Genomic DNA, 57,671 nt, shown 5'->3' with positions numbered 1-57,671 from the left:
GCCTGGAGCCACATGACCAGCGGCCACGGCACGCCGGAGGGGTGGGCGAGGGGCTGTTCGGACTCCGGAAGCGTGCCGGAGCGGATGACGGCCGCCGGCGTCTGGGCGGGGGTGGAGATCAGGTCGGCGTCGACGCGCAGCACCCCGCCGGGCATGAAGTGCGGGCCGGTGGCCGTGACGAGGACCAGGCGGCCCTTGCCGGAGGCCACGGCGGCGGGCGCCGGGTCGCCGGCCCGTCGTACGCCAAGAACCTGGTACTTCGCCTTGCCCTGGCCGGTGGTCACGGTGAACGTGTCGCCCGCGGCGAGCTGGTCGAGACGGCCGAAGGGACCTCCGTAGGCGGCCGCGCGGCCCATCAGCACGCTGGTGCCGGACTGTCCGGGCAGCGGGGTGTCCCGGCGGTGGCCGGGGCCGTCGGTGAGGACGGCGGAGTCGGTGCCCTCCAGGACGACCTGGTGGACGTCGACGGCGGGGATGTCGATGAGGGCGACCGGTGTGCCGGGCGCGAGCAGGCTGCCCTGCTGGTCGATCTGGGCCACCGGGGCGGTTCCGAGGGCGAGTTGGGTGCGCAGTGCGTCGTACGCGGCGTGCTGCGCGGCCCGTTCCTGGATGCCGCTGACGAGCAGCAGCTGGGCGGTGAGGCCGAGCAGCAGGGCGGCCAGGGTGAGCAGACCGCCCCGGGCGAGGTGCCGGACGGCGGTGACTCCGCGAACGCCCAGCCGCGGTACGGGCGTGGTGAGCGTGGTCTGTACGGCGACCGTCACGGCGACGCGTCTCCTTCCATGGCTTCACTGGTGGCTTGGCTGGTGGGGCTTGGCTGGTGGGGCTTGGCTGGTGGGGCCGTCGGGGAGACCGCCGTGGCGGTCTCCCCGACGGGTGGTGCGTCAGGTGGACTTGATGGTGAAGTTCACGCCGTTCTTCGAGTTCACCGTCGTGGAGCCCGTGTAGTACACGTGCATGGTGTGCTTGCCACGGCCCAGCTTGGGCAGGGTGATGGTGACCCTGCCGCCGCTCAGCGTGCCGGTGGCGATCACGCGGGAGCCCTCGTAGACGCGGACCGTGCCGGTCGGCGTGGTGCCGGTCGCGGCGACCCTCACGCCGACCTTGGCGCGGCCGGTGTGGCTGATCGAGGCGGGCGCGGTGCTGCCGACCGACGCGGTCGCCTTGGTGATCGTCAGCTTGGTGGCCGTCACGGACGAGTTGAGCTTGGTGCTGCCGCCGTAGATCACCGACAGGGTGTGCGTGGCGACCTTGAGGTGGTTGGACAGGCCGATGGTGACCTTGCCGGAGCTGTCCAGGGTGCCGGTGCCGAGCGTGGTGGCGCCGTCCTTGACGGTCACCTTGCCGCTCGGGACGACGCCGTGCGAACCGGTGACAGCGACGACGACCTTCGGGGTCTTGCCGTACGCGGTCGTGGCGGCGGTGGCCTTCACGGCGCTGGTGTACTTGACGGCGCCGGTCCAGGACGCGGCGGAGCCCGTGCCGTTGAGGTTGGCGGCGGAGACCGAGGCGGTGTAGGTGCCGAGGGCCAGGCCGGTGAAGCTGTACGACAGGGTGGTGGCCGGGACGTCCTTGACGGCCACGACGGCGCCGTCCGAACCGGTCAGCGTGACGCGGTAGTCGGTGACGGGCAGCGCGGGCGCGGGGGTGGGGGCGCCCCAGGTCAGCTTGAGGCTCGCGTCGCCGGGGGTGGCCCTCAGGACAGGCGCGTTGGGCGCCTTGATGTCGATGCCGGACTCCTCCAGGCCGCCGAGCTTGGCGTGCTTGGCGGGGTTGACCGAGCCGTTGTACGACTCGTTCAGGAAGCCGAAGTCGGCGATGACCTTCTCGGCGGTGTCGGTGGCGAGGGCCGCCTCGTGGGTGCCGCTGGTGACGAAGACGTCGTACAGCGCCTTGTCGAAGAAGACGCTGGTGGGGTCGATCGCGCGGCTCGGGACGACGTTGTAGACGTCGCGGCCGAAGGTGGCGTTCTCGAAGTAGCCGGCGACCGGGGTGAGCTTGCCGTTCACCGTGGTAACCGGGCTGGTGGCGCCGGTGTCGCCGGGCAGCTGGATGCTGGCCAGGTGAGCTCCGGCGGCGACGGCGGTCGTGCTGTAGTCGGGCGCGATGCCGTTGTTCTGGGCGATCCAGCTGCCCACGGAGAACGGCACCAGCGCGCCGTCCTGGGTGAGCGCGGCGTTCGCCTGGTTCTCCTGGACGGTCGGGATGTTCGAGGAGACCGTGAGCTCGTTGAGGCCGATCGCCGCGAGGAAGAACTTGCGGGTGCCGGAGTCGGCCTGCGGGATGACCGGGTGCACGACGTGGCCGTTCACCGTGGGCGACCCGCCGTTGGCGTAGATGTCGTGCAACTGGTCGACCGTCAGCGTGTCGAGACCCGAGCCTCGGACCGCGACGCCGACCGCGTCCCGGGCGAACGGGACGTAGGTGAGGGCGGTGCCGGAGACGCTCGGGCCGCCCGAGGAGCGGGCGAAGTCGACCTGGCCCTTGATGACGACGCCGTCGCTGCTGGGGAACTTGTCACCGGTCAGCGACTCGCTGAGGGCGAGCTTGCCCTTGCCGGAGCCGTTGGGGCGCAGGAAGGACGGGCCGCCCGAGCGGGTCTGGATGGTGGTGGTGGCGGAACCGGAGGGGATCGCGTCGTACGAAGCGATCCCCGCGTCGCCCGCCTTCACGGCGGTGTCGGCGTAGCTCTTGCCGTTGACGGTGTCTCCGGCCAGGGCGTTGAGGACGTCCTGGGTGGTGTCGGAACCCACGCCGACGAGCTGGCGGAAGGTCCCGGCGGGGGTGGGGTCGGCGGACGCCGGGCTCGCGAGAGCCAGCGTGCCGGACACCACGGTGGCGGCGACCATGGCCGCGGTGAGGCGCATTGTGCGCATCGAGGTTCTCCTGTGGTTGTGCGTCGGTTGTACGGCGGTTCTGCGTGGGTGGATCTGGCAGGGTGGGGGGTCAGGCCGTCCGCCCCGACTGCCTTTCGGGGCGGACGGCCGTCTGTGGGGAGCCCCGGCCCGGGTGGGCCTGGCTCCGTCGTCGTGCGGCACGGAGTCCGGCGGGCCGAACTCCGTTGTGGGTGCCTCGGTCCACAGGGACCTGGCGCCCTCACCCGGGAGCCTCAGCCCGACGGACCGGACTCCCCGGTCGAGAGCCCCGGCCCGGGTAGCCGGACTCCCTTGTCCGGGCAGCGGGTCAGTCCCGGCCGGGGGGCAGCAGCCTGCGCAGCCGCTCCGGGAGGGTGGGGGCAGGGATGGTCAGGACGCGGCCGCCCGGGAGCGGTACACGCAGCGGGAAGCGGAGCCGACTGCCGCCCGCGAAGGGCGCGCCCACGCCGGCCACGGCGCCGAGCGCCGCGCCGAGCGGGACGGCGTAGCGGAGCGCGTTCGCCGGGTCGGCCGGCGTGGTGCCCGCGGCCGTGGTCGCGACGGCCTTGCCGCCGTCGTAGGAGGGCGCGCCGCTGGGCGTGGGGCTCGCGCTCCCGCCGCCACCCGATGCCGTACCACCACCGTCCGTACCACCGCCGCCTGTACCGCCGCCGGAGACGCCCCCGTCCGACGTACCGCCGGAGCCGCCCTCCGTACCACCGGTGCCGCCGCTGGATCCGCCGGAGGAACCGCCGTGCGTGGCGGACGGCCCGGTGTAGTGGGCGAGGGTGGTGGCGGCGCTGGTGGTGATCGAGCGCAGCGCCTTCGGCAGCGGGGCGTAGCCGGCCGGGAGCCGGCCCGGGTCCGCGCCGGGGACCTGCCCGCTGCCGGCCGCGTACGTCAGCAGCGCCGCGTAGCCCTTGCGGGCGGCCGCGTCGAGCTTGGCGGGGCGTACCGCCGCGTACACCAGCTGCGCGAGCGGGTAGGCGCCCTTCGCGGTGGCCTTGGCCGGGCTGATCTCGGCGGCGTGGGCGCCCGACGCGCTCGCCGCGGCGGCGGTGAGGGACGCGGTGGTGGGCGCGACGAACTTACCCGCCGTGTTGCGCAGACGCGCGGTCTGCAGGCCGAACCGGGCGGCGGAGGCCGCGTCCGTGACCGTGATCACGAACCGGGAGCCCACCGTCTGCGGGCCGGGGTTCTTGTACGCGGGCGGGCTGGCCAGCGGGTCCCAGGTCGCCTTCCACAGGTTGTCGGCGCGCCGGGTGTGCAGGGCGCCGGCGTGCATGTCCGTCACGTACGGATGGAAGTCGATCATGCACTGCTTCTCGGTGGCGCCGCTGTTCGCCGGGATCGTGCACCAAGGATCGCTCTTGGGGTACGTGTCGGTGGCCGCCGGGTCGAAGGGGAAACCGGTCGGGTTCAGGTCCGCGTTGGTGCTGAAGTACGGATTGACGCGCATCCCCCAGTCGTCGGACACGCCCGCGAGGAAGCCGCGGGCCTCCTTGTCGGAGACGATCCACTGCCAGACCGCGCGAGCCGAGTCGCTGTGGCCGAGCGAGGTCAGCAGGTCGGTGTCGGTGGCCGGGGTCTCGGGGATCGACAGCTCCGCGAACTCCGGGTTGAGCGCGATGAACTCGGGGTCGGTCGCCAGGCCCGCCGGGTTGCTCTTCGCCCAGCCGTAGCCGCTCGCGACGGCGGAGCCGCGGACCGCTCCCCAGGGGGAGTTGCGGTAGGACTCGGTGAGCAGCTTGGCGACCAGCCGGGGCGTGAGGTCGATGGACTCGACCTTGGTACCGGCGAGGCGACGGGCCGCGTCGGAGGCTCCGGCCTTGGGTCTGCGTTCGATGGTGAAACCGATGACGGTGCCGGAAAGCGTGGTGGGCGCGTACACGGTGGTGTCCGTGGGTGCGGTCGTACCGGTGTCGGCGCCGAGAGCCCGGGTGGTGAAGGCGAGCCCGGAGGAGCCGTTCGCGGTGAGGCGGGCGCGGGTGTCGGGCTCGCCGAGCTCGGTGTAGCCGTACACCTTGCCGGTCGGGCACAGGGCCGCCTGCCAGCTGCTCATGGCGTCGGCGGCGAGTTCGCTGCCGGTGGTGGCACGCTCGTCGGAGCCGAGGGCGCAGTTGGCGCCGACCGAGTTGAAGCCGAGCTTGACGGCGATGCGGTTCTTCCAGTTGGTGGAGGAGACCGGGGAGCCGGCGTTGACCTGGCTGGTGTCGGCGTAGGGCTTGCCGTCGAGGTCGAGGTGGCCCTGCGGGACGATCACCAGCCAGCAGGAACGCGGTGTCGTACGGCCGTTCTCCGTCACCGGAACGCCGCAACCCAGGTGCGGGGCCTCGTTGGCGGTCTGTACCTCGAAGAACTCCTGGCCGGTGCCGTCGGCGCCGGTGCGGGCGAAGTCGACCTCGTTGGTGGTGTTGTGGTTGAACAGGGAGTTGTTCTGGGTGCCGCTCGTGATCACCGTGCCGTCGACGGACTTGAAGGGCACCTCGCCCTGTCCTGAGACGCCACCGGCGCCGTAGCGGTCGTCCTGGCCGTAGTTGCCGGGGTCGGCGCTGTAGAAGATCTTGCGGGAGTCGTCGTACTCGTTGCCCGGCCAGCTGCCCCGGTCGGTGGTCGGGGAGGCGCCGTACTGGCACTGGGTGCGCGAGGGGCCCGGGTTGGCCGGGACGGTGCCGTCGTCGTCGCCCCAGCACTGCATGATCTGCACGAAGTCGGTGTTGAACAGCGTGCCCGCGAAGGTGCTCGGGGTGCCGCCGGTCCAGGAGACGGTGATGGCCTGGCTGGTGAGGTGCGCGGTTTGGCTGACCTTGAACTTCATGTCCTTGAACTCGCCGCGGCCGGAGACGGTGACGGCGGAGTCGGTGCCGCTCGCGGCGGTGGCGGGCTGGGCGGTCTGGGCGACCGCGAGGCCGGCGAGGGCTCCGGCGGCGGCGCCGGCGACGAGGCGCACCAGCAGCTTGCGTACGCGCTTCATCGCGCACCCCCGTCCCTGATGTCCTTGGTGTCGCCCTTCGCGCCGCTCCCGGTGCGCGCGGCCATCGCCCGCGAGACGATGGACGGCAGGAGCAGCAGCCCGAGTACCAGGAACACGGCGAGCAGCATCAGCGTCTGGGTGCTGGTCCAGCCGCTGTGCCCGGCCACGGCGACCGGCTGGGCGAGGGCGATGGTGCCGTCCACGGCGCTACCGCCGGTGCCGGTACCCGATCCGCCGCCGGTGCCGGTGCCGGGCGCCAGGGTCTGCCCGGTGTCGGGGTCGACGACGGGCTGGGCGGTGCCGCCCGCCGTACCGCCCGAGCCGCCCGTGCCGCCGCCGCCCGAACTCCCGCCGTTCGTACTGCCGTTCGCGGTACCGCCCGAGGTGCCGCCGCCGCTCCTACCGCCCGTCGATCCCGAACCCCCGCTGCCGCCGCCCGACTTGGCGCCGCCGCTGCCGGTGTTGCAGGCCGCGGCGCCCTTCTTGTCGCAGGCCGCCGGGTAGGGGGCGGTCTCGGCGAGCTTGTTGTGCCCGTCGCTGGAGAAGGTCGGGTTGTTGCAGCCCTTGATGTTGATGTTCTTCGTCTGCACGCCCGGGATCCGGCGGATCTGGTCGAAGCCCGCCTGCACCAGGTTGATCGGCAGCGGCGAGTAGCCGAGCTGGGGCATCTGCTGCTGCCCCTGGCACATGAAGTAGTACGAGAAGGCGCCGAGCGTCTTGCCCTTGGCCTCGGTGAAGGTGCCCTGCGCCTTCAGGGGCAGGATCATGTACGAGTAGCTGGACAGCGGGTAGTTGCGCTGGTCGCTGTCGTTGTAGACGCCGTCGAGCTGCTGGGTGAGGTAGTCGGCGGAGCTCTTGTTGGTGTTGATCCTCGCCTTGAGCAGCGACACGGCGACGTTCTTCGGGGTCGGCTCGGTGTAGTAACCCGCGTGGTTGAGGATCTTGGCGACCGGATAGCCCTCGTTGATGGCGTACGAGTAGTTGACGTAGCCGATGGCGCCCTCGCCGTAGTTCTGGGCGACGTAGCCCGCCACGCCCGGGTCGCCGGACTGGGCGATCATGCCGGACACGGTGGGGTAGTACGAGGTCTGCCCGCAGGCCCCGGAGCGGCCGACCTTGCCGCAGTACGCCTGCCACAGCGACTTGTGCTGGTTGGCCATCCACATCGTGAACTGGGCGGTGGAGCCCGAACCGTCGGAGCGGACGACGGGGACGATGGGGCGGTGCGGCAGCTGGAGCCCCGGGTTGTCGGCCTTGATCACCGGGTCGTCCCAGGTCTTGACCACGCCGGTGAAGACCTTGGTGAGGACGTCTCCGGAGAGGCGGAGGTTGGTGACCCTCTTGCCGTTGACGGTCAGGTGGTACATGAAGGCGGTGCCGCCGGCCACGATCGGCATGTAGGCGTAGCTGCCGGCCGACGGACGTTCGGCGGCCGAGCCGTCGGTCGGATGGGTCTGGAACGGGATGTCCGAGACCGCGAAGTCGACCGTGCCGCTGAGGAATTGCCGGCGGCCGTCGGAGGAGCCGCCGCCGGCGTAGCTGATCCGCATGCCGTACTGGTTGACGGCCTTGCGCCACTGGTCGATGGCGTTCTCCGCCCACGTGGAGCCGGCGCCGGCGACCGGGGTGTAGCTCTCGGCCGCGGCGGGCGTGGCCGCGAGCCCGGCCAGCAGGCCGGCGATCACGCCGAACAGGGCGCCGAGGGTCGCAAGGGCGCGCAGGCGCCCGAGGACGGTATGGAGGTGGCTGCGCATCAGTCGTTCTCTCCGGGAGCGGTGGGGTCGGCTGTGGCGGACGCTTCGGTGCGGGGGGCGGCCTCGAACAGGGACAGGCCGGGGGCGTGCAGTTCGGCGAAGCGCGCCACGTCCTGCCGCGAGGCGCGGGCGGTGCGGCGGGCCTGACGCTTGGTCTGGTGGCCGGGGCCGCGGCCGCCGATCACGCGGGCGATCACGAACAGCACCAGGACCAGGGCCATGAGGACGGCCGCCGCGCCGAAGCCGCGAGCGATCATGGTCGGCTGGGGCGACTTGACGAAGTTGAAGACGGCCAGCGGCAGGGACACCATCGGCCCGCTGGTGGGGTCGGCGTTGAGCGCCGGGTTGAAACCGGCGGTGAGCAGGACGGGAGAGGTCTCGCCGATGCCGCGCGCGGTGCCGAGGATGACGGCCGTGGCGAGCCCGGAGCGGGCGGTGGGCAGGATGACGTGCAGGACGGTGCGCCAGCGGGGTGCGCCGAGCGCCTCGGCCGCTTCGGTCAGGGTCCCCGGCACCAGCCGCAGCACGACGTCCGACGCGCGGATCACGATCGGCAGCATCATCACGCTGATCGCGAAGCCGGCCGCGAGACCGGACTTCTGCATCCCGAGCCCGAGGATCCAGATGGCGAACACCATCAGGCCGGCCACGATCGAGGGCAGCGCGGTCATCGCCTCGACCATGGTCCGCACGAACCGTGAGAAGCGGCCCGGGACCTGGTTCAGGTACACGGCGCAGGCGAGACCCAGCGGCACCGTGATCGCGAGCGCGATGGTGGTCATGATGAGGGTGCCGAGCATCGCGTGGGCGATGCCGCCGTTGGTCAGCGGGTCGAGCGGGCCGGCGGCCTGCATGTCCTTGGTGAAGAAGTTGAGGTGCAGCAGCGCCTCCCGGCCGCGCCAGGCGGTGAAGCCGACGATGAGCACGAGCGCGGTGAGCAGCAGCGTGGCCGCCGTCCACAGCACGACCGTCATCACCCGGTCGCGTACGGCGTGGCCGTCTTCTTCGAATCCTGTCAACATCGCGTAGATCGCGAGGAACAGCAGGTAGGCGGTGACGGTGAAACCCAACGCGCCGGAGAACGGGGCGAGTTCGCCGTACAGCAGGATCGTGGCGCAGAGCCCGGAGGCGGCGGCGCCGGTGAGGGACAGCACGCCGGAGAGGCTGACGCCGCCGATACGGCGCGGCCGGTCGGGGGGCAGGGCGGGCTCCGCCGGGACGGGCCCGGCGGCCGGGACGGCCTTCTCCGCGAGGAGGTTCTCTTCTACGACGGTCATCTCATGCCTCGCTCTGTGCGCCGGACCGGGAGCGGGCCACGACCGAGGAGGCGGTGAAGTTGACCGCCAGGGTGAGCAGGAACAGCGCGAGGCCCGCCGCCATCAGCGCCGACATGCCGAAGGGGGAGGCGTCGCCGTAGTGCAGGGCGATCAGCGACGAGACCGAGTTCGCCCCGGTCTGCAGGATGTGCGGCTGGATGACGAACACCGGCGAGATGATCAGGTACACGGCGATGGTCTCGCCGAGCGCCCGGCCGAGGCCGAGCATCGTGCCGCCGATGATGCCGCCCTTGCCGTACGGCAGGACGACCGCGCGGATCATCCCCCAGCGGGTGGCGCCGAGCGCGTAGGCGCCCTCGCGTTCGCCGGCCGGGGCCTGGGCGAAGACCTCGCGCATCACCGAGCACTGGATCGGCGCGACCATCAGCGCGACGACGATCCCGGCGACGAAGGTGGAGGCGGTATAGACGCTGTCGGAAGCGAGCGGCTCGCCGGGCTGGGCTCCGTCCACGGTGAACAGCGGTATCCAGCCAAGCCAGGTGGACAGCCAGCGCGACAGTCCGATGACGTGCTGCTGGAGGAAGAACAGCCCCCACAGCCCGTACACGACCGACGGTACGGCCGCCATCAGGTCCACCATCGTCACCAGCGTGTAGCGCAGCCTGCGCGGTGCCACGTCGGTGATGAACAGCGCGGTCCCGATGGCCAGCGGCACCGAGATCGTCACCGCGACGACGGCGATCAGCAGGGTGCCGGTGAGCACGGCCGCGATGCCGAAGTTGTGGACGTCCGGCTGCCATGCGGTGGTGGTGAGGAAGGAGAAGCCGGTGGCCTTGAGGGCCTGACCGGCTCTCAGAAGCAGGAAGAGGCCAACTCCCGCCATGATGGCGAGGACAACGACACCGCTGGCTGTCAGTTGGTACCGGAAGATCCGGTCACCGGGTCCCCGAGCGGCGTACGGCCGCCGGGACGCGGGTCTGTCGGAGTCCGATCCGTCGGACTCCACATGTGCGGACGCCACGTGTGGTCCCCCCACTGCGTAAACGAAACAGGCGTGCGGCGACCGATTGGTGCCGTGCGGGGAGATTCAATGGCTGGATCGTGTCGGTCCCACGCGTGATCTGTGGACGAATGGCGAACACCATATGACTGTTCGGTGCGCCACCTGTGGAGGATGCGCGTAGACGTCACGGCACGCCCGGGCCGGGAACGCGGAAAGCCCGAGGGCCCGCCGGGCGGTGAACACCCGACGGGCCCCCGGGCCCGGAAAGTCCTGTATCTCCTGTATTTCTACCTCTGCCGCATCGCCTATATCGCCGCCACCGACGACAACCGGTGTACGTCCCGTGCCGTCCCCGTCACCCCGGACAGGAAGCCCTGGGCGCGCGGAGAGGCGTTCTCCGTCAGCCAGGCCGGGTCGATGTCGCAGACGGCGACGCGGACCTCGGTGCCGGCCAGCGCCAGCGGCAGCGTGTGGACGACCGTGGAGGGGAAGCTGAGGATCGTTCGGCCGATGGGGCCGCGGCGGGCGATCAGTTCCAGGGGGAGATCGGGGCGGACGATCTCCAGACCCGTCTCCGCGGCCAGCCGGTGGAGTTTTTCGGCGCTCTCGCGGCGGTGGGCGAAGTAGCGGGTGGCTCCGTGGGACTTGGCGAGGGTGCGGACCGCCTGGAGATAGCGCTCCCCGTCGACGACTCCCGTCTCGACGAGGGACGTGCCGACCAGGTCCGCGCCCTTGGTGATGCGGGGCGGCCCGAAGCGGGCCCGGGTCCAGGAGAAGTCGTTGGCGGTGACGCGCACACCGATCGGGGTCTCGTCGATCGGCATCGAGGAGAACACCTCGACCGTACGGCGTTCACTGGGCGTCAGCCGACGCCTGGCCGAAGAGGACACCGGGGCGAAGAGCAGGTCGCGCGGACCCGGGCGGCCGCCCTTGCGGTGCCAGCGGACCAGGCGTTCGCCACGGGCGAGCTGGGCGACGAACTCCATCGTCGCCGTGCCGTCGTCGACCACGACCAGGTCGGGGGCGCGGGTGATCGTCAGGAGGAGTTGCACATAGCGGGAGAACGGGTCTCCCATGACGATGCGGCGGGCCCTGCGCAGCAGCGGGGCGAGGCCGCCGATGGTGTGGAAGGGCGCCGTGGTGCCACCGCGCGCCTCCTCCCAGCGGACCGAGTGGCCCTCGTCGCGGGCCAGTTCGGCCATGCGGCGCAGTTGGCCACGGGTCATCGGGTCATTGGGGGACAGGACGACGAGGGTGAGCCCCGCGCCGGGCGCCGTGCCGTGATGGACAGAGGTGTGTGCCCATTCCAGCACGTTCAGGAGCTGTACCGGACTCTCGACGAAGGCGAGAGTGTGGGGGCCGGTGGATCCGGCGCGGGGGCTCATCGACGTACGACCGTCCTGTCGTAAGGAGTTGTCGTAGGGAGGTGGGAGGTAACGCGTGGGGGGTTCTGGAGGTCAGGACCTCAGACCGAGACCGGCTCGCCCGCGGCCGCGGCGATCTCGGCCTCGGCGACGACGCCCGTGACGCGGCGCAGCTTCTTCATGGGGCCGAGCTCGGACTCGTAGACCTTCTTGACGCCGTCGCCGAGGGAGGCCTCGATGGTGCGGATGTCGCGGACGAGGCGGGTGAGGCCCTGCGGCTCGACGGAGGCGGCCTGGTCGGAGCCCCACATCGCGCGGTCGAGGGTGATGTGACGCTCGACGAAGGTGGCGCCCAGGGCGACCGCGGCCAGCGTGGTCTGCAGGCCCGTCTCGTGGCCGGAGTAGCCGATCGGGACGTTCGGGTACTCGGCCTGGAGGGTGTTGATGACGCGGAGGTTGAGCTCCTCGGCCTTCGCCGGGTACGTCGAGGTGGCGTGGCAGAGCAGGATGTTGTCGCTGCCCAGGACCTCGACCGCGTGGCGGATCTGCTTCGGGGTCGACATGCCCGTGGAGAGGATGACCGTGCGGCCGGTGGCGCGCAGGGAGCGCAGCAGCTCGTCGTCGGTGAGGGACGCGGAGGCGACCTTGTGGGCGGGGACGTCGAACTTCTCGAGGAAGGCGACGGCCTCGGTGTCCCACGGGGAGGCGAACCAGTCGATGTTCTTGCTCTTGGCGTACTCGTCGATCTGGCGGTACTCGTCCTCACCGAACTCCACGCGGTGGCGGTAGTCGATGTAGGTCATGCGGCCCCAGGGGGTGTCGCGCTCGATGTCCCACTGGTCGCGCGGGGTGCAGATCTCCGGGGTGCGCTTCTGGAACTTGACCGCGTCGCAGCCGGCCTCGGCGGCGGCGTCGATCAGCTTGAAGGCGTTCTCGAGCTCGCCGTTGTGGTTGATGCCGATCTCGCCGACGACGTAGACGGGGTGGCCGGGACCGGCGGTCTTCGAACCGAACTGGCGCAGACGGGAGTTGGTGCTCATGGTGGAGAAGTTCCTTACTTGTCGAGGGAGTCGAGAGAAGGGCCGAGGATCCAGCTGGCGATCTCTCGGATCGCGCCGTCGCCGCCGGGGACGGTGGTGACCGCGCGTGCGGCGCCGCGCACGACGTCGTGGGCGCTCGCGACCGCCACGGGCCAGCCCACGAGGGCGAAGCACGGGAGGTCGTTGACGTCGTTGCCGACGTAGAGCACGCGCTCAGGCGCGATGCCCTGCTCCTCGCACCACTGCTTCAGTGCGAGGTCCTTGCGGTCGATGCCGTGCAGCACGGGGATCTGGAGCTTCCGTGCGCGGGCGGCGACGACCGGGTTCTTTTCCGAGGACAGGATCAGCATCGTCAGCCCGCTCTTGCGGAGGGCGGCGATACCGAGGCCGTCCCCGCGGTGCACGGAGACGAACTCCCGTCCGTCGGAGTCGATCAGCACCCTGTCGTCGGTCTGGGTGCCGTCGAAGTCGAGGACGACCGCGTCGATGTCTTCCGCGGTCGGGAGCGAACCGGGTCGGTTCGCGTCGAAGAGGGGGGCCAGCGCGCGGGCGCGGGCGAGGTCGTGCGGGTCGTCGATCTCCAGCACGCGGGCCGGGTCGGTGCGCACGAGCTCCGTGCGGCCGAAGAAGCGGTGCTGGTGCTTGCGCAGGCCTGCCGCGTCCATGGCGTAGGCCGCGCCGGTCTCCAGGAGGTCCTGGGGCCGGTCCTGGCGGCGGGGCCGGAAGGACTTGTCGTGGTTGACGCCGTTGCCGCCCTCGGTGGACTCCTCGGCGGCGTCGCGCCAGATGAAGCCGTGGAAGTTGGCCACCGTCAGCGCGGTGTCGGCGCCGTTCTCGGCGACCGCCCCGGCGACCCCGTCGATGTCCTCCCGCGTGATGAACGGGCTGGTGCACTGGACGAGCAGGACCACGTCGACCGCGGATCCGTGCAGCGCCTCGTGGGCGTCCAGGGCGTGCAGGACGGCGGCCTCGGAGGTGGCGGTGTCGCCGGCGATGGCGGCGGGGCGCAGGACGACCTCGGCGCCCGCCTCGCGGGCGGCGGCGGCGATCGCCTGGTCGTCGGTGGAGACCACGACGTCCGTGACGAGCCGCGTCGCCCGGCACTCGCGCACCGCGCGGGCCACCAGCGGCACTCCGCCGACCGGCAGGAGGTTCTTGGCGGGGACGCCCTTGGAGCCGCCGCGCGCGGGAATCACCGCGAGCACCCGGCGCACCGGCGCCGCGTGACCCGCTTCCGAGTTGGTCATGCGCTGTTCTCCTTGACGAGGGACACGGGGGAAGGCTTGAGGGACCGGCGGAAGGCCTGAGGGATCGGCGGCGGTCACAGCTCCCCCATCCGCCGGATCACGGGGGCCACGCGCTGCACTCCGTGGCGGTAGGCGCCGCGGGCCGCCCGGCGGACGATCTGCCGTACGGGGCTGGGCTCCTTGTCGGCCGCGGGGGCGCCGGGCAGCGGGCTGCCGTCCGGGGCGAGGTGGTGGCGGGCGAGGATCTCGGGGAGGTAGCCGGGGGCGGTGACGGGCGTGTAGTAGGGGGCGAGGGGCAGCAGTCCGGGGGCCGCCAGCAGGCCGGTGATCCGGGCGCGCGCCTCGTCGAAGGCCGTCTCGTACGACCCGTCGGCGGCAACGCCCTGGCGGGCCACCCACACCGGGTCGGGCGCCGGCTCGTGTCCGGCGTCGAGCTGGTCCCAGGAGGCGAGGCAGCCTGAGCCCACGAAGTGGTGGTTACCGAGCGCCTCGCGCACCCCGAGGTCGCTCAGGACGACGGTGGGGATGCGGCGGTGCAGGGACTCCAGGGCCGCCGTGGAGCTGATGGTGACCAGCAGGTCGGTGCGGTCGAGCACCTCACCCATGTGGCCGTACACCAGCCGGAAGTTGGCGGGCAGGTCGGTCTTCTGCGCCAGCTTCTGGTAGGGCAGTTCCTCGATGTGCGTGGTGTGCTCGCCCGGCTTGGAGCGCAGCTTCAGCAGCACCTCGCGGTCCGGGTGGAGGCGGGCGTGCTGGATCAGCCGGTTCAGCAGGTACGTACGGTCCTTGCGGTTCTCCGGGACCGAGGGCTGGGCGGCGAAGACGACCGTGTACGGGTCGTGCTTCTCGTAGGCGGCGCCCCCCAGGAAGGGCAGCGCCACCTCCGTCACCGAGGAGGCGTCGGCGCCCACTCCCTCGTACACGGCCCGGAAGCGTTCCGCGTCCTGTCGGGAGTTCGCGAGGACGAGGTCCGCGCCGTGCCGCAGCAGCAGGCCGTCGGCGAGCTTCTCGTAGACGACGCCGACATAGCCGGTGACGACCACGGGCCGCTTGCTCCGTCCCTCCCACACGTGCGCCAGGCCGTGCAGGATCGCCTGCACACCGCCGCCCACGAGGGCGATGACGAGGACGTCGTACGGCTCCCCTTCCATGGCGCGCAGGAATTCGACGGCAGTGACCTCGCGGAGGGAATCCGCGCGGACGCCGACTTCTTCGAGCTGGCGGGCGGTGGGGGTGGCTCGGCCACGCAGGAGATAACCGTCGAGCAGAATGTCCGATTCAGCCGGTGAAATGCGATTCGCGGTGAGCGAACCCCATTTCCACCGGGTGTCGGAATCCGCGAGAACGGCGACCCGCAGGGACTTCCTGGTACTTGCTGGCACGTCCAAGACGCTAGGAAGCCATTCCGAGTTGCGGCCCAACCTGAATGCAACAAACGGTTAACAGCACATCGACGAATGGCGAATCAGGCCGCGATCGAGCCGGAAATCAGCTGGGTTCACTGCTTCGCCACGCGTCGTTCACCTGACATCTCACCAACGGTCAAGACGAATGCCGGGCCGCCGCCTAACGTCACGTGGGTGGTCAAGCTCTCCGTCATCGTGCCGTTCTACAACGTGCAGCAATATGCACCCGACACCTTGAAGAGCCTGCGTGCGAACGCACGTGAGGACTTCGAATTCGTTCTCGTGGACGACTGTTCACGAGACGAGACTCCGGACATTCTCGCGCGCGCGGAGCGCGAGCTCCCCGGCGCGGTGTATGTCAGACACGAGAAGAACGGAGGACTGGCGACCGCGCGCAACACGGGCATCGACGCGGCGCACGGCGAATACCTCACGTTCCTCGACGGGGACGACTGGCTCGCCCCCGGCTATTACGAACAACTTGTTGCCTCCATCGAACAGCTGGGCTGCGACTTCGTCCGTACGGACCATGTCCAGTGCACCGCGCGGGCCCGCACCATCCACAGGGTCCCGCACGGCCGTCGCGGAGTGGTACTGAACCCCCGCGACGCGATACTGCCCGCCGACCGCTCCACCTCCGTCGACTACGCCTACGCCTGGGCGGGCATCTACCACCGCCGGCTGGTCGACCGGGGGCTGCTGCACTTCACCGACGGCCTGCGGACGGCCGAGGACCGGCCCTGGATCTGGAAGCTGCACCGGGAGGCGGAATCCTTCGCCACGGTGGGGCTTCTCGGTGTGTTCTACCGGCGTGGTGTGGCCTCCTCCCTCACCCAGATCGGGGACGTGCGCCAGCTCGACTTCATTCGGGCGTTCGACCAGGTGGTGGCGGAAACCGCGGCGGACCGCGACGCCGAAAAACTCCTGCCCAAGGCCGTGCGCACCTATTGCGCGATTATTTCCCATCATCTGGGATCCATCGAAAGGTTCGAGCCGGCAGTGGCACGGAAACTGAAGTCGATGAGCGCCGTCGCTCTGCGGAACATGCCGCAGGACGTGCTCGACGACGCCCTCGACTCGATGGACGTGCAGCGCGCCACGCGGCTGCGCCGGCTGCGCCGCCGTCCGGCTTCCACCACGGGGGTGGCCGCGTGACCACCCAGATCTTCATGGCGTCCACGCTGTACGGCACGGCCACGCTCGCCGCGGCCCTGGACACCGACTGCTTCCGCCCCGCCGGCCGGCGCATCCTGCTCGTCTCCAACAACGCGGCGACGCCCGAGACGACGCCCGGCCTCGACGAGATGCCGGGGTTCGAGCAGCTGCGCAGCCGCTTCGACGACGTCATCTCGTGGAACGAGACCATCTCCCCCTTCCACCCGGGCGGCTGGGCCCCGCGGCCCGACGACGTCCCCCTGTGGGAGCGGCATCTGCGGCTCGCCTGGAACCTCGGCGACGACGACATCGAGCTGGCCGTCGAGTCGATCCAGGTCAACCCGGCGCTCGGCATCTCGCAGATCTTCATGGGCGCGCCCGTCACCGTGTACGCGGACGGCCTGATGAGCTACGGCCCCACCCGCAACAAGATCGACCCGCTGGTCGGCACGCGCGTGACCCGCCTGCTCCACCTGGACCTCGTCCCCGGCCTCAAGCCGCTGCTCCTCACCGAGTTCGGCGTCGAGCCGGAGATCGTGCCGACGGACGCGTTCTCGAAGGTGCTCGCCGAGCTGGTCGACACCGGCGACGAGCTGCCCTTCGTCGACGAACCGGCCCTCCTGCTCGGCCAGTACCTCTCCGCGCTGGACATCCTCACCGCCGAGGAGGAGGAGAACCTCCACGTACGGATGCTGAAGGGCGCCCTCGCGCTCGGCCACACGCGCGTGGTGTTCAAGCCGCACCCTTCGGCCCCGGCCCGCTGGTCGCGCCTGCTGGAGAAGGAGGCCGAGAAGCTCGGCGCCGACCTCACCGTGCTCGACACCCCGGTCCTCGCCGAGGTGCTCTACCAGCGGATGCGCCCCGCCCTGGTGGTCGGCTGCTTCTCGACCGCGCTGCTCACCGCCTCGGCGCTTTACGGCCTCCCGGTCGCCCGCGTCGGCACCGGCCCCCTGCTCGACCGTCTCACACCGTACGAGAACAGCAACCGCGTCCCCGTCACGATCGTGGACGCGCTGCTGCCCGAACTGACGGACGAGTCGGCGGTCAACGAACAGCGCCAGGGCATGGACGTGACGGCACTGACGGACCTCGTCCGGGCCGTCGGCTTCGCGATGCAGCCGAAGATCTACCCGGACCTGCGCCCGGCCGCCGAGGCCTACCTGACCAGTCATCTGAACCACCACACCCGGCGTTACTTCAAGCGCAAGCGCCTCACCTCGCTGGCGCTGCCCGGCGCGGTCCCGGCGCAGCTGGCGTTCATCCCGCGCAACGCCACCGTGCGCCGCGTGGCACGCCGCGCCCGCTCGCTGAAGCGGGCGGTAGGTCGCTGATCCGGTTCCTGGGCCGGGCCGCCGCGGGCCGGCCCGGGAACCGGAAACGACATACAGGTGAACACGCACAGACCGTCGGACGAATCGTCGGTCGTACGGCCAGGTAAACCTTATTAATCGGATTAGTGTGCTGTGGGTCCACTGAGTCCCGTTGAGGGGAAACCTGTGATCGACTCGCGCGAGGCCGTCCAAGTGGCCTCCACGGGCACCGTGGCCCGCACCGTCCTGCCGCCCACGGACGCACCGCCCCCCGCGAAACCGGCCAAGCCCCGCGAGACGCGGCTGCGCGCACTGGACGGACTGCGGCTGGTCGCCGCGCTGATGGTGGCCGCGTACCACTACGGCGGGCGCGACGGCGAGGTCGCGAAAGCCTGGGGCAGCTCGCCGCGCCATCAGTTCCCCGTGCTGCACGGGTACTTCGCGTACGGCTGCCTGGGCGTCCAGGTGTTCTTCGTGATCAGTGGCTTCGTCATCTGCATGAGCGGCTGGGGCCGCCCGCTGCGCTCGTTCTTCGCCTCCCGCGCCTCCCGGCTGCTGCCCGCGTACTGGGCCGCCATCATCCTGGTGACGGTGGTGTTCGCGCTGCCGATGGTCGCGTTCAAGACGGTCTCGCCGAGCGACACCCTGGTCAACTTCACGATGCTGCAGTACCCGCTCGGCGTCGACCGGGTGCTGGGCGTGTGCTGGACGCTGTGGGCGGAGGTCCGCTTCTACGCCCTCTTCGCGCTGTGCATCGTGCTGCCCGGCGCGAACCGCCGCCGCGTGATCATGTTCTGTGCCGGCTGGACGCTGGCCTACGTCATCGCGCAGGGCGCCAAGATGCCGCTGCTGGACATCGTCCTGATGCCCGAGTACGCGCCGTACTTCATCGGCGGCGTCGGCCTCTACCTGGTGCACCGCGACCGCAAGGACGTGTACGCCTGGGGCATCGTGGCCGTGAGCTGGCTGATCGGCCAGCACTACGCGGTGCAGGGGCTGTGGCACGCCCCGCAGGCGGGCGGCTTCTCCTACCGCACCACCTACGGCATCGTCCTCGTCGTCACCTTCGGCTACGTCGCGGTCGCCGCGATCGCCCTGGGCTGGCTGCGCTGGGCCAACTGGCGCTGGCTGACGGTCGCGGGCGCGCTGACGTACCCCTTCTACCTCGTCCACGAACACCTGGGCTGGGTCGTCATCAAGGCCCTCCACCAGGGGCTGCACATCCCGTCGTACGCCACGTTCCTGCTGACGGCGGCGAGCATGCTGGTGCTGGCCTGGCTGCTCAACCGGTACGTGGAGAACTGGCTGACGCCCAAACTGCGCACGGCGCTGGCGAAGCCCCGGCCGACCGTGGGGGCGTCCCGGCCGTAGGGCGCACCGCGGGGTCAGCCGATCCCGTAGCGCGTACCGATCCCCGCGATCACCAGGGCCAGCCCTTCTTCGAAGTGCTGGTCGTAGTCCTCGAACATCTCCGCGCCCGCCGCGGCCGACAGAGGGAAGTCGGCCATCCGGCGGGCGCGGTCGTCCACGTCGTATCCCGCGCGGCGCTCCCCGGGAAGCGGCTGGACGCCCTGCTCCTCGGTGACGAACCCGAGGGTGTAGAAGTAGGCCGTCGTGGCCGCCCGGACCGCCTGGGCGAGGGTGAGGCCCGCGTCCGTGAGCAGGCGCAGGTGCTGTTCCATCTCGACCGCATGCAGAGTGCCGGTGAAGCGTGAGCCGCTGAAGACCCTGGCACCGTCGCGGTAGCTCAGCAGCGCGGCGCGCAGTGCGCGGTTGGCCGCCAGGAGCCGCTCCTGCCAGGTGGCGCCGGAGTCGACCGGCGCGGCCTCGGTCATCCGGCGGTACATCTCCGTCGCCATCTCGTCGAGCAGCGCCTGTTTGTCCTTGAAGTGCCAGTACAGGGCGGGCGCCTTGACGTCCAGCTCCTTGGCGATGGCGCGCAGGGTCAGGCCCTCGAGTCCCCCCTCGTTCAGGAGTCTCAGGGCGGTGTCCGCGACGCGCTTGCGGTCGAGCGGCGCTCTTCGTTCCGTACTCACACTTGACAACTTAACACCGTTAAGGTCACGCTCGGAAACGCCGGAACTTAACAGCGTTAAGGAGAGTGTGGTCATGGCAGCACAGGCAACGGTGACGGGCGCGGGCGCGGGCCGGAACATCGGCTCGGACGTGGACGTGGACGTTCTGATCGTGGGGGCGGGCCCCGCCGGTCTCGCCCTCGGCGTCGACCTCGCCCGGCGCGGGGTGGACGCGCTCGTCGTGGAGCGGACCGACGGCCTGTTCCCCGGGTCGCGCGGCAAGGGCATCCAGCCGCGCACGGTGGAGGTCTTCGAGGACCTCGGCGTACTCGACGCGATCCGCGCGGCCGGCGGCCCCTACCCGGTCGGGTTGATCTGGCAGGACGGGAAGCCGCAGGGCGAGCACCGGATGTTCGACCCGGCCGAGGCGAGCGACGGTTCGCCGTACGCCGAGCCGTGGATGGTGCCGCAGTGGCGTACGCAGGAGATCCTCTTCGCGCGCCTCGTCGAACTGGGCGCAGGCGTCGCCTTCGGGCGCGAACTGCTGACGATCGCCCAGGATCCGGACGGGGTGACGGCCCACTTCGCCGCCGGCGCCCCCGTCCGCGCGCGGTACCTCGTCGGTGCCGACGGCGGCCGCTCGACCGTGCGGCGCGGGCTCAGGATCGCCATGTCCGGCGAGACGGTCGACCCGCATCCGGCGCTGGTGGCCGACATCCGTGTCACGGGCCTGGACCGCGACCACTGGCACGTGTTCCAGCCCCGGGACGACGACGGCTTCCTGGCGATCTGCCCGCTCGCCGGCACCGAGGACTTCCAGCTCGCCGCCCGGTTCCCGGAGGGGACCGCACCCGATCTGTCCCTGGAGGGCGTACGGAAGGTCGTCGCCGCCCGCTCGCACCTCGCCCCCGAGGCCGTGACCGAGGTGCGCTGGGCCTCGGACTTCCGCCCGCGGGCGGCGCTGGCGGACCGCTTCCGCGCGGGGCGGGTCTTCCTTGCCGGGGACGCGGCCCACATCCACTCCCCGGCCGGCGGCCAGGGCCTCAACACCAGCGTCCAGGACGCCTACAACCTGGGCTGGAAACTGGGCGCGGTGCTGGGCGACGGCGCCCCCGAGGCACTCCTCGACTCCTATGAGGAGGAACGGCGGCCCGTCGCCGCGCACATGCTCGGCCTGTCCACGGCCGTCCACCGCGGCGAGACCCGGCGCAGCACGCAGACGACGGGCCAACTCGGCCTGGGCTACCGGGACTCGTCACTCTCGACGGACCTGCGCGAGGGCCTCCCGGAGAACGCCCTGCGGGCCGGCGACCGCGCCCCGGACGGCCCTCTCCCCGACGGCACCCGGCTCTTCGACGCCTTCCGCGGCCCCCAGTGGACCCTGCTCGCGGCCGGCCCCGGAACCCAGGCGCCCGCACTCCCCGTCCGTACGGTCGGCATCCCCGCGTACGAGTCCTACGGCACCGGCCTCTTCCTGATCCGCCCCGACGGTTACGTGGGATGGACGGGCGACACGGCTTCGGGGCTACGGGAGTACGCGACGCGCCTGGGTGTCCTCGGCCGGGTCCTGTCCTAGGCGGTTCGGCCGCGCCCTGAAGGGGCGCGGGGAACTGGTACCGCCGGCGGAGCGCTCAGGCGCTGGCGAGGGTGAGCTTCACGGCGAAGCCCAGGAACAGGGCGCCCGCCGCCGTCGTGGCTCCCGCCGAGAGCCGCTTGCGCCGCCGGAAGGCCGCCGCCAGCTTCGTCCCGCTGAAGATCAGCGCGGTGAGGTACAGGAAGCTGGCGAGCTGGGCGAAGGCACCGAGGACGACGAAGGAAAGAGCAGGGTAGGCGTAGCCCGGGTCCACGAACTGCACGAAGAAGGCGACGAAGAACAGGATCGCCTTCGGGTTGAACAGGCTGATCACCAGCGCCCGCCGGTAGGGCCGCTCCTCGGCGGCCGGTGCGGCGGCGGCCTCGCTCTCCTCGGCCCGCTCGTGCCGGGTGCGCCACATGCCCCACGCGGCGCGCAGCATCCCGATCGCCAGCCATGTCAGATATCCGGCCCCGGCGTACTTCACGATCCCGAACAGCACGGCGTTGGCCTGCAGCAGCGAGGCGACTCCGGCCGCGGACAGGGTCATCAGCACGGTGTCCCCGCACCAGACACCCGCGGCGGCCGTGTACCCCGTGCGTACGCCCTTGCGGGCGGCGACGGACAGCACGTACAGCGAGTTCGGCCCGGGGAGCAGAACGATCAGCACAAGTCCCGCGAGATAGGTCGGGAGGTCGATAACACCAAGCATGGGGTGGAGTGTCGCACGGGAGTACGACACTCCACCTTCGGGCGTCGGTGGTCAGTCGCCGTCGAGGAGGGTGTCGACGGCGAGGTCGAGGCTGACACCGACGGAGTCGGGGACCGGAACGCTCTGACCGCGCTTGAAGCGCTGGGGGGCGTCGTACTTCCCGTCGACCGGGTCCTGGTAGAGGAGCACCTCGTCGTGCTTGCGGTCGACCACGATGTAGACCGGGATGCCGGCCTCCGCGTAACTCTCGACCTTGGGGCCCAGGTCATCGGACCAGTTCGAGGATGTCACTTCCATGACCAGGCGGAAGACGTTCGGGGCGTAGCAGTTCTTCTGGACCACAGCGTCACGGAAGTCCTCGTCGACGACCGAGAAGTCCGGGATCGCGTAGTCGTCAGGCAACGCAGGCAGCCAGAGGCCGATGCCCTGGACATACCTGAGCCCGGCCTTCCGTGCCCCCGCCCCATCGAACGCTACGACCAGCCAAGACAACGACAGCGCATGCGAGCCGTCCGGCGGCGGTGTCACAATGAGCCTCCCCTGGAGAATCTCCACACGGTGCCCAGGCAGTGCACTGGAGAGCAGGTCGGCGGCTTCGCCCAACGTCAGCTCGTGTTGCATTACGGCCACGGCATCCTCCTTTTCAGGGGTCACTCTTCATGAGCGTATCGGGGGGCGTGCGCTTACCGCCCCCGATCACCCAAACGGGGCAATCACCCAGCTCAGAACGCATCACTCGGTACATACGTCCCCCAAACCCCCCGCAACGCGTTGCACACCTCGCCCACCGTCGCGCGGGCGCGCAGGGCGTCCTTCATGGGGTAGAGGACGTTGTCCGTGCCCTCGGCCGCCTTCCTGAGGTGGGCGAGGGCCGCGTCCACCGCCGACCGGTCGCGCTCGGCGCGGAGTTTGGTGAGGCGTTCGGCCTGCTGGGCCTCGATGGCGGGGTCCACGCGGAGAGGCTCGTACGGCTCCTCCTCGTCGAGCTGGAAACGGTTGACGCCGACCACGACCCGCTCACCGGAGTCGGTCTCCTGCGCGATCCGGTACGCGCTGCGCTCGATCTCGCCCTTCTGGAAGCCGTGCTCGATCGCGGACACCGCGCCGCCCAGCTCCTCGACCCTCGCCATCAGTTCGACCGTGGCCGCCTCGACGTCGTCGGTCATCCTCTCGATGACGTAACTGCCGGCGAAGGGGTCGACCGTCGCCGTCACGTCCGTCTCGTACGCCAGGACCTGCTGCGTCCGCAGCGCCAGACGCGCGCTCTTGTCCGTCGGGAGCGCGATCGCCTCGTCGAAGGAGTTGGTGTGCAGGGACTGCGTGCCGCCGAGGACCGCGCCCAGGCCCTGGACCGCGACGCGCACCAGGTTCACCTCCGGCTGCTGGGCGGTCAGCTGGACCCCGGCGGTCTGGGTGTGGAAGCGCAGCATCAGCGACTTCGGGTTCTTCGCGCCGAACTCCTCCCGCATCACCCGCGCCCAGATGCGCCTGGCCGCACGGAACTTCGCGACCTCCTCCAGGATCGTCGTACGGGCGACGAAGAAGAAGGACAGGCGGGGGGCGAAGTCGTCGACGTCCATGCCGGCGGCGACGGCCGTGCGGACGTACTCGATGCCGTCGGCGAGGGTGAACGCGATCTCCTGCGCGGGCGAGGCACCGGCCTCGGCCATGTGGTAGCCGGAGATCGAGATCGTGTTCCACTTCGGGATCTCGGCCTTGCAGTACTTGAAGATGTCCGCGATCAGCCGCAGGGAGGGCTTGGGCGGGAAGATGTACGTGCCGCGCGCGATGTACTCCTTGAGCACGTCGTTCTGGATCGTGCCCGTCAGCTGGTCGGCCGGGACGCCCTGCTCCTCCCCCACCAGCTGGTACATGAGCAGGAGCAGCGCCGCGGGGGCGTTGATCGTCATCGACGTGGACACCTTGTCCAGCGGGATGCCGCCGAACAGGATCCGCATGTCCTCCACCGAGTCGATGGCCACCCCGACCTTGCCGACCTCGCCGTGCGCGATCGGCGCGTCCGAGTCGTGGCCCATCTGGGTGGGCAGGTCGAAGGCGACCGACAGGCCCATCGTGCCGTTCGCGATCAGCTGCTTGTAGCGCGCGTTCGACTCCACGGCCGTGCCGAAGCCCGCGTACTGGCGCATCGTCCACGGGCGGCCCGTGTACATCGACGGGTAGACACCGCGGGTGAAGGGGTACGCGCCCGGCTCGCCCAGCTTCTCGGCCGGGTCCCAGCCCTCCAGGACCTCGGGTCCGTAGAGCGGTTCGATGGGCAGTCCGGACTCCGACTCGCGCGCCATTGCTGTGCCTCCCACTGAAGTTACCTACCGGTAGGTCCGACCTTCGCCACGGACTGTAGCGGCGGCCGTGCGCGGGATGGAGAGGACCGCGCTGGGACCTTGCTCACAGGCTTCATCGCTCTCAGGATTCATTGTTCACACGCTTCATTCCCCAGGATGGCGCGTCGTTCGCAACCGGGCGCGCGTGGGGAGCATCTCAGGGAACACGACGACGCACCGGGGGTTGGAATGCGTACGACTGGGACGGGTATGGGGAGATCGCTGGCAGCCCTCGTGGCGCTCGTCGCGGTGAGCGGCTGTACGGCCCAGGCCGTGGACGCGCACGGGAGCACGCAGGGAAGGACGCCGGGCAGCGCGCCGCCGTCCGCCTCGAAGCCGGACCGTTCGGCCACGCCCGGGGACGACAAGCCGGGCGGCACGACACCGTCCGCCGCCCCCAAGGTCCTCTGGTCCCACGGCGACAAGGGGAACGACGTCCGTGAGGTCCAGGCCCGGCTGCACCAGCTCGCCTGGCTCATCCCGGCGCCGACGGGGACGTACGACACCCCGACGGTCAGCGCGGTGAAGGGGTTCCAGGGCAAGCGCGGGCTGCCGCGGACCGGCGAACTGGACGCCGTCACCTGGGAGCGGCTGCGCGGGATGACGCACAAGCCGGCCGCGTGGGAGCTGTACCCGTACGGCGGGCAGCCCGCCGCGCGGCCCGACCCGCGCTGTATGACGGGCCGGGTGCTGTGCGTCAGCAAGACGAGCCGCACCCTGCGCTGGATGATCGACGGGAAGTCGGTCTCGGAGATGGACGTGCGGTTCGGCTCGCAGTACACGCCGACCCGGGAAGGGGTCTTCAGCGTGTCCTTCAAATCGCGCTACCACGTGTCGACGATCTACCACACGTCCATGCCGTACGCGATGTTCTTCAGCGGCGGCCAGGCGGTCCACTACTCCGCCGACTTCGCGGCCCGCGGCTACTACGGCGCCTCGCACGGCTGCGTCAACGTACGGGACGAGGGGAAGATCGCGGCGCTGTTCGCGCAGGTCCGGACCGGGGACAAGGTCGTCGTCTACTGGTGACGCCGGCCCGGAGGGGGCCCGAGGAGTGATGGGGCGCGGGCGGGACCGGGGGAACGTGTCCCGCCCGCGCCGATGTGCACCAGGCCTGGGTACGGGGGGAACCCCGGCTCAGTGCGACGGCCGATGACCAGTCGGCTCACCCAGTACTGCGTCGGCGCGGCCGAAAACGTCACACCCGGGCGGAAGAAAATTCCGAGGGGGCGAGAAACCGCAGGTCAAATGGATGATTGCGGGGCGCCCGGAGTCCGGGTGGCTGAGAACATACCGGGCCGGATGGCAGAAAGTTCACCCAGAAGGCCGCCAGCGGCGACTGCCCAGAGGGCCGGCCTGAGCAGTGACTGCCGAGGGCCGACCTCAGCGACCGCTCAGAGAGCCGACCGCAGCGGCGCGACGACCGAGCTCGGCGACGGGGCGAGGATCCCGTTGTGGCCGTGGTGGCCCCCCGAGCCCGTGTGACCGTCACCGCCGTTGTCCCCGCCACCGGAGCCGCTGCCCGAGCCGTCGCCGGTACCGCCCCCGGCACCCTGGCCGGAGCCGGAGTCCGAGCCCTGGTCGCCCTGCCCGCCCCGGTCCTCGCCCCCGTTGGAGCCCGTCCGTGCCAGGACGCCCTTGCAGTACTTCGTCACGCGCCGGCCGCCGCCCGCGGCGTCCACCAGGACACGTCTGCGGCCGGACTCCAGGGTCTTGCCGTCCAGCACGTCGCGGCAGTACGAGCGTGTCCTGGCCCACCACTCGCGGGTGCGGGCCGACCGCCCCGCGCCGTCGGAGGAGTCGGGCTGTCCGCTCGGCGCGCCGGGCCCCCGGGCCTCGTCGTCGCCGGAGCCGGCACCGGCCGGCGCGCTCGTGGTGGCGCCCGGGACCGGCGTCTGGGAACCGTCCGCCTTGGACACTCCCGGCGACGGCGAGAGGGACGGCTGCCGCGGTGTCTGTGCCGCGGAAATCGTCGCGGCCGGGTGCGGCGAGTCGTCACGGAACGGAGTCGGCAGGACTCCGGTTCCGGCCGCGACGGCGACCCCGCCGATCATCCCCGCGGCCAGCGCGGCGACGATCCCGAGGCGCACCGGACGGCCCCAACGGGGCCCCCGCGGGGCCGGAACCGGACGGCCCAGCCGGACGAGACCCGCGTCGGCCGAGTGGGCCGCGGCACCCGGGCGCACCCGGGCGCCGCGCTGGGCGACCTCGCCGCTCCGGCCCGCTCGCGCCTGCTGGAACGCGGCCAACGCGACCGCCTCGCCAGGGAGTTCGGCACTGGTCGGCGCGGGTTCGGGGGCCAGCGCACCGAGCACGTCGGCGAGCCGCTTGGCCCGGCCCTGGGTGTCGGCGTCGACGGCTTCCAGCGGCTCACCACGCAGCAGACGCTCCGCGGCGTCACGGTCCAGCCACTTGTCCTGCTCGTCGGCCATCACATGTCCTTCTGCGTCCGCGAACGCGTATGCGTCACACCCGCGGACGTCACCGCGCGTGTGCGCGACTCTGTTCGTGACTCTCTTTGAGGGGGGACGGCACCGAGGCCGCCTGCGGATTCCGGATCCGCGCCGAGCAGTTCCGCGAGCCGCTTGAGACCGCGGTGCGCCGCGGTGCGGACGGCTCCGGGGCGCTTGCCGAGGGTCTCGGCCGCGGTCTTGGCGTCGAGGCCGACGACCACGCGCAGCACGACGGCCTCCGCCTGGTCCTGGGGGAGTTGGGCGATCAGCGAGAGGGTGCTGTCGGTGGCCAGCGCCTCGATCGCCTCGCCCGCGGTGTCGGAATCCCCGGCCTTCGCGGTCAGTTCCGTCTCGTCACCGCCGATCGCGGGGCGGCGCCCGCGCATGCGTATGTGGTCGAGGGCGCGGTTGCGGGCGATCCGGGCGGCCCAGCCACGGAAGCGGTCCGCGTCACCGCTGAACCTCTCCAGGTCACGGGCGATCTGCAACCAGGCCTCGGACGTGACGTCCTCCGCGTCCGGGTCGCCGACCAGCGTTCGTACATATCCGAGCAGCCGTGGGTGCACCGAGCGGTACACAGTCCGGAACGCGGTCTCGTCCCCGTCCTGTGCCGCAAGCACCGCGGCGGTCAGCTCCGCGTCGTCCCCCAGCACCGCGCGCACGCCTCTCTGCGCCTCAACCGGCGCCGCTCTCGCGGACCGGGTTTCTCGCCGTCGTGGTTTCGCAATTGATGGTTGCGGTCTCAGGTCCCTCGTGGTTGCGGTTGCCCGTCGCCCCGCACCGGCGCGAATGGCACGTTACGGCCTGAAACCGCTCCCCGTCCATGTTCGTACAGGATGCAACTAACTGGTGACACAGCGAGGTGTGACAGAAAACGCAGCCGCGGCGCTGTAGAGAGTACGGGTCGCCGCGCGGCCCGTGCCGCGCGACGGTCGGGGCCTCTCCTGTGGGGGGTGGCGGCCCCGGCCGTTGCCATCGGCGAGGACGGAAGGACGTGCGTCGGGCACACCGACGGCTACTCGGGCCCGCCGATCCACGGCTGTGTCTACCGCTTGCCCTTGGACTTCGTCGGCTTCGGCGTCGCCGCGGCTGTCGCGGCCGGGCCCGACGTGCGGTCCGGCTTCTTCGTGTTCGTGTTCCCGTTCACGGACCTGGTGTCGTCGCTCAACTGCTCCGCGCAGTACGCCGCGACCGTGTCCTCACCGCCCGCGGCCTCGACGAGCCGCTGCCAGGCCGTCGAGTTCAGGGCTCTGCCCCGGCCCTTGACCGATTCGTACGCGCGGCAGTGCGCCTCTGTGTCCTGAGCCTGCGTCGGGTGGCCGGAGGGGCCGGGGGCGGACGAATCGGGAGCCTCGGGCACGCCCGGCTGCGTGGCCTCGGAGGCGGACCGGACCGGGGTGCTGCTGGACGGCCGGATCCCGGCCCTGCCGTGATCCTCGCTGTCGTCGTCGGACGACGAACCGATGGCCGCGACGGCGACACCGCCCAGCGTCACGCTCGCCAGCAACACGGCCAACGTGGCCTTCAACGGACGGCCCACCCGCCGCTGTTCACGCGGTCGCCAGTCGTCCCGCCGCCGGGTACGCGCGGCGTGCGCGCCGCCGTCCCGCGCGGCACGGAATGCGGCGACGGCCTGCGCCTGGGCCTCGGCGTCGTCCGCACGGCCGCGCACGGCGGCGGCGAGCAGGGCTTCCAGGGCGGGCTCTTCGCTCAGGGAACTCGGATGCGCGACCCGGCGGTCGGGGGTACCGCCGTCGCCGCGTCGTTCACCCATGTCCGGTTCCCTTTCCCCCACGGGCCGACGGCGTCCCGCCGTTCGACGACTTCTGGCCGTTCATCCCGACTCCCCCAGCATCCGGGGTCGCTCATCCGTCACACTCCTGGCGCCGAGCTGCCGCGCGAGCCTCTTCAGGCCGCGGTGGGCCGCGGTGCGCACCGCGCCAGGGCGCTTGCCCAGCACCCGCGCCGCCGCAGGTCCGTCGAGGCCGACCACGACCCGCAGCAGCACGGCCTCGGCCTGGTCTCGCGGCAGCCGCGAGACCAGCTCCAGGGCGTACTCCGTGGAGAGGGCCTCCAGCGCCTCGCCGTGCGTGCTGTGCGTGCCGGGCAGCTCCAGTACGTCCTGTTCGAGCGTCGTCCCCCGGGGGCGTACCTTCAGCCGCCGCAGATGATCCAACGCCCGGTGCCGGGCAATGGTCGCGGTCCAGCCGCGGAACCCGGCGCCGTCCCCGCGGAACCGCCCCAGATCCCGTGCGATCTCCAGCCACGCGTCGGACGCCACGTCCTCCGCGTCGTCACCGACGATCCCGCGCAGGTACCCGAGCAGTCCGGGCTGCACGATCCGGTACGCGACCGCGAAGGCGGCCTCGTCCCCCTCCTGCGCCCGCGCGACGGCCTCGCCCAGTTCCCCGTCGTACGCCTGCACGCGGCGGACTTCCCCTCCCTGGCCCAACACTGTCCTCGTTCGTACCGAGTTCACCGAATCAGCTCTGCCCGACACGGCCGGCCGTGTCGACACCCCCATGGTCACCAGCGTCAGGTCTCACAGAAATGTCACAGTGCGTCAGGTGCCCCTGCCGTCTCGTGCAGTTGCAGGGACAACATCCGCACGAGCACCTCACCGGTGCAGGCGCCAAGCACGGACAGCACGTGCCCTGTGTCGGCGCGCTCGGACTTCCCCTTCCGCAGCCCGTCCGGGGCGCGGTCACGTCCCGGTCCACCAGACCAAGCGGAACGGGGACATGGAGCATCACAGGTGGCTGGAGCGGCAGACGTCATGCAATAACTTCTTCACGTTTGCACGACCGTGCGCGGCGGCATGATCGCCGTCGACCAGGCGACGGACGGCACGTGGATCTCGCAACGCATCACGGTCGGGCCCAACGGCAAGTCCGCGGTCGAGGTTCTCCGGGAGCGACGGGTTCGACCGCGTGACCTGACGGCGTCTCACGCGGGTGGGCGCGCTCCGCCGGGAGCGTGGGGGCGCGCCCAGTAACCATTTCCGGTGCCGGACCGCTGGGATAGGCGTGAGCATCAACGTGACATACGGGGAGGACTGGGATGCTGCGTCCCGTACGGTTCTCGGCCCGATGAGCAGACAGCGGGCCGAGGCCCGGGAAGCGGCCGGCGAGCCGTACGCCGTGGTGCTGCGCGAGGAGGGCCGCCCGCAGCCCGTCGCCGTACTGCACATCGCCTGGGTGCACGGCTACCTCGGCGTCTGGGCGTACGACGACCGGGGGCGGCGCACCCGCGAGATCGATCTGCGACGCCTGGAGCCCGAGCGCCTCTTCCTGCGGCACTCGGCGCAGTGGCGCTACGACAGCGAGGACATGCCGGAGTTCGCGCAGGAGGCGGGTCGGGTCCTCATCGACCTCTACCCCGACGGTCGCGGGCGCAAGGTTTCCGAACCGCAGGGAAGCCGCGGCGGTTCCCTGCACACCCTGGCCGACCTGCCGGAGGAACAACGCTGGATCCCGGTATCCGAGTTCGGCGCATGGGAGTGGACCCTGCCCCTGGTGACGGACAGGCAGTTCCCGGACACCCTCCAGGAAGCACCAGAGACACATCCGACACCCCTCGCCACCGCCCTCGCGGCCCCGAAATGGCGGCCCCCCACGCCCATGCGCCCCCGCCACCTGGACGAGGCGTTCGCGCCCGGCACGCGCTTCTCACCGCCGTACGACGGCGACGCGGGCCCGTACACCGTCCAGCGCGTCATCGACGCCGGGCCGCTGCGCCTGCCGACCGGCCGGGTCGTCGCCTGCGACCCGCACTGGATCGCTCCCGGCAAGCCGTTCACCATCGCCGTACCTCCCGGCGACTACCGCACGCAGATCGCGGCCGCCGCCTACGCGAGCGAGTACGAGGGCACGCCGGTCCACATCGAGGACTACATCGCGGCACGCGTACTCATCTCCGAGAAGCCCACCGTGTCATGGGAGTCGGCCCTGCGCCCCGGCGAGGACCCGCGCACCCTGAGGGACGGCGAGTTCTACGGCTTCGGCGTGGACAGCGGCACCGGCTGCTTCGTCGACGCCGCGGCGGCCCCGCGGCTCGTCGGTCGCGGGAACACCCTCTCCCAGGTCGGCAACCCCGACGGCATCCTCGTCCGCGAGGACCCGGAGTCCGGCGGCAACATCATCGCCTACCCGAGCGGCCTGGGTGACGGCACCTACCCGGTGTGGATCGGCCGCGACGCGGACGGCGAGGTCACGTGCTTCGTCGCCGACATGCTGATCCTCGGCGACCAGGAGGTACTGCGCGACTGACCGGACCGGGAACTCGACGCTGGAGCGCGGCACGGACGACTGCCGCGCCGCGCACGGCCGCCGCCGCGGACGCGACCGCCGGGGAGCCCCCTGTGCCCGCCGCCTGTGCACAGCGACAGCCGGGACACAGCGCCTCCTCCCTCACGGGGCAAAGCAGGCGAGCCTGAACGCGGTGTCCCTCGCACTCCCGCATCCGTGCGACCCGGGGCGTCGGCGGCTGCACGGCGACGACTGGAGCGGCAACGGGCGGAGCGGCAACGGGCGGGATCTCCCGGAGCACCCCGTTGCGCGCCGTGGCCGTGCGCTTGCACCACCGCGCAATGGCTCGGCCGTTACGCGTTCACGGGCTTCACCCGGCGCTTTCCACGGGCTCCGGCACAGGAGCCGCCCGTTGCTGCGGGGCCGGCATCCGGTCCGCGTTCACCACGATCCCGGCGATGAGCGCGGCCAGCAACAGCGCTCCCATCGCCCACCAGGTGGCCACGTTGAAGCCATGCACGGCGGCTCGGGAGGCGAGGGCGCGGCGGTCGACGCCGGGGCCGGCGTGCGCGTTCGCGTACCGGGTCGTCACGCTCGCGGCGATGGTGTTGAGCAGCGCCGTGCCGATCGAACCGCCGACCTGCTGGGCGGTGTTGAAGGTGGCGGAGGCCGCTCCCGCGTCCCGGGGCGCGACGCTCACCGTGGCCAGCGAGATGGAGGTCATCATCGCCGTGCCCATGCCGAGGCCGAGCATCAGCATGCCGGGCAGGATGTGCGAGGCGTACGCGGGCGCCACCCCGACCTGCGCGATGATCGCCAGCGCGCCCGCGGCCAGCAGCAGCCCGGGGACGATGAGGGCACGCGGCGGGACCCGGTTCAGGAGGCGGGCCGCGACCTGCGTGGAGCCGGTGATCATGCCGACGGTGATGGGGAGATAGGCGAGTCCGGTCTTCATCGGCGAGTACCCGAGCACGCGCTGCATGTAGTAGGTGAGGAAGAGGAAGACCCCGAACATCCCGATGGTGACGAAGAGGATGGTGAGGAACGCCCCGACCCGCTGCCGGTCCCTGACCACCGACATCGGCAACAGAGGCACCCGGGCGCGGGTCTGCCAGAGGCCGAACACGCCGAGCAGCACGACCCCGGCGGCCAGCAGTCCGAGGACCAGTCCGTCGCCCCAGCTCCTCGACTCCGCCTCCGAGAAGCCGTAGACCAGCGAGAGCATTCCGGCGGAGCCGAGCACCGCGCCCGGCACGTCAAGGCGCGCGTCCTCGTAGCGGCCGCCGCCGCTGAGCACCGCCAGGGCGCCGGCGAACGCGACCAGGGCGATGGGGACGTTGACGTACAGGCACCAGCGCCAGTCCAGGTACTGGGTGAGGAAGCCGCCCGCGAGCAGCCCGAACGCCGCGCCCGCGCCGACGATGGCGCCGAACACGCCGAAGGCCTTGCCGCGTTCCCCGGGGTCGGTGAACGTCGTCGTGAGCAGCGACAGTGCGGCGGGAGCGAGCAGCGCGGCGAACACGCCCTGGAGGGCGCGCGCCCCGAACAGCATCCCGGAGTTCGCGGCCGCGCCGCCCAGCGCCGACGCGGCGGCGAAGCCCAACAGGCCGATCATGAAGGTGAGTCGGCGACCCGCGAGGTCGGCGATCCGGCCGCCGAGCAGCAGCAGTCCGCCAAAGGCGAGGGTGTACGCGGTGATGACCCACTGCCGGTTGCCGTCCGACATGTGCAGGTCGCTCTGAGCGGAGGGCAGGGCGATGTTCACGATGGTCATGTCGAGGACGACCATCAACTGGGCGAGCGCGATGACGACGAGCGCCCACCAACGGCGGTTGTCGGCCACGAGGCCTCCCGGGTCCGGCGGTTGTCCTCATGTTCACTCCGGAGACCACCGTTTGGGAACGGTCGCGTACCTTAAGAACCGGCAATCTCGCCGCCGTTCGGCGCGCTTCCCGCTACCCCACGGCCTCGCGGCACAGCAGTCGCAGCGAGCCGTCGCCCGCGTAGCAGCGGCGGGCCTCGTCGACGGGGTCCCACAGGCGCCCGTCGGGGGTGCGCAGCCAGTGCTCGCCGCCCGTCTCCCACCACTCGGCGCCGGTGCGCCGGACGATGACCTCACCGGCGTACGCGCCGAAGCCGCGCAGCACGGTGTGGACGGCGGCGTACGGCGCCCCCTCCCGGCGTATCTCCTCGATCAGCCGGTCGACGCGCCACAGGCTCTGCGCCGAGTAGTCGAGGCGCAGCCGGGCACCCTCGCGCATCGTCGCGACGGTGTCCGCGGCCCAGCGCACGGGCTTGTTCGCGGCGGAGGGCCTGGTCGCCCGGATCGGGTTCGCACTCGTTGCGTTCACACTCGGAAGAGCGTCTTCCGGACGGGATTCGTCACGCGTTCCGGGCGCCTTCGCGACACCGGCCCAGGACCCTCATCTCCGGCCCCAGGAAGGTCACAGGAACCCCTCAGGGAAACAGGTTTACGACCGTCCGCGCGCCCGGCGCGACACCACCGCGCGCAGGACGCGCCGTCCCTCCGTCGACACCTCCAGGGCGGGGCGCAGGCCGCCCGCGCCGCGGCCCGCGAGCAGTTCCAGGACGGCGACCTGGCGGCGCAGTTCGGCCGCGACGAGGGGGCCGTCGCCGTCGGCGGCGACATCGAGGAGCCGGTGGATCTGCAGGGCCGCCGCCGAACAGGCGTCGGCCCAGACGCGCAGGGCGGACGCGCAGGGGGCGTCCGGGGCGGTGGCGAGCATACGGCGGGCGAGTGCGGCGGCGCGGGACTCGTCACTCGCGGCGGCGTCGGTCTTGGCGTCGGCGTCGGCGTCGGCGTCGGCGTCGGCGGAGTCCAGTTCCGCCCGGGCCTTGGCGAGCCGTTCGCCCCAGGCGTCGCCGTCCGCACCCCCGTCCGCGAGGCTCGACCAGAGCGGCCGCAGGACCTCGTCGTCGCCGCCCAGCAGCGGCACGCACCGATCCAAACAAGCCAGCCCGCTCGCTGCCAGACCACGCTCGTCGGCCTGAGCGATCAGGTCCACCAGGCTCATCACGCCTCCCTCGACAGGGCGCTCCCGCTTACGGAGCCCGCACTTTCCCTTACTGCGTGCTCCGGAGCGGGAGTGTCACAGGGGCACCACTCCGAGCCGGTCGAGGAACCGGAAGAGCAGGTTTTCGGCCAAGGGGTCGGCGTCCGCGTTCAGCACGGCGAGCAGGGGCTCGGCGACCACCGTGTGCCCGGCCTCCGCGGCCCAGGCGACGGCCCGTGCGGCGGCGTCGGAGGGCTCCAGGAAGTAGTCGTCGACGGTGAGCCCCTCCTCGCTCTGCCCGAGGTACGCCCCCATCGCCGTGCGCGCCAGACAGGTCGTCCACGCGCCGCTCCCGGGACCGGACGCCTCGACGACCACACAGTCGCTGTTCATGACGTACCCGAAGAGCGCGGGCGCGCCGGTCTCCTGGGCGAGCGTGTTCATGCTCCCGACGTCGCCGTCACCGCTCGGGTACTCCCAGACCTGCCAGCCGTCGGGCGCCGTGGTCCGCAGCACCATCCCGTGCGCCGCGCCCAGTGCGTCCAGCTCCGCGAGCGGCCGCTCGCTTCTGCCCACGACGTAGTAGCCCCAGTAGCCCATGCCGGTTTCCCCCCGGTGGTGTTTCGGTTCGGCCGCGCCGAATACACCACAGCGGCAAGTGACTTGGCCAGGGAATCGGCCGAACCGGCGCGCCGCCTGCCCCTAACGGCCCAACGACGCCCGTCAGCGGTGGTCCCTGACGGGCGCCGGGACCGGCTCTCCGGGCGGGACCGGGCCGCGCAGGGCCTTCTCGTTCTGCATCCGGGTCAGGCGCAGGACGACGAGGACGCCGAGGACGGCGGCCACGATGTCGGTGACGTCCGAGAAGATCTTCTGGCTCGCGGCCTGCTGGAGGTCCCGCGCGGTGTGGGCCGTGCGGTGCGCGGTGGACGCGGTCCGGTCGGCGGCCAGCGCGATGATCCACATCGCCCACCAGACGTTGACGAGCCCGTGTGAGGTGCGGGTGCCGGCGGGACGGCTCGCGTCCCAGGTGTTCAGCATGATCCGGCGCGGGAACCAGAGGTTCACCACCGGCACGAACCAGCCCCAGCCCGTCCAGGCGCGCCCCATCTCGTGCCCGAACGGGTCGAACACCTCGGCGTTGATCCGCACCCGGTAGAACCAGACGAGGTAGACGGCGATGGTGGCGACCAGGGCGACCGGCTGCGCGACCCCGGCCGCGGCGACGAGCGAGTCCGCGTGGTCCGCGTCCCGCTGCACGGTGTCACCGATCCCGCCGTCCGCGATGGCGCCCATGACGTCGCGCATCTTGACGCTTGCCCAGATCGCGAAGAGATCGACGGCGACGACCACGCCGAGCAGCACCGCGACCGCGCGCCCGAGACCCACCGGCGAGGCCAGCCAGGCGTTCCCGTGCGGCGGAGGCAGCGTGCCCACCGGCACGGGTGCGGGGGCTGGTGTCTCGGCGCACATAGAACACAGCCCGCCGGGCGTCGACGCGGCGAACCCCTGACAACGCTGACAGATCAACGGGACCCCCGGATCACCTGCACAAGAAACCGGGCGCGCCCCCTCCCCAGGGGCCACGCCCGGCATACGAATCACAGGAAAGATACGCCTCAGCCCAGTTGGTTCGCCAGGTTCTTGAAGTCCGTCCAGGACAGCGTCGGCCGGCCCGGGTCCCACAGCTTCTGGATCGTGGCGCGCAGCGGCATCCTGATCCCCGCCGCCACCTGATCCTGGGTCTGGGAGTTCGCGCGGTCGGACCAGACGGCGAAGCTCCCGCCGAGGATCTGGCCGTCGTACTTCGCGGGGACCGGTGTGGTGCCGCGGACGACGAGCGGGGTCCACTGCTCGTAGATGCGCTGCCCGGTCGGGTAGACGAAGGTCTGCGGCTCACCGAGGACGTAGTAGAGGTACTCGTCGTTGTAGTTGATGAGCTTGCGACCCGCGCTCAGGTACTCGACGGGCGGGCGCGCGCCGAGCTCCTTGCCCGTCCAGTACGCGACCTCCAGGTCCTTGTCCGCCTGGACCGTGCCGCCGCGGAAGAACCCGTCGTTCCAGGCCCGTGCGGTCCGGCCGTGGCCGTGCACCACCTGGGCGCGGGCGTTGAGCCAGCCGGTGGCGAGGTCCGCGACGGTGGCGCCGGGGCCGTAGGCCTGCTGGGCGGCGGCGGCCAGCTGCGGGTAGGAGGTCGACGGGCTGGCCACGGTCAGGGCCTGGTACTCGTCGCCGCCGAGGTGCCAGTACGGGCCGGGGAAGAGACCGGTGTACTCGTTCAGCAGATCGTCGACGATGGAGGCCGCGGCGGGCTTGGAGATGTCGACGGTGCCGCGCGGGGCGGTCCCCGACACGCTGCGCAGCTGGAGGTCGGGGTGGGCGGCGATCACCGCGCCGAGGTGGCCCGGCGAGTCGATCTCGGGGACGACATGGATGTGGCGGCTCTCCGCGAGGGCGACGATGTCGCGGACGTCCGTCTTGCTGAGGTGGTCCTTCGACACGATCTCCGGGTGGGTGTCCGACTGGATGCGGAAGCCCTGGTCGTCGGAGAAGTGCAGCCCCAGCTCGTTGTACTTCAGATCGCCCAGTTCCCGGATCCGGTCCTCTATCCAGGCCGCGGAGTAGGGTTTGCGCGCGATGTCGAGCATGAACCCGCGGCGCGGCTTGGCGGGCTGGTCGCGCACGACGCCCTCGGGCGCCGTACCGCCGCCGTGCACCTCCTGCTTGAGGGTGCGGGTGCCGTAGAAGACGCCCGCCTCGCCGGGCGCGGAGATGGTGACCCGGCGGTTCTTGACGGTCAGGGTGTACGACTCCGGGTCGGCGCCGCCGGTGTTCAGCCCGAGTTCGACGTCACCGTCCTTGGCCCCCGTCTGTCCGGCGTACGACATTTTCAGCTCGTCGGCGAGCAGCTTTCCCTCGTCGGCGAGGCCGGCGTCGTCGACGACCACGCGGGCGCCCGCCGCGGGACGCCAGCCGGGGCCGCGCGCCGGGGTGTGCTCGCGTACGGCGGGGATGGTGCGCGGGGTCTGGGAGAGGGGGTAGGTCCGGGTCGGTGTGGGAGACGGTGGGGGCGCGGCCCCCGTCCGGTTCGCGGCCCCGGCCGCCGTCCGGCTCGGATCGACGCTCGCCCCGGTCGGCGCGCCGGCGTCACCGGACGGCCACAGGGACACGGTCGCCACCACGGCACCCGTCACCACCGCCACGCCGACCGCTATGAGTACCGGCCGCTTCCCGTCCTGCACCGGCGCCCGTCGTCGCCTGCCCGTGCTCACCGCACCACGCCCTTCGCTTCGGTAATCGAGGCCTACGCCCTGTCGTACGCATCGAGCGCCTCGTACACCTCACGTCGTACACCTCGGACGTTCAACGGTCCCCCTCTCCACGTCACCCGTCCACCGCAGGTTCCGAAACTCTCCCGTCCGGGTGAAATTCGGGCATCCATCGGACACCTCCCGTCAATCGTGGATAACGTGGCAGCACAACTCTCACTTCTTCCCCTGCCGCACCCCACGTGACGTCCACAGGACGACACGGCATCCCGTCGACATCCCACCGCCGAGGACCCACGCTGCCTTCGCACCGTCTTCCACGCCTCCCCGGCCAGGTCGCCCTACCCGAGCAGAAGAGCGTGCCGTCGTCCCCGGCGCGTCTGGAGCCGTTCAACTCAGCGCCCGCCGACTCCGTCGTGCGCGCGCTCCTGACCTGCTGCCGCAGCCTGCGCTGGGCCCACCGGCTGGCCGATCACCGGCCCTACCCGGACCTGGACGCCTTCCTCGCCGCGGCCGACGAGGCGGCCTACGACCTCACCCCGGCCGACCTGACCGAGGCCCTCGCGGGCGAGTCCCTCACGCTGCTCCCGGACGGCGCGTACTCCGCCGCCCATACGGCCCTGAGTGCGGCCCACGCGGCCTACGAAAGCCGCTTCGGGCACGTGTTCGTCATCTGTCTGGACGACTTCTCCCCGGCGGAATCACTCGATCAGGTGCTGGTCGGAATCCGATCACGATTGACAAACGATCCCGAAGAGGAGCGCCTGGTCGCGGCGGAGGAGCTGCGCCGTCTGGCCAGGGGCCGCCTGGCGCGCCTCCTCGGGGACGAGGGGCCCTGGGCGGTCCGGAATAGCCCGAACGTGCCTGATTGATTGCCAGTTTGATCACATAGATAGGGCCGCTGTAAACGTTCCGACAAGTCGTCGCTACGATGGCCGGGGCCGGTGGACCGTACCCGGCCGGGCCGACCGACACAGAAGCCGGCAGGCCCCAATCCCCGCTCCCGGAGGGTTCTTCCGTGCCGGCTGGAACGCTGTACCGCGGCCGGGAAGGAATGTGGTCCTGGGTGGCTCATCGAGTCACCGGCGTCCTCATCTTCTTCTTCCTGTTCGTACACGTGCTGGACACCGCTCTCGTCCGTGTCTCCCCCGAGGACTACGACAGGGTCGTGTCCACGTACAAGAATCCGATCGTCGCGCTGCTGGAGTACGGCCTCGTCGCCGCCATCCTCTTCCACGCGCTCAACGGCCTGCGCATCATCGCCGTCGACTTCTGGTCGAAGGGCCCGCGCTACCAGAAGCAGATGCTCTGGTCCGTGGTCGGTATCTGGGTCGTGCTGATGATCGGGGCCCTGTACCCGGTCCTCGGTCACGCATTCCGCGAAGTATTCGGGAGCTGACGCCGATGTCCACGACTGAGACCGCCGCTTCCGGTATCGGCCCCGTCGAGGGCGCGGGTGAGTTCTCCGCGTACAGCGTCGACAACCCGGCGCCGTTCATCGAGGCCCCGCGCAAGCGCACCAAGAAGACCCCGAAGTCCACCCGTGGCAACTTCGAGATGTACGGCTGGCTGTTCATGCGCCTGTCCGGCATCGTGCTGGTCGTCCTGGTCATCGGCCACCTGCTCATCCAGCTCGTCCTCGACGGCGGTGTCTCCAAGATCGGCTTCGCGTTCGTCGCGGGCCGCTGGGCCTCCCCGTGGTGGCAGGCCTGGGACCTCGCGATGCTCTGGCTCGCGATGCTGCACGGCGCCAACGGCCTGCGCACGGTCATCAACGACTACGCGGAGCGCGCGAACACCCGGCTGTGGCTCAAGGGCCTGCTCTACACCGCCACGGTGTTCACCATCCTGCTGGGCACGCTGGTGATCTTCACCTTCGACCCGAACATCCGCTAGGCACGGGGCTGAGGTAACCGACTCATGCAGATCCACAAGTACGACACCGTCATCGTGGGCGCCGGCGGCGCCGGCATGCGCGCCGCCATCGAGGCGACGAAGCGCAGCCGCACCGCCGTGCTGACGAAGCTCTACCCCACCCGATCCCACACGGGCGCGGCGCAGGGCGGCATGGCCGCCGCGCTCGCCAACGTGGAGGAGGACAACTGGGAGTGGCACACCTTCGACACGGTCAAGGGCGGTGACTACCTGGTCGACCAGGACGCCGCCGAGATCCTGGCGAAGGAGGCCATCGACTCGGTCCTCGACCTGGAGAAGATGGGCCTTCCCTTCAACCGGACGCCCGAGGGCCGGATCGACCAGCGCCGCTTCGGCGGTCACTCCCGCAACCACGGCGAGGCCCCGGTCCGCCGGTCCTGCTACGCCGCGGACCGCACCGGTCACATGATCCTCCAGACGCTGTATCAGAACTGCGTCAAGGAGGGCGTGGAGTTCTTCAACGAGTTCTACGTCCTCGACCAGCTGATCGTCGAGGTCGACGGGGTCAAGCACTCGGCCGGCGTCGTCGCCTACGAGCTCGCGACCGGCGAGATCCACGTCTTCCAGGCGAAGGCCGTGATCTACGCGTCCGGCGGCACCGGCAAGTTCTTCAAGGTGACCTCCAACGCGCACACCCTGACGGGTGACGGCCAGGCGGCCGTCTACCGTCGCGGGCTGCCGCTGGAGGACATGGAGTTCTTCCAGTTCCACCCGACCGGCATCTGGCGCATGGGCATCCTGCTGACGGAGGGCGCCCGCGGTGAGGGCGGCATCCTCCGCAACAAGGACGGCGAGCGCTTCATGGAGAAGTACGCGCCGGTCATGAAGGACCTCGCGTCCCGTGACGTCGTCTCGCGCTCCATCTACACGGAGATCCGTGAGGGCCGCGGCTGCGGTCCCGAGGGCGACCACGTCTACCTCGACCTCACGCACCTCCCGCCGGAGCAGCTGGACGCCAAGCTCCCGGACATCACGGAGTTCGCGCGCACCTACCTCGGCATCGAGCCCTACACGGACCCGATCCCGATCCAGCCCACCGCGCACTACGCCATGGGCGGCATCCCGACGAACGTCGAGGGTGAGGTGCTCAGCGACAACACGACCGTCGTGCCGGGCCTGTACGCCGCCGGCGAGGTCGCCTGTGTGTCCGTGCACGGCGCCAACCGCCTCGGCACCAACTCGCTCCTGGACATCAACGTGTTCGGGCGCCGCGCGGGCATCGCCGCCGCCGAGTACTCGGCGAAGGCCGGCTATGTCGAGCTGCCCGAGGACCCGGCCTCGCAGGTCGTCTCGCAGGTCGAGCACCTGCGCAACTCCACGGGCACGGAGCGGGTCGCCGCGCTGCGCCTGGAGCTGCAGGAGTGCATGGACGCCAACGTGATGGTGTTCCGCACCGAGCAGACGATCAAGACCGCGGTCGAGAAGATCGCCGAGCTGCGCGAGCGCTACCTGAACGTCTCGATCCAGGACAAGGGCAAGCGGTTCAACACGGACCTCCTCGAGGCCATCGAGCTGGGCAACCTGCTCGACCTGGCCGAGGTCATGGCCGTCTCCGCGCTCGCCCGCAAGGAGTCCCGCGGCGGTCACTACCGCGAGGACTACCCGAACCGCGACGACGTCAACTTCATGCGCCACACCATGGCGTACCGCGAGGTCGGCGACGACGGCACCGAGTCCATCCGTCTCGACTACAAGCCGGTCGTCCAGACCCGCTACCAGCCGATGGAGCGTAAGTACTGATGGCTACCCCGACCCTCGACAAGGCGGACAGCGCCGGCCAGCCCGAGGCGGGCTTCGCCGACTCGCCGTACATCACCGCCACCTTCCGCATCCGCCGCTTCAACCCCGAGGTCGCGGCCGAGGCGGTCTGGGAAGACTTCCAGCTGGAGATCGACCCGAAGGAGCGCGTCCTCGACGCCCTCCACAAGATCAAGTGGGACCAGGACGGAACGCTCACCTTCCGTCGCTCCTGCGCGCACGGCATCTGCGGCTCGGACGCCATGCGGATCAACGGCAAGAACCGCCTCGCCTGCAAGACGCTGATCAAGGACATCAACCCCGACAAGCCGATCACGGTCGAGCCCATCAAGGGTCTGACGGTCCTCAAGGACCTCGTGGTCGACATGGAGCCGTTCTTCCAGGCGTACCGCGATGTGATGCCCTTCCTCATCACGAAGGACACCAACGAGCCGACGCGCGAGCGTCTGCAGTCCGCCGAGGACCGCGAGCGCTTCGACGACACCACCAAGTGCATCCTGTGCGCGGCGTGCACGTCGTCGTGCCCGGTCTTCTGGAACGACGGCCAGTACTTCGGTCCGGCCGCCATCGTCAACGCGCACCGCTTCATCTTCGACAGCCGTGACGAAGCGGGCGAGCAGCGCCTGGAGATCCTCAACGACAAGGACGGCGTGTGGCGTTGCCGCACCACGTTCAACTGCACGGACGCCTGCCCGCGCGGTATCGAGGTCACGAAGGCGATCCAGGAAGTGAAGCGCGCGCTGATCACGCGTCGCTTCTGATCTTCCGGCCGGTCTTCCGGTCGTACGGCGCCGTGGGCCCCGTTCCCCCTGTGGGAGCGGGGCCCACAGTCGTTGACGGACCGTGTTTTTCGGCCTTTCCCGAAGCGTGGGGAACGCACCGGAGGCCGGGCCGCCGGTAAAAGATTGCCATCGGAAGCAATGATTCCGTTGTGTATCGCCCCTGCCTGGGCGGGTGAAGGCGTCCAAGAGTAAAGAAAACCTCATCGATATGAGGTTCCCCTGAGGGTACGGAAGGACCTTGCTCTCCGTAGTCGAATTCGCCATTGAGGGGTGATTGGCCTCTTGATAGGTTTCTCATGGGAAAGGCGCCCCGACTGACCACCGGGGGCCTTCGATCGGGACGGCCGGCGTACGCGGTAGGGAATTCTGCAGATTCCCGGATGCTCGGCGGCGCGCCCCGACGGGGGACAGGTGCAACTTCTTCTCTCCGGCCGAGCTGACCACTCTCCCGGATGAGGCCTCACTGCTTCCTGCGGCAGCCAGAGATCTGCCGCGTCATGTGCACCATTTCGCTAGCGAATCGATTCCAGGGATCCCTCACGTTTCCGGTGCGGCTTCGCCATGCCGGAAATTCCCGGAAGACCATCAAATTCCATACAGGAAGGCTCAGCATCGTGAACGCCAAGCGTGTCATAGCGGCGACCGTCATCACCGCGGTCGCCGCAACGGGGGCCGCGGGGCTCGGCGCCGCCAACGCCTCGGCAACGTCGTTGCCGCAGCAGCGGACCGCCGCCCACCACTCGGTCGCCACCGCCACCGTCGTCAACGACGGAGTCCAGCCGCAGTTCTGGCACGCCGTCGCCCAGAGCGTGGTCGCCGCCACCGCGGTCAAGGTCACCGAAGCGGCGGTCAAGGTCTCGACGAAGCTCCGGTCCTCGTCCTCCAGCGAGTCCTCCTCGTCGTCCAGCGGTGGCCCCGCCGTCAGCGCGAACGGCCTGCACGGGGTCATCCCCGGGGACGTCCAGTACGACGCCAACTGACCGCGCCGGGGCCGCGTCCCTGACCGGCCCCGGCATCCGGTGACGTACCACTCGCACACGCGCCCGGCGGTCCTCCCGGCCGCCGGGCGCACCCCTTCACCTCAGCGAAAGGGAGATGTCGCACGATGAGAGTCTTCGGGCGAGTCCCCGCGGACGCCGCCGACGACCCGGCTCGCGCGCACGCCGACAACAGCCCTCACGCGCACGCTCACGCGGTCACGGCGCGGCTGCGGATCTGCACCTTCCTGGCCCTGCTGCCCGTGGCCCTCTACACGGCCGCCTGCCTGGTCTACAACGCGCCCGATTCTCCGGCCAAGTCCCGCATCCAGGGAGCGGTCGCCCATGTCATGCAGCCGTATTTCTGGCAGGACTGGCAGCTCTTCGGCCCCACCCCGGGCAGCAACGACGACCTCATCTACCTGACGGTGCGCCTGCGGACCGCCGGTTCCGACCAGGTCGTACAGACCAGCCCGGTGGAAATCGAGCAGGCCATCGACCGCGCCCCGCGCGCATTCCCGCTGAATCCGACGAAGCTTCCGGGCATCCCGCTGGCTTTCGACGCCGCCGCCAATCGGTACGCGCGCATGGTGACGGATTTCAAAAAGCTTCCCGCGGCGCAGCGCAAGGCGGCTCAGACCGATCTGGACAAGCAGTACGTACCGGAGTTCCAGGAAATCCAGCGCTTCCTTTCCGCACGGGCCGCCACGATGTACCCGGGGGCGGACATCGTGTCCGTCAAAGCCGCTTTCAAGACCAGGCCCATCATTCCTTTCTCGGAGCGCTATGTGACTCCGAAACCCGAAGAGAAAAGCAAGGGAATTCTGGAGACGTCGTGGATGGACTACGTTCCGGGGGTGGCCCGCTGATGCGCGGATGGGCCAAGTACGGGCTGGCGCGGATCGATGCCGGGCTGCTACGGATGGCGAGCCGTGAACACCGGCTGATCGGCATCGCGCTGCTGCGGATCGTGATCGGGCTGGCGACGGTCATGTACTGCCTCGCCGACTACGGAAACCGGCGGTTCCTGTGGGGCCCCGATTCCTACAACTCGATCCACACAGCGAAGGCGGCGCTGACCCACGGCGCCTTCTCGCTCTATCTCTTCAGCCACTCCACGGTCTGGTTCGAGATCGTCTTCCACGCCACGATCCTGGTCTCCGCCGCCTTCATGGTGTGCGGCGGCAGGGTGCTGACCGTGGCCCAGGCCATGCTGATGTGGTCGCTGCACAACCGCAACCAGGACGTGCTGGAGGGCGGTGACAACCTCGCTCAGATCCTCGTCATCTTCATGGTCTTCACCGTCTCCAACGCCTACTTCGCGCCGGGGGCCAAGGCCAGGCGCGCCGCGCTGCGGGCCCGTAGCGCCCCGTCGGCCGGCACGGTCGTGCACAACCTGGCGGCGTATCTGATCGTCTTCCAGACCGCGGTCCTGTACTTCGCCGCGGGCTACTGGAAGATCACCGGGAAGATGTGGCAGGACGGCGTCGCCATGTACTACATCAGCCGCATCACCGGTTTCCAGATGTCGTCGGCGTACGCGCACATGATGGGCAACGCCTATGTCGGCACCGCGGTCAGCTACTTCACCATCTTCGCCGAACTGGCGCTCCCGTTCGCGATCCTGTCCGCCCGCGCCTGGGTGCGGAAGGCCAACACCCTGGCGCTGGAGGGCATGCACCTGGGCATCATGGCCTGCATGGGACTGGTGTGCTTCGGGCTGCTGATGATCGGCGCGGACTGCACCTGTCTGCGGGACGAGGACTACCGGTCCCTCAAAAAGCGTGCGGCCGACGTCACTTCGCGCCTCGCCCAGCGGCTGCGCCCCGCCGGGACCGTCGGCGCCGGACCCGCCGCGGTCTCCGCGTTCGCCGCCCTCGCGCCCAGGGACGGGGCGGCCGATGCCTAGGCACGACAGCGCTGAAGCCGCCCGCGCCCTGGAGCGCTTCCTGCTGGCCGACCCCGGGCAGTGGGGCGAGCTGGCGCCGCGCGTCGTCGACGCCGTGGGCGACCGGCGGCTGCACGAAGTGGTCGGGGCGACACTCGCCCACGTGGGAGACCTGCGCTCGGTCACGGACGGCCCGGACGGGCTGGTGGTCCAGGGAACGGCGGGGCGGACCCTGGCCTTCGCCGCCGCGGACGCCGGCGGACGCCTCACCAACCTCCGTCTCGCCCCCGGCCCCTACCGGCCGCCCCGGCTGCGCGTCCCGGCCAGGGCACGCATCGCCGTGGGCTGGGCCCTGTGGTGTGTGCTGCTGGCCGTGCGCGTCGCGGCCTGCTGGACCGCCTCGTCGGTGACCGGCTGGTGCGGCGACGTCCTGATCGTGGCCGCCGCGTATCTCCTCATGGAGGGGCGTCTCACGCCCGCCCGGCTGCCCTGGTGGCTGCGCCGGGCCATGGAAGCGGGCGGCCCCGTGGCACTCGCCTCCGCCTGGCGGCTGCCCTCGCTGCCCGCCGGTCGCCCCGGCACGGAGCTCGTGACCGGTGTCGTCCTGCTGGGCGGTGTCGCCGGGTACCTGGTGTGGGCGCGACGCCACCGCTGGGGGGCGGAGCTGTCCGCGCCCCTGCGCTTCCCGCTGCGCGAAGGCACCTGGCTCATCGCCCAGGGCGGCGGCCCCGGCCTGAACCACCACACGCCCCACCCCGAACAGCGCGGGGCGATCGACGTCATCGGCGTCGGGGCGCGCGGCGTCCGGCTGCGCTCCGGTGCGTCGCCGGACGCCTACGTGATCTACGGCGCCAAGCTGTACGCCCCGTGCGACGGGGACGTGGTCTCCGCCGCCGACGACTACGCGGACCAGATCCCCGGCACCATCCGCTACGAACCCCCCTACGGCAACCACGTGTTCATCGACACCGGCAGTGAACTGGTCAAACTCGCGCATCTGCGGCCCGGCACCGTGACCGTGGCCACCGGCGACCGGGTACGCGCGGGCCAACTCCTCGGCGAGGTCGGCAACTCGGGCAACACCACCGAGCCCCATCTGCACCTGCACGCCGAGCGCGACGGACTCGGCCTCGACCTCCGGTTCACCGGCATCACCGGAACGCTGCACCGGGGACGCACGCTGCGTACCTGAAGGGCCGCTGAACACCAGCCCGCACCACCCCTGCGCCTCCCCTCTTCACGTCCGCCCGTGACCTCCGTACGTCCGGCCCGGACGCCCTCTCGGCTCCCCAGAAGGGCTCACCATGTCCGCACACCCGCGCATACGCCCCGGCGCGCTCACCGCCGCCGTCTGCACCGCACTCCTGGGTACGGTGCTGGCCTCGCCCACCGCGCACGCCGCGGACCCCTCCCCGCACCGGCACACCCTGTCCGGCTCGCGTCCCGGATACGCCACCGCCGGCGCCGACGCGGGCGCGGTGCCTGCCGACCAGCGCCTCACCGCCCGCCTCTACCTCGGCTCCCGCGACCCGGGCGGCCTGGCCGCGTTCCTCCGGCAGGTGACCGACCCGCACAGCCCGCGCTACCGGCACTTCCTCACCCCCGCCGCCTACCAGCGACGCTTCGCCCTCGGACCGGCCGAACACCGGGCCGTGGCCGACTGGCTGACCCGGGCCGGCCTCACCGTCACCCGGGACACCACGCACTACGTGGACGTCTCCGGCCCCGAAAGAGCCGTACGGCAGGCACTCGGAAGCCCCATCCACCACTACCGCACGGCCCGGGGGACGGTCAGCGCGCCGTCCGGCGACCTCAGCGTCCCGAGCTCCCTGGGCACCGAGGTGGTGGCCGTCTCCGGGCTGTCCGCGCCCGCCGCAGCCCACCCGCAGTCCCACCGCACCACCACCCCCCTGCACGCACTGCGCCCACGGCCCTCCGGCGCCACCGTCACCGACGACGCCGGCGCCGTCTGTTCCCCCTCCTTCGGCGGGACCCCGGCCACCGGGCTGCCGACCGCCTACGGCGCGACACCCACGTACGCGCCCTGCCCGTACGTCCCCGCCCAGCTGCGTCACGCCTACGGAGCGGGCGGTGCCCACGCGACCGGCAAGGGCACCACCATCGCCATCGTCGACGCCTACGGCTCCCCCACCATGCCCGCCGACGCCGACCGGTACGCCCGCGCCACCGGTGACCGCCCCTTCCGTCCGGGCCAGTACCGCCAGCGGGTCACCCCGAAGAACTGGAACGTGGGCTCCGCGTGCGCGCCTCCCGCGTCCTGGGCCGGCGAGGAGGCCCTGGACGTCGACATGGCCCACGGTCTGGCCCCCGACGCGCACGTCCTCTACATGGGCGCCGACTCCTGTCTCGACGCCGACCTCATGGACGCCGAGGCCACCGTCATCGACCACCGCCTGGCCGACTCCATCTCCAACTCCTGGGCCGAGATCATCCACTCCGACCCGGGACATCTGACCCCGGACCTCGTGAACGCCTGGAACCTGCTGTTCGAGCAGGCCGCCGCGGAGGGCATCGGGGTGTACTTCGCCGCCGGGGACTGCGGCGACTCCTCGCCCGGCGCCGCCGAGACGGGCGTCAACTGCGACCCCAAGACCACCGCCGCCCAGGCGGACTTCCCCAGCGGCTCCCCCTGGGTCACCTCCGTCGGAGGCACCACCCTGGCCCTCGACCGGCACGGGAACTACGCCTGGGAGACCAGCATGGGCGACGAGCTGTCGGTCCTCACCGACAGCACCTCGGCCGCCCGTTCATCCGCCTCCGGGGCACCCGCCTCCGGGGCATCCGGCAAGGCCTGGGGCCCCCTCCCCGGAGTGTTCGCGTTCGGCGGCGGAGGCGGCCCCGGCGACTTCCCGCAGCCCTGGTACCAGCGCGGGCGCACGCCCGCCCCCAGCAACGGCACCCCGGCGCGGCGCACCACCCCCGACGTGGCCATGGAGGGCGACGGAGCGCTGCCCGTCCTGGTGGGGCTCACCGACGGCGGCACCTTCCAGCTCGTGGGCTTCGGCGGCACCTCCGCCGCCACCCCCGCCTTCGCCGCGCTCCAGGCCGACGCCCAGCAGGAGACCGGCCATCCGCTGGGCTTCGCCAACCCGCTGCTGTACGCGCTCGGCGGCAGTCCGGTCTTCCGCGACGTCACCGACCACCCCGCCGCCGCGGGCAGTGGCCCGCTCACCGTCGTCCGCGACTACGGCCCCTCGCCGACGGCCCAGACCCCGTCCGACGACCAGCAGCGCTACGTCCTCTACGCCCTGGGCCGCGACTACGGCCTGCACGCCGTCCCCGGCTACGACGACGCCACCGGCCTCGGTTCCCCCTCCCCCGCCTATCTGCGGTGGATGCGCCGTACCGGCGGCATCCCGCGGTGACACCGGACGCCATCGTGGTGGGATCGGGGCCCAACGGTCTCGCGGCCGCCGTGGTCCTGGCCCGGCGCGGGCTCGCCGTGACCGTCCTGGAGGCGGCCGACACGCTCGGCGGCGGCACCCGGACCAGCGAACTGACCCTGCCCGGGCTGCTCCACGACCACTGCGCGGCCGTCCACCCGATGGCGCTCGCCTCGCCCTTCCTGCGCTCCCTCGGCCTGGAGCGGCACGGCCTGGAGTGGCGGCGGCCCGAGATCGACCTCGCCCATCCGCTCGACCACGGCCCCGCGGCCGTCCTGCGCCGGTCGCTGAAGGCCACGGCACGCTCCCTCGGCCCGGACGGAGCCGCGTGGGAGCGGCTGTTCGGGCCGCTGACGGACCAGTACGACTCCCTCGCGGCGGAGTTGCTGCGCCCACCGCTGCGACTGCCCCGGCATCCCCTCCCCCTGGCCCGGTTCGGGCTGCACGCGGCGCTCGGCGCCACCGCCGTCGCGCGACGCTGGCGCACGCCGGGCGCCCGCGCCCTGTTCGCCGGTGTCGCCGCGCATGCGATGGCGCCCCTGACCGCGCCGGGCAGCGCCGCCATCGGCCTCATGCTGACCGCGGCGGCGCACCGGCACGGCTGGCCCGTGGCGCACGGCGGCTCAGGGGCCGTCACCCGTGCCCTGGCGGCGTGCCTGGCCGAACTCGGCGGCACCGTGGAGACCGGCGTCCGGGTGCGGTCGCTGGCCGAACTGCCGCCCGCCCGCGTCACCTTGCTGGACGTCGCGCCGCGTGCCGCCGTGGCGCTGTGCGGCGACCTGCTGCCCGCCCGCACCCGTCGCGCGTACGCCCGCTGGCGGCACGGGCCCGCCGCCTTCAAGGTCGACCTGGCCGTCGAGGGCGGTGTGCCCTGGCGCGACGAGGCCTGCCACCGGGCCGGGACCGTCCACCTGGGCGGCACGCTGGAAGAGGTCGTGGACGCCGAACGGGCCGTGACGCGCGGGCGGATGCCGGAGCGTCCCTTCGTGCTGGTGTCCCAGCAGTACCTCGCCGACCCGGTCCGCTCGGCGGGAGACGTGCACCCCGTCTGGGCGTACGCGCACGTCCCGCACGGGTACGAAGGCGACGCCACCGAAGCCGTACTCGACCGGATCGAGCGCTTCGCGCCGGGCCTGCGGGAACGCGTGGTCGCCCGTGCGTCGATGTCCGCGTCCCGGCTGGAGGCGTACAACGCCAACTACGTGGGCGGTGACATCCTCACCGGCGCCAACACCCCGCGCCAGCTGGTCCTGCGCCCCCGCACGGCCCTCGATCCCTACGCCACCGGCATCCCCGGCGTCTTCCTGTGCTCGGCGGCGACGCCGCCCGGCCCCGGCGTGCACGGCATGTGCGGCTACCACGCGGCGCGCTCGGCCTTGCACCACCTGGGGGACCCGCCCGGTCAGCCACCGGGTTCCCGGCTCGGCCCGTACCTAATCTGATGGCATGTCAGATGATGTGTCGTACGAGCTGCTCGGCTTCGACAACGTACTGCTGCCCGTAGGGAACCTCGGCGCCGCGGTGGAGTTCTACGGGCGGGCGGGCATTCCGGTGGCGTTCCGGCTGGACGAGGCCGGGATCGCGCTGCTGAAGGTGGGCAAGGAGACGCCGGGACTGCTGCTGCGAATGGAGGAGGAGCTCGGCCTCCGGCCGCCGCTGTGGGCCTCGGCACGGGTGTGGCTGGAGGTCCGGGACGCGCGGGCCACGGCCGACGCACTGGCCTCGGCGGGCATCCAGCCGCTCGCCCCCGCCTTCCCGGTCGCCACCGGCTGGACCGTCGAGATCGCCGACCCCTGGGGCAACGTCATCGGCTTCACGGACTACGGCAAGCGGCCCGAACTGGGCCGCCGTCAGGCATGACCCCCCTCACTCCGCCCGGCCTCGCTCCACCCTGACTTGAACATGTTCAAAAGCAGGTCTACATTCCTTCTCGACAGCGTTTTGAACGCGTTCAAGAAGGGGTGGGGACATGGACCTCACGGTCGTCGCGTACGTCATCTATCTGCTGGTCAGCATCGCGCTGACGGTCTGGGTGGCACGCACGCTCAGCCACAACGGGCGGATCTTCCTCGCCGACGTGCTGCACGGGAACGAGAAGCTCGCCGACGCCGTCAACCACCTCCTGGTGGTGGGCTTCTACCTCGTCAACCTGGGCTTCGTCGCGCTCTATCTGAACAGCGACGACGGCGAGATCACCGACACCCGCGGGGTCTTCGAGGCCCTGTCGACCAAGCTCGGCGTCGTCCTGCTCGTCCTCGGGGTCATGCACCTCGGCAACGTGTACGTGCTCAACAAGATCCGGCGGCGGGGCGTCATGGAGCGGGAGCAGCTGCCGCCCGTCGCGCCGACGGACTGGGTCGCGCCGGCAGCCGGGGCGTGAGCACCATGACCGGCCTCAAGGCCACCCGTGACCGGGACGCCGCACGCGTCCCGGTCCTCGGGCTCACCGTCCTCTACGACGCACAGTGCTCGCTGTGCACCTTCCTGCGCGACTGGCTGGGCAAGCAGCCCCAGCTGGTGCCGCTGCGGCTCGTGCCGGCCGGTTCCGAGCAGGCCCGGACGCTCTTTCCCGCCCTCGACCACCGCGCCACCCTCGACGAGATCACCGTCGTCGGGGACGGCGGTCAGGTCTACCGCGGGGCCGCCGCCTGGGTCGTCTGCCTGTGGGCGCTGCGCGAGCACCGGCCGCTCGCCCACCGGCTGAGCACCCCGGCCGGGGCCCGGCTGGCCAAGGGCGCGATGCTCGCCGCCGCGAAGTGGCGCTCCGCGCACGCCCAGCAGGGGTGGGGCGGGGGCGCGTACCGGCGGGGTGACGGGTGGGTGTACGAGCCGAGCATCGGCTGGATGTACCTGCCTCCCGGCTGTGACGACGGCTCCTGCTCCACTGGTTAGGCTCTCCTACCGTGCCAGCACCGACAGACAGCCCCGGCCCGGACGACACGAGCGCGCCCGGAAAGGCCCAGGAAAAGAGTCCCGCCAAGAGCGAGCAGACCCGCGCCCTGATCCTGGAGACCGCGCTGCGGCTGTTCCAGGAGCGGGGGTACGACAAGACGACCATGCGGGCGATCGCCCAGGAGGCCGGGGTCTCCGTCGGCAACGCGTACTACTACTTCGCCGGCAAGGAGCACCTCATCCAGGGGTTCTACGACCGGATCGGCGCCGAGCACCAGGCGGCGATCCGGCCGGTCCTGGAGCGAGAGAAGGATCTGGAGGCGCGGATCGCGGGGGTGCTGAAGGCGTGGCTGGACGTGGCGGAGCCGTACCACGAGTTCGCGGCGCAGTTCTTCAAGAACGCCGCCGATCCGGAGAGCCCGCTCAGCCCCTTCTCCCCCGACTCGGCCGGCCCGCGCGAGGAGGCCATCGCCATACACCGCGAGGTGCTCGCCGGTTCGAAGGCGAAGGTTCCCGAGGAACTGAGGGACGTCCTGCCCGAGCTGATGTGGCTGTCGCAGATGGGGCTCGTCCTGTACTGGGTCTTCGACCGCACGGAGGGACGCGAACGCAGCTACCGGCTCGCCGAGCGCGGCGCCCGCATCACCACGCGGGGCGTCTCACTGGCCCGCTTCCGCGTCCTGCGCCCGCTCGTCCACGAGGTGCACGAACTGTTCACGGACTTCCTGCCGGGGATGACGAAGATGCTGCCGGATCCGGGGCGGGGCTCCACGATCGGGTGAAGCCGGTGGCACAGGACATGGGGGAAGAGTCCGTCCTACGATGATGTTCTCGACCAAGCCCACAGGAGGCACGTGATGTCCGCTGCATCCGTCGAGCAAGCCTTCGAGCCTGAGCCGGTCGCGCTCACGGCCATTGCCGACGAAATCATGGAGCGCCATCCGGGCTACCGCGTCGAGATCATCGGAGGCCATCTCCTCGTGAGCCCAGCACCGGACGGCCCTCACTCCGAGGCCCTGATGCTCTTCGCGGCCCCGTTCATGCAGCTGGGCCTGGTGCGGGCCCTGCCGGGTATCGGCCTCTGGCTGCCCAGTGGTCCAGAGGACTACGTGATCCCCGACCTGTCGGTGGTCAACGACGACTACCGCCATCACCTGGTGGACAACAGCTGCTACGACCCGGCCTGCTTCCGCCTCGTCATGGAAGTCACCTCCACCAACTGGAAAACGGATCTGCGGGACAAGGTCTCCTGCTACGCCAGGGTCGGCATCCCCGTCTACGTCATCGTCAACCGCAAGCACCAACGACTCCACGTCCTCACAGACCCGGCCGCGGACCGCTACAAGGTGCACAGCATCCACACCGCCGACGAACTCGTCACGCTCCCCGAGTCCGTCGGCGGCAAGGTCACCCTCGATGTGAAAAGGATCCTCGAAGCCGGGCACCCCACGGCTAATTGACGGCGTCCACCTCTCCCTCCGTCAACTCCAGGTCGTGTACGAGGGGTTCGTCGGTCACGATGACATGCCGGGCGCGGGCGCCGTACGACGAGGCCGTCGCCGACAGCAGGTAGGTGCCGGGCGCCGGTACCGAGACGATGTACGAGCCGTCCGCCAGTGAGGTCACCCGGTCCAGTTGACGCCCGCCCTTGGTGAGCAGGGTGAGGACCGCCCCGTCGACCGGCGCGCCCTCCGCGTCGCGGACGAAGCCGTGCACGACCGTCGGTCCTCCCGACGAGGCCCCCGGCAGCGACTCCGCCTCCTCGGCCGGCTCCACCGCCAGGTGCGGCAACCGCTTCTCCAGACCCGCCGGCAACCACCAGTTGGACTTGCCCAGCAGATGCATCGCGGCCGGCACCAGCGCCGTGCGGAGAATGAACGCGTCGAGCGCCACCGCCGCCGCGAGGCCCACGCCCGCCATCGCCGCCCCCGAGTCGCCGCTGAGGACGAAGGCGAGGAAGACACAGACCATGATCAGGGCGGCGGAGTTGATGACACGGCTGGTCTCCGCGAGGCCGACCCGCACCGCCCGCGCGTTGTCCTTCGTGTGCACCCACTCCTCGTGCATCCGGCTCACCAGGAACACCTGGTAGTCCATCGAGAGGCCGAAGAGCAGGGAGAGCATGATGACGGGCAGGAAGGCGTTGATCGGGCCCTCCTTGCCGAGCCCCAGCAGGCTCAGACCCCAGCCCCACTGGAAGATCGCGACGAGGACGCCGAAGGACGCGGCGGCCGCGATGAGGTTCATCAGGGCGGCGGTCAGGGGCACCACCAGGGAGCGGAAGGCGACCATCAGCAGCAGGAAGCCCAGGCCGATGATGGTGGCGATGAACAGCGGCAGCCGGTCACCCGTGACGGTCGAGAAGTCCTTGGAGATCGCCGTCACACCGCCGACGTGCGCCTGCGCCCCCGCCTCCGGGATCACCTTGTCCCGCAGGGTGTCGATGAGCTGGTCCGTCTTCTCGGACTGCGGTGACGTGGTCGGTACGACCTGGATCACCGTGACGCCCTGCGCGGGCGGCAGCGCCGCGACCTGGGCGACGCCGTCGGTCGCACGGATGCCCTGCACCAGCTTGTTCGTGTCGCCGCTGGTGGAGACCACCTGGAGCGGGCCGTTGAAGCCGGGCCCGAAGCCCTCCGCGAGGAGGTCGTACGCCTTCCGGGTCGTCGTCGACGCGTCGTCGTTGCCCTGGTCGGTCGCGCCGAGCCGCAGTGACAGCACCGGGATCGCGAGGATCGCCATGACGACGAGGGCCATCACGGCGACCGAGCGCGGCCGCTTCTGGACGCCCGCCGACCAGCGCGCCGCGAGACCGCTGGACCGCTCCGGCTCGGGGCCGTCGGCGGCCAGCTTGCGCCGCTGGCGGCGGCTGAGCACCCGGGAGCCGAGGAATCCGAGCAGCGCGGGCAGCAGCGTGACCGCCGCGAGCACGCTGAACACGACGGTGAGCGAGGTGCCGATGACCACGCCGTCCAGGAAGCGCAGGTTCGTCACGAGCATGCCGGCGAGCGCGATGCACACCGTGCCGCCCGCGAACAGCACCGCGCGGCCGGAGGTGTTGAGGGCGGTGACCGCCGACTCCTCCGGGTCCATGCCGCGCAGGATGCCGCGCCGGTGCCGGGTGACGATGAACAGCGCGTAGTCGATGCCGACACCGAGGCCGATCAGCGTGGCGAGCAGCGGAGCCAGGTCGGGCACCGACGTCACATGGCTGAGCAGCTGGGTGGAGAACAGGCCCGTGCCCACCCCGAAGATCGCGATGCCGATCGGCAGCAGCATCGCGAAGAGCGAGCCGAAGGCGAGGAAGAGGACGACCGCCGCGGCCAGGATGCCGATCATCTCGGCGAGTCCGGTGGGCGGTTCCTGGACGCGCTGGATCGCCTGACCACCCAGCTCGACGTGCAGACCGCCGCTCCGGGCGCCCTGCGCGGTGTCGACCACGTCCTGCACCAACTGCTTGGGCACCGCGTTCGCCTGCTCGGCGAAGGTGATCTGGGCGTAGGCGATCTTGCCGTTGGCGCTGATCTGCGCCGCGCCCCGGTCGCCCGTGTAGGGGCCGGTGACGCCACCGACCCCCGCCATCTTGCCGATCTTCTCCAGCGCGGGCTGGATCCGGGACTGTACGGACTGGTCCCGGACGGTTCCCGTGTCGACCTTCCACACCACCGTGTCGGTGTCGCCCGCGCGCTCCGGGAAGGCCTTCTCCATCTGGTCGTACGCGCGCTTGGAGTCCGTGTTCGGCAGGGAGAAGACGTTCGCGTAATCCGTGCCCGCGGTCGAGGCCGCGGCCCCGAGCCCGAGCAGTGCCCCCACCCACAGCAACAGGACCACCAGCCGGTGCCGATAGCACCACCGTGCCAATGTCGCCACGCTCAACGCTCCTTAGTCGACCGGCCATCCGGTCGTTCGGTTGTCGGTTGGTCCCCCAGGTCCTGGGACCAACCATCGACCGGCACGCTCGAGCGACGACACAGACCGCCCATGACTCTCAAGGAACTCCAAAGGGGGAGCCGCCCCCTGGCGCGACCCGCGTGCGGATACTGGGGGCATGACCGCTCACGAGGGGGCCACCGTTCTCGTCGTCGAGGACGAGCCGAGCATCGCGGACGTCCTCGCCATCGCGCTGCGCTACCACCGCTTCGAGGTGATGACCGCGGGCACCGTCCGTCAGGCGCTCACGCTCGCCGAACGCACCCGCCCCGACGCCGCGCTGCTCGACGTGATGCTGCCGGACGGCGACGGCCGGGCGCTCGGCCGTGAGCTGCGCCTGCGCCGGCCCGACCTGGCGATCGTCTTCCTCACCGCGCGGGACGCGCCCGCCGAGATCGTCGGCGCGCTCGGTTTCGGCGACGACTACATCACCAAGCCGTTCAACATCGACGAGGTCGTCGCCCGGATCACGGCCGTACTGCGCCGCACACGTCCCGACGACGTCCTTCCCCAGCGCCCGCCCCTTCGCTACGGCGAACTCGAACTGGACGAGACGACGTACTCCGTGCACCGCGGGAACCGCACGGTGGAGCTCACCCCCACCGAGTACGCCCTGCTGCGCTTCCTCGTCCGCAACGGCGGCCGGATCGTGTCCAAGGAACAACTCCTGCGGCACGTCTGGCAGTACGAGCACTCCGCCGAGTCGACCGTCGTCGAGACCTACATCAGCTATCTGCGCCGCAAACTCGAACCCCTCGGCCCACCGGTGATCCAGACCCGCCGGGGCGTCGGATACGGCCTCGCATGACCCCGGCAACCCCGGACCCGGCGGTCGCCTCGGCGCATGCGGAGCCCTCCCCCCACGCGGAGCCCGCATCCCGGACCGAGCTCGCCCTCTGCGCGGGGATTCCCGCGTACGTGGGCGTGCGGCGCCCCCGGCGTCACCACGGGGTCCACTCCTTGCGCGGCAAGCTGACGCTCGCGAACGTGGCGTTGCTGGCGCTGGGCATCATCGTGGCGACCGCCGTCAGTCTGATGGGCATGCGGCACTACCTGCTCGACCAGGTCGACACGGAACTGTCCAAGACGCGGGAGTCGCTGACCGGTTCGCGGCTCACCCTCCACCAGATCGACTCGCTCACCGCGCTCGCCTTCGTGCGCGAGCGGATGGTCCCCGGCATGGACCGGTCCGACAAGCCCGACTCGATCTTCGCGGCGGTGGACGGCCACGGGACCCCCCTCAGCGTCGGCGGTTTCAAGCCCACCGACATCCAGCGCGCGCTGGCCGACTCGGTGGACGACCCGAGCGCCCTCGCGCACGACCCCGCCCTGCACGACACCACCGTGCACGGCGCTTCCTACCGGGTCACCGGGGCCCGGCTCGAGGACGGCACGTACGTGCTGCTCGCCGCCTCCACCGACGCCCTGCACAAGGGCATCGCCAAGGCCCTCAAGCTCGATCTGAGCATCGGCACCCTGCTGTTGTCGCTGCTCGCGGTGCTGACCATGATCAGCGTGAGCCGCCGGATGCGGCCGCTGGAGGACATGGTGGAGACCTCCTCCGCCATCGCCGAGGGAGACCTCACCCGGCGCGTGCCCTCCAGCCACCATCCGACCCAGGAGGTCGAACAGCTGCGGCTCGCCCTCAACTCCATGCTCCACCAGGTGGAATCGGCGTACCGGACCCGCGAGCGCAGCGCGGCGCAGCTGCGCCGGTTCGTCGCGGACGCCTCGCACGAGCTGCGCACCCCGCTGTCGGCGATCCGCGGCTACCTCCAGCTGTACGAGAAGGGGATGCTGCGCGAGCCGGCTGAGCGCCGGCGGGCCTGGGACCGGATGAACGCCGAGGCCGACCGCATGGGACGCCTCGTGGACGAACTGCTCATCCTGGCCCGCCTCGACCAGAGCCCCGAGCTGCGTTTCAAGAACGTCGACCTGAGCCGTCTCGTGCGGGACGCGGCCGAGGATCTGCGGGCCCAGCAGCCCGGGCGTCCGGTGACCGTGGGCGCCGACGGGACGCTGCTGGTGCACGCCGACGAGTCGGGGCTGCGGCAGGTGCTGGGCAACCTGGTGGCCAATGTACGCACCCACACGCCCGCCGACGTGCCGGTGCGGCTCGGTCTCGAACGGGAGGACGGGACCGTACGGCTGTGTGTCGCGGACCAGGGGCCCGGGCTGACGGAGGAGGACGCGGCGCGCATCTTCGACCGGTTCTTCCGGGCGGGCGGTGGTGCGGGCAGCGGGCTGGGGATGGCGATCGTGCAGGGAGTGGTGGCCGCGCACGGGGGTGACGTGGCGGTACGGACGGCGCCGGGAGCGGGGCTTGAGGTCACGGTGACGCTTCCGGCGCGGTGAACTGCTTTAACAAGCACAGTGAGGTGCTTGAACAAGCTCGGTGACTCGCTTGAACATAAGCAAACCCGGATGATTGAACACCGGCCGGTACGACCTCGTACCCAACAGATGAAGGCGGCCCCGACCTCAGCCTGGTCCGCCGCGCCACCACCGGGCTTCGCACGGAAGGACCGCCGGGTTGTCGTTCAACACGAGCTCTCGACAGCTGTCGAAAACGGACGAGGCGCCGGAGGACGTGCCCTCGCAGGAGGTCACGCCCCTGGACTCCCCGGAGGCCGAGACCGCGGAGGCCAAGACCCCGGAGGCAAGCGTTCCGGAGGCAAGCGTTCCGGAGGCAGACGCTCCAGAGGCGGACGCCGCAGAGGCAGAAGCTCCGAAGGCGGACGCCGCAGAGGCGGAAGCTCCGGAGGCCGAGGCCGAGGCCGACCCGGAGCCGGAAGCTGCGGAAGTCTCGGAGGTCCCGGAAGTCCCGGAAGTCTCGGAAGCGGAGGCTCCGGAGACGGAGACTCCCGAGGACCGGACATCCGAGGCACAGACGTCCGAGACCGGGACTCCTGAGACGGAAGGCGCCGGGGCGGAGGCCTCGGACGTCGACGTCCCGGAGGGCGAGGTCACCCCCCGCCCACGCCGGTGGTGGCGGGTCTTCGGCGGGTGGCGGGAGAAGTACCCGGTCGCGGCCCGCGTTCTCGCGTGGACCACCACCGCCGTGGCCGTCGCTGTCGTGGTCGTCGCGCTGCTCA

At 71.0% G+C, this 57,671-nt stretch carries 50 protein-coding genes (2 of these 50 only partly in view); 25 read left to right on the top strand and 25 right to left on the bottom strand.

Features of this window, described 5'->3' with window-relative positions; genetic code table 11:
- From ACZ69M_RS17980 to ACZ69M_RS17935, 10 genes are all read right to left on the bottom strand, one after another.
- Positions 1–764 carry the 5' portion of a sortase gene (locus ACZ69M_RS17980; protein WP_470050850.1) on the bottom strand. It extends 145 nt beyond the left edge of the window, so the window shows 764 of its 909 coding nt (coding positions 1–764); the start codon lies at positions 762–764; the stop codon falls past the left edge of the window.
- A 120-nt stretch (positions 765–884) separates the two neighbouring features.
- Positions 885–2,876 (bottom strand): Ig-like domain repeat protein, encoded by a 1,992-nt coding sequence (locus ACZ69M_RS17975; RefSeq protein WP_470050848.1) that lies wholly within the window; start codon positions 2,874–2,876, stop codon positions 885–887.
- A 307-nt stretch (positions 2,877–3,183) separates the two neighbouring features.
- Complete coding sequence (locus tag ACZ69M_RS17970) at positions 3,184–5,829, bottom strand: hypothetical protein (protein WP_470050846.1); 2,646 nt, start codon at positions 5,827–5,829, stop codon at positions 3,184–3,186.
- Entirely contained in the window at positions 5,826–7,583 is a 1,758-nt protein-coding gene (gene pstS / locus ACZ69M_RS17965; protein ID WP_470050844.1) for a phosphate ABC transporter substrate-binding protein PstS, read from the bottom strand. The genes ACZ69M_RS17970 and pstS overlap by 4 nt, the downstream gene beginning before the upstream one ends.
- Positions 7,583–8,860, bottom strand: a complete 1,278-nt coding sequence (pstA, locus tag ACZ69M_RS17960) for a phosphate ABC transporter permease PstA (RefSeq protein WP_470050842.1) — start codon at positions 8,858–8,860, stop codon at positions 7,583–7,585. The genes pstS and pstA overlap by 1 nt, the downstream gene beginning before the upstream one ends.
- Before the next feature lies 1 nt (position 8,861).
- Positions 8,862–9,866 carry a phosphate ABC transporter permease subunit PstC gene (gene pstC, locus ACZ69M_RS17955; protein ID WP_470050977.1) on the bottom strand — a complete coding sequence of 335 codons (1,005 nt, stop codon included), beginning with the start codon at positions 9,864–9,866 and terminating at the stop codon, positions 8,862–8,864.
- A 302-nt stretch (positions 9,867–10,168) separates the two neighbouring features.
- A complete protein-coding gene (locus ACZ69M_RS17950; protein ID WP_470050840.1) occupies positions 10,169–11,248 on the bottom strand; it encodes a hypothetical protein in 1,080 nt (359 codons plus the stop codon).
- An 80-nt stretch (positions 11,249–11,328) separates the two neighbouring features.
- A complete protein-coding gene (locus ACZ69M_RS17945) occupies positions 11,329–12,267 on the bottom strand; it encodes an N-acetylneuraminate synthase family protein (RefSeq protein ID WP_470050838.1) in 939 nt (312 codons plus the stop codon).
- A 14-nt stretch (positions 12,268–12,281) separates the two neighbouring features.
- On the bottom strand, positions 12,282–13,514 hold the full coding sequence (locus ACZ69M_RS17940; RefSeq protein WP_470050836.1) for a cytidylyltransferase domain-containing protein: 1,233 nt from the start codon (positions 13,512–13,514) through the stop codon (positions 12,282–12,284).
- Positions 13,515–13,588: 74 nt separating this feature from the next.
- On the bottom strand, positions 13,589–14,896 hold the full coding sequence (locus ACZ69M_RS17935; protein ID WP_470050834.1) for a DUF6716 putative glycosyltransferase: 1,308 nt from the start codon (positions 14,894–14,896) through the stop codon (positions 13,589–13,591).
- A 198-nt stretch (positions 14,897–15,094) separates the two neighbouring features.
- Here ACZ69M_RS17935 and ACZ69M_RS17930 point away from each other — a divergent pair, with 198 nt between their 5' ends.
- The 3 genes from ACZ69M_RS17930 (at position 15,095) to ACZ69M_RS17920 (ending at position 18,756) form a co-directional block, all read left to right on the top strand.
- Positions 15,095–16,075 (top strand): glycosyltransferase family 2 protein, encoded by a 981-nt coding sequence (locus tag ACZ69M_RS17930; protein ID WP_054233676.1) that lies wholly within the window; start codon positions 15,095–15,097, stop codon positions 16,073–16,075.
- Entirely contained in the window at positions 16,072–17,406 is a 1,335-nt protein-coding gene (locus ACZ69M_RS17925; RefSeq protein WP_470050832.1) for an alpha-2,8-polysialyltransferase family protein, read from the top strand. The genes ACZ69M_RS17930 and ACZ69M_RS17925 overlap by 4 nt, the downstream gene beginning before the upstream one ends.
- Positions 17,407–17,571: 165 nt before the next feature.
- A complete protein-coding gene (locus ACZ69M_RS17920; protein WP_470050830.1) occupies positions 17,572–18,756 on the top strand; it encodes an acyltransferase family protein in 1,185 nt (394 codons plus the stop codon).
- A gap of 14 nt (positions 18,757–18,770) precedes the next feature.
- Here ACZ69M_RS17920 and ACZ69M_RS17915 read toward each other — a convergent pair whose 3' ends face one another.
- Positions 18,771–19,421 carry a TetR/AcrR family transcriptional regulator C-terminal domain-containing protein gene (locus ACZ69M_RS17915; protein WP_470050828.1) on the bottom strand — a complete coding sequence of 217 codons (651 nt, stop codon included), beginning with the start codon at positions 19,419–19,421 and terminating at the stop codon, positions 18,771–18,773.
- Positions 19,422–19,551: 130 nt separating this feature from the next.
- On the opposite strand from ACZ69M_RS17915, the gene ACZ69M_RS17910 reads away from it, so the two are divergent.
- A complete protein-coding gene (locus ACZ69M_RS17910; protein WP_470050976.1) occupies positions 19,552–20,976 on the top strand; it encodes an FAD-dependent oxidoreductase in 1,425 nt (474 codons plus the stop codon).
- A 55-nt stretch (positions 20,977–21,031) separates the two neighbouring features.
- Here the strand turns inward: ACZ69M_RS17910 and leuE are convergent, their stop codons facing one another.
- The 3 genes from leuE to ACZ69M_RS17895 all read right to left on the bottom strand — a co-directional run bounded on the left by leuE (position 21,032) and on the right by ACZ69M_RS17895 (position 23,988).
- The gene (leuE, locus tag ACZ69M_RS17905) at positions 21,032–21,685 is read right to left on the bottom strand and encodes a leucine efflux protein LeuE (protein ID WP_470050826.1); all 654 of its coding nucleotides are present in this window, start codon (positions 21,683–21,685) and stop codon (positions 21,032–21,034) included.
- Positions 21,686–21,736: 51 nt separating this feature from the next.
- Positions 21,737–22,315, bottom strand: a complete 579-nt coding sequence (locus ACZ69M_RS17900) for a Uma2 family endonuclease (RefSeq protein WP_470050824.1) — start codon at positions 22,313–22,315, stop codon at positions 21,737–21,739.
- A gap of 92 nt (positions 22,316–22,407) precedes the next feature.
- Positions 22,408–23,988, bottom strand: a complete 1,581-nt coding sequence (locus ACZ69M_RS17895; RefSeq protein WP_470050822.1) for an acyl-CoA mutase large subunit family protein — start codon at positions 23,986–23,988, stop codon at positions 22,408–22,410.
- Between the two features lie 249 nt (positions 23,989–24,237).
- Between ACZ69M_RS17895 and ACZ69M_RS17890 the strand changes: the two genes are divergently transcribed.
- Positions 24,238–25,056, top strand: a complete 819-nt coding sequence (locus ACZ69M_RS17890; protein WP_470050821.1) for a L,D-transpeptidase family protein — start codon at positions 24,238–24,240, stop codon at positions 25,054–25,056.
- A gap of 365 nt (positions 25,057–25,421) precedes the next feature.
- On the opposite strand, the gene ACZ69M_RS17885 is transcribed toward ACZ69M_RS17890, so the two are convergent.
- The 4 genes from ACZ69M_RS17885 to ACZ69M_RS17870 form a co-directional block, all read right to left on the bottom strand.
- Positions 25,422–26,459 carry a hypothetical protein gene (locus tag ACZ69M_RS17885; protein WP_470050819.1) on the bottom strand — a complete coding sequence of 346 codons (1,038 nt, stop codon included), beginning with the start codon at positions 26,457–26,459 and terminating at the stop codon, positions 25,422–25,424.
- Positions 26,459–27,133, bottom strand: coding sequence for an RNA polymerase sigma factor (locus tag ACZ69M_RS17880; RefSeq protein WP_099920998.1), 675 nt, complete (start codon positions 27,131–27,133; stop codon positions 26,459–26,461). Before ACZ69M_RS17880 ends, ACZ69M_RS17885 begins: the two co-directional genes overlap by 1 nt.
- A 392-nt stretch (positions 27,134–27,525) precedes the next feature.
- Entirely contained in the window at positions 27,526–28,254 is a 729-nt protein-coding gene (locus ACZ69M_RS17875; protein WP_470050817.1) for a hypothetical protein, read from the bottom strand.
- A 60-nt stretch (positions 28,255–28,314) separates the two neighbouring features.
- Positions 28,315–28,932 carry an RNA polymerase sigma factor gene (locus ACZ69M_RS17870; protein ID WP_470050815.1) on the bottom strand — a complete coding sequence of 206 codons (618 nt, stop codon included), beginning with the start codon at positions 28,930–28,932 and terminating at the stop codon, positions 28,315–28,317.
- Between the two features lie 637 nt (positions 28,933–29,569).
- Here ACZ69M_RS17870 and ACZ69M_RS17865 point away from each other — a divergent pair.
- Complete coding sequence (locus ACZ69M_RS17865; RefSeq protein WP_470050813.1) at positions 29,570–30,748, top strand: DUF4241 domain-containing protein; 1,179 nt, start codon at positions 29,570–29,572, stop codon at positions 30,746–30,748.
- A gap of 349 nt (positions 30,749–31,097) precedes the next feature.
- Here ACZ69M_RS17865 and ACZ69M_RS17860 read toward each other — a convergent pair whose 3' ends face one another.
- The 6 genes from ACZ69M_RS17860 to ACZ69M_RS17835 form a co-directional block, all read right to left on the bottom strand.
- The gene (locus ACZ69M_RS17860; protein ID WP_470050811.1) at positions 31,098–32,570 is read right to left on the bottom strand and encodes an MFS transporter; all 1,473 of its coding nucleotides are present in this window, start codon (positions 32,568–32,570) and stop codon (positions 31,098–31,100) included.
- A 112-nt stretch (positions 32,571–32,682) separates the two neighbouring features.
- Positions 32,683–33,078 carry a hypothetical protein gene (locus ACZ69M_RS17855; RefSeq protein ID WP_470050809.1) on the bottom strand — a complete coding sequence of 132 codons (396 nt, stop codon included), beginning with the start codon at positions 33,076–33,078 and terminating at the stop codon, positions 32,683–32,685.
- Between the two features lie 120 nt (positions 33,079–33,198).
- Positions 33,199–33,762: a hypothetical protein gene (locus ACZ69M_RS17850; protein WP_470050807.1), complete on the bottom strand. Its 564-nt coding sequence runs from the start codon at positions 33,760–33,762 to the stop codon at positions 33,199–33,201.
- A gap of 75 nt (positions 33,763–33,837) precedes the next feature.
- Positions 33,838–34,341: a hypothetical protein gene (locus tag ACZ69M_RS17845; RefSeq protein ID WP_470050805.1), complete on the bottom strand. Its 504-nt coding sequence runs from the start codon at positions 34,339–34,341 to the stop codon at positions 33,838–33,840.
- A gap of 123 nt (positions 34,342–34,464) precedes the next feature.
- Positions 34,465–35,184: a DUF4328 domain-containing protein gene (locus ACZ69M_RS17840; protein ID WP_470050803.1), complete on the bottom strand. Its 720-nt coding sequence runs from the start codon at positions 35,182–35,184 to the stop codon at positions 34,465–34,467.
- Between the two features lie 176 nt (positions 35,185–35,360).
- Positions 35,361–37,013 (bottom strand): beta-N-acetylhexosaminidase, encoded by a 1,653-nt coding sequence (locus tag ACZ69M_RS17835; protein ID WP_470050801.1) that lies wholly within the window; start codon positions 37,011–37,013, stop codon positions 35,361–35,363.
- A gap of 356 nt (positions 37,014–37,369) precedes the next feature.
- Here ACZ69M_RS17835 and ACZ69M_RS17830 point away from each other — a divergent pair, with 356 nt between their 5' ends.
- The 16 genes from ACZ69M_RS17830 (at position 37,370) to ACZ69M_RS17755 (ending at position 52,106) form a co-directional block, all read left to right on the top strand.
- A complete protein-coding gene (locus ACZ69M_RS17830; protein ID WP_470050799.1) occupies positions 37,370–37,882 on the top strand; it encodes a 2-oxo-4-hydroxy-4-carboxy-5-ureidoimidazoline decarboxylase in 513 nt (170 codons plus the stop codon).
- 146 nt (positions 37,883–38,028) lie between these two features.
- Positions 38,029–38,409 carry a succinate dehydrogenase, cytochrome b556 subunit gene (gene sdhC, locus ACZ69M_RS17825; protein ID WP_079064942.1) on the top strand — a complete coding sequence of 127 codons (381 nt, stop codon included), beginning with the start codon at positions 38,029–38,031 and terminating at the stop codon, positions 38,407–38,409.
- A gap of 5 nt (positions 38,410–38,414) precedes the next feature.
- The gene (locus ACZ69M_RS17820) at positions 38,415–38,906 is read left to right on the top strand and encodes a succinate dehydrogenase hydrophobic membrane anchor subunit (RefSeq protein WP_054233701.1); all 492 of its coding nucleotides are present in this window, start codon (positions 38,415–38,417) and stop codon (positions 38,904–38,906) included.
- A gap of 24 nt (positions 38,907–38,930) precedes the next feature.
- Positions 38,931–40,685, top strand: coding sequence for a succinate dehydrogenase flavoprotein subunit (sdhA, locus tag ACZ69M_RS17815; protein WP_470050796.1), 1,755 nt, complete (start codon positions 38,931–38,933; stop codon positions 40,683–40,685).
- Positions 40,685–41,464 carry a succinate dehydrogenase iron-sulfur subunit gene (locus tag ACZ69M_RS17810; protein ID WP_075028383.1) on the top strand — a complete coding sequence of 260 codons (780 nt, stop codon included), beginning with the start codon at positions 40,685–40,687 and terminating at the stop codon, positions 41,462–41,464. The genes sdhA and ACZ69M_RS17810 overlap by 1 nt, the downstream gene beginning before the upstream one ends.
- A gap of 635 nt (positions 41,465–42,099) precedes the next feature.
- Positions 42,100–42,465 (top strand): hypothetical protein, encoded by a 366-nt coding sequence (locus ACZ69M_RS17805; RefSeq protein WP_067366680.1) that lies wholly within the window; start codon positions 42,100–42,102, stop codon positions 42,463–42,465.
- A 125-nt stretch (positions 42,466–42,590) separates the two neighbouring features.
- Positions 42,591–43,331 (top strand): DUF5819 family protein, encoded by a 741-nt coding sequence (locus ACZ69M_RS17800; RefSeq protein WP_470050794.1) that lies wholly within the window; start codon positions 42,591–42,593, stop codon positions 43,329–43,331.
- Positions 43,331–44,371 carry a hypothetical protein gene (locus ACZ69M_RS17795; protein ID WP_470050792.1) on the top strand — a complete coding sequence of 347 codons (1,041 nt, stop codon included), beginning with the start codon at positions 43,331–43,333 and terminating at the stop codon, positions 44,369–44,371. Before ACZ69M_RS17800 ends, ACZ69M_RS17795 begins: the two co-directional genes overlap by 1 nt.
- Complete coding sequence (locus tag ACZ69M_RS17790) at positions 44,364–45,542, top strand: M23 family metallopeptidase (protein ID WP_470050790.1); 1,179 nt, start codon at positions 44,364–44,366, stop codon at positions 45,540–45,542. The genes ACZ69M_RS17795 and ACZ69M_RS17790 overlap by 8 nt, the downstream gene beginning before the upstream one ends.
- 112 nt (positions 45,543–45,654) lie before the next feature.
- Positions 45,655–47,736 (top strand): S53 family peptidase, encoded by a 2,082-nt coding sequence (locus tag ACZ69M_RS17785; RefSeq protein WP_470050788.1) that lies wholly within the window; start codon positions 45,655–45,657, stop codon positions 47,734–47,736.
- A complete protein-coding gene (locus ACZ69M_RS17780) occupies positions 47,733–49,196 on the top strand; it encodes a phytoene desaturase family protein (RefSeq protein ID WP_470050786.1) in 1,464 nt (487 codons plus the stop codon). Before ACZ69M_RS17785 ends, ACZ69M_RS17780 begins: the two co-directional genes overlap by 4 nt.
- Before the next feature lie 4 nt (positions 49,197–49,200).
- Complete coding sequence (locus ACZ69M_RS17775; protein ID WP_470050784.1) at positions 49,201–49,614, top strand: VOC family protein; 414 nt, start codon at positions 49,201–49,203, stop codon at positions 49,612–49,614.
- 109 nt (positions 49,615–49,723) lie between these two features.
- A complete protein-coding gene (locus ACZ69M_RS17770) occupies positions 49,724–50,134 on the top strand; it encodes a hypothetical protein (protein WP_470050782.1) in 411 nt (136 codons plus the stop codon).
- Between the two features lie 5 nt (positions 50,135–50,139).
- Positions 50,140–50,646, top strand: a complete 507-nt coding sequence (locus tag ACZ69M_RS17765) for a thiol-disulfide oxidoreductase DCC family protein (RefSeq protein ID WP_470050974.1) — start codon at positions 50,140–50,142, stop codon at positions 50,644–50,646.
- Between the two features lie 11 nt (positions 50,647–50,657).
- Positions 50,658–51,428 carry a TetR/AcrR family transcriptional regulator gene (locus ACZ69M_RS17760; protein WP_470050780.1) on the top strand — a complete coding sequence of 257 codons (771 nt, stop codon included), beginning with the start codon at positions 50,658–50,660 and terminating at the stop codon, positions 51,426–51,428.
- Between the two features lie 75 nt (positions 51,429–51,503).
- On the top strand, positions 51,504–52,106 hold the full coding sequence (locus tag ACZ69M_RS17755; protein WP_470050778.1) for a Uma2 family endonuclease: 603 nt from the start codon (positions 51,504–51,506) through the stop codon (positions 52,104–52,106).
- On the opposite strand, the gene ACZ69M_RS17750 is transcribed toward ACZ69M_RS17755, so the two are convergent.
- Complete coding sequence (locus tag ACZ69M_RS17750) at positions 52,099–54,507, bottom strand: MMPL family transporter (protein ID WP_470050972.1); 2,409 nt, start codon at positions 54,505–54,507, stop codon at positions 52,099–52,101. The two genes, ACZ69M_RS17755 and ACZ69M_RS17750, sit on opposite strands and share 8 nt — an antisense overlap.
- Before the next feature lie 187 nt (positions 54,508–54,694).
- Here ACZ69M_RS17750 and ACZ69M_RS17745 point away from each other — a divergent pair, with 187 nt between their 5' ends.
- From ACZ69M_RS17745 to ACZ69M_RS17735, 3 genes are all read left to right on the top strand, one after another.
- Positions 54,695–55,384, top strand: coding sequence for a response regulator transcription factor (locus tag ACZ69M_RS17745; RefSeq protein WP_470050776.1), 690 nt, complete (start codon positions 54,695–54,697; stop codon positions 55,382–55,384).
- Positions 55,381–56,931: a sensor histidine kinase gene (locus tag ACZ69M_RS17740; RefSeq protein ID WP_470050774.1), complete on the top strand. Its 1,551-nt coding sequence runs from the start codon at positions 55,381–55,383 to the stop codon at positions 56,929–56,931. The genes ACZ69M_RS17745 and ACZ69M_RS17740 overlap by 4 nt, the downstream gene beginning before the upstream one ends.
- 178 nt (positions 56,932–57,109) lie before the next feature.
- Positions 57,110–57,671, top strand: partial view of a sulfatase-like hydrolase/transferase gene (locus ACZ69M_RS17735; protein WP_470050772.1) — the beginning only. Its footprint extends 1,556 nt past the window's final position; only the first 562 of its 2,118 coding nucleotides appear in the window; it begins with the start codon at positions 57,110–57,112; its stop codon lies beyond the right edge, outside the window.

The sequence above is a fragment of the Streptomyces sp. NPDC107454 genome, assembly GCF_055582885.1.
This window is presented reverse-complemented; position numbering and strand designations above follow the sequence as displayed.

Bases quoted from the DNA above. Each gene is read 5' to 3' on its own strand.
- ACZ69M_RS17845 (WP_470050805.1), bottom strand. From the start codon at position 34,341: ATGGGCTACTGGGGCTACTACGTCGTGGGCAGAAGCGAGCGGCCGCTC.
- ACZ69M_RS17885 (WP_470050819.1), bottom strand. From the start codon at position 26,459: ATGGCCGACGAGCAGGACAAGTGGCTGGACCGTGACGCCGCGGAGCGT.
- leuE (WP_470050826.1), bottom strand. From the start codon at position 21,685: ATGCTTGGTGTTATCGACCTCCCGACCTATCTCGCGGGACTTGTGCTG.
- ACZ69M_RS17785 (WP_470050788.1), top strand. From the start codon at position 45,655: ATGTCCGCACACCCGCGCATACGCCCCGGCGCGCTCACCGCCGCCGTC.
- ACZ69M_RS17790 (WP_470050790.1), top strand. From the start codon at position 44,364: ATGCCTAGGCACGACAGCGCTGAAGCCGCCCGCGCCCTGGAGCGCTTC.
- ACZ69M_RS17820 (WP_054233701.1), top strand. From the start codon at position 38,415: ATGTCCACGACTGAGACCGCCGCTTCCGGTATCGGCCCCGTCGAGGGC.
- pstS (WP_470050844.1), bottom strand. From the start codon at position 7,583: ATGCGCAGCCACCTCCATACCGTCCTCGGGCGCCTGCGCGCCCTTGCG.
- ACZ69M_RS17740 (WP_470050774.1), top strand. From the start codon at position 55,381: ATGACCCCGGCAACCCCGGACCCGGCGGTCGCCTCGGCGCATGCGGAG.
- ACZ69M_RS17970 (WP_470050846.1), bottom strand. From the start codon at position 5,829: ATGAAGCGCGTACGCAAGCTGCTGGTGCGCCTCGTCGCCGGCGCCGCC.
- ACZ69M_RS17875 (WP_470050817.1), bottom strand. From the start codon at position 28,254: ATGGGTGAACGACGCGGCGACGGCGGTACCCCCGACCGCCGGGTCGCG.
- ACZ69M_RS17765 (WP_470050974.1), top strand. From the start codon at position 50,140: ATGACCGGCCTCAAGGCCACCCGTGACCGGGACGCCGCACGCGTCCCG.
- ACZ69M_RS17775 (WP_470050784.1), top strand. From the start codon at position 49,201: ATGTCAGATGATGTGTCGTACGAGCTGCTCGGCTTCGACAACGTACTG.
- pstA (WP_470050842.1), bottom strand. From the start codon at position 8,860: ATGACCGTCGTAGAAGAGAACCTCCTCGCGGAGAAGGCCGTCCCGGCC.
- ACZ69M_RS17810 (WP_075028383.1), top strand. From the start codon at position 40,685: ATGGCTACCCCGACCCTCGACAAGGCGGACAGCGCCGGCCAGCCCGAG.
- ACZ69M_RS17745 (WP_470050776.1), top strand. From the start codon at position 54,695: ATGACCGCTCACGAGGGGGCCACCGTTCTCGTCGTCGAGGACGAGCCG.
- ACZ69M_RS17795 (WP_470050792.1), top strand. From the start codon at position 43,331: ATGCGCGGATGGGCCAAGTACGGGCTGGCGCGGATCGATGCCGGGCTG.
- ACZ69M_RS17975 (WP_470050848.1), bottom strand. From the start codon at position 2,876: ATGCGCACAATGCGCCTCACCGCGGCCATGGTCGCCGCCACCGTGGTG.
- ACZ69M_RS17940 (WP_470050836.1), bottom strand. From the start codon at position 13,514: ATGACCAACTCGGAAGCGGGTCACGCGGCGCCGGTGCGCCGGGTGCTC.
- sdhA (WP_470050796.1), top strand. From the start codon at position 38,931: ATGCAGATCCACAAGTACGACACCGTCATCGTGGGCGCCGGCGGCGCC.
- ACZ69M_RS17895 (WP_470050822.1), bottom strand. From the start codon at position 23,988: ATGGCGCGCGAGTCGGAGTCCGGACTGCCCATCGAACCGCTCTACGGA.
- ACZ69M_RS17945 (WP_470050838.1), bottom strand. From the start codon at position 12,267: ATGAGCACCAACTCCCGTCTGCGCCAGTTCGGTTCGAAGACCGCCGGT.
- ACZ69M_RS17850 (WP_470050807.1), bottom strand. From the start codon at position 33,762: ATGAGCCTGGTGGACCTGATCGCTCAGGCCGACGAGCGTGGTCTGGCA.
- ACZ69M_RS17800 (WP_470050794.1), top strand. From the start codon at position 42,591: ATGAGAGTCTTCGGGCGAGTCCCCGCGGACGCCGCCGACGACCCGGCT.
- ACZ69M_RS17890 (WP_470050821.1), top strand. From the start codon at position 24,238: ATGGGGAGATCGCTGGCAGCCCTCGTGGCGCTCGTCGCGGTGAGCGGC.
- ACZ69M_RS17865 (WP_470050813.1), top strand. From the start codon at position 29,570: ATGAGCAGACAGCGGGCCGAGGCCCGGGAAGCGGCCGGCGAGCCGTAC.
- ACZ69M_RS17770 (WP_470050782.1), top strand. From the start codon at position 49,724: ATGGACCTCACGGTCGTCGCGTACGTCATCTATCTGCTGGTCAGCATC.
- ACZ69M_RS17950 (WP_470050840.1), bottom strand. From the start codon at position 11,248: ATGAGCCCCCGCGCCGGATCCACCGGCCCCCACACTCTCGCCTTCGTC.
- ACZ69M_RS17755 (WP_470050778.1), top strand. From the start codon at position 51,504: ATGTCCGCTGCATCCGTCGAGCAAGCCTTCGAGCCTGAGCCGGTCGCG.